Annotated in this window: 49 protein-coding genes (2 of these 49 cut by a window edge); 35 read left to right on the forward strand and 14 right to left on the reverse strand. The window is 72.7% G+C overall.

Translation table 11 applies throughout. The annotated features are described in order from the left end of the window. From ACIHEJ_RS35705 to ACIHEJ_RS35790, 18 genes are all read left to right on the forward strand, one after another. Positions 1 to 464, forward strand: partial view of a polyamine aminopropyltransferase gene (locus ACIHEJ_RS35705; protein WP_400141762.1) — the 3' portion only. The gene continues 1,174 nt to the left of window position 1, outside the view; 464 of the gene's 1,638 nt are visible here — the last part of the coding sequence; the start codon falls outside the window, past its left edge; the stop codon is at positions 462 to 464. A gap of 58 nt (positions 465 to 522) precedes the next feature. Beyond that, a complete protein-coding gene (locus tag ACIHEJ_RS35710) occupies positions 523 to 1,359 on the forward strand; it encodes an SRPBCC domain-containing protein (protein ID WP_400141763.1) in 837 nt (278 codons plus the stop codon). A 60-nt stretch (positions 1,360 to 1,419) separates the two neighbouring features. Beyond that, positions 1,420 to 2,208: an aldose 1-epimerase gene (locus ACIHEJ_RS35715; protein ID WP_400141764.1), complete on the forward strand. Its 789-nt coding sequence runs from the start codon at positions 1,420 to 1,422 to the stop codon at positions 2,206 to 2,208. 10 nt (positions 2,209 to 2,218) lie between these two features. Next, entirely contained in the window at positions 2,219 to 2,767 is a 549-nt protein-coding gene (pyrE, locus tag ACIHEJ_RS35720) for an orotate phosphoribosyltransferase (RefSeq protein WP_067004615.1), read from the forward strand. Positions 2,768 to 2,909: 142 nt separating this feature from the next. Then, positions 2,910 to 3,932 (forward strand): class II fructose-bisphosphate aldolase, encoded by a 1,023-nt coding sequence (fbaA, locus tag ACIHEJ_RS35725; RefSeq protein WP_400141765.1) that lies wholly within the window; start codon positions 2,910 to 2,912, stop codon positions 3,930 to 3,932. Between the two features lie 62 nt (positions 3,933 to 3,994). Further along, a complete protein-coding gene (locus tag ACIHEJ_RS35730; protein ID WP_400141766.1) occupies positions 3,995 to 5,449 on the forward strand; it encodes an MFS transporter in 1,455 nt (484 codons plus the stop codon). Between the two features lie 101 nt (positions 5,450 to 5,550). After that, entirely contained in the window at positions 5,551 to 5,964 is a 414-nt protein-coding gene (locus ACIHEJ_RS35735; RefSeq protein ID WP_400141767.1) for a DUF3151 domain-containing protein, read from the forward strand. A 149-nt stretch (positions 5,965 to 6,113) separates the two neighbouring features. Beyond that, positions 6,114 to 6,983 (forward strand): tryptophan 2,3-dioxygenase family protein, encoded by an 870-nt coding sequence (locus ACIHEJ_RS35740; RefSeq protein ID WP_400141768.1) that lies wholly within the window; start codon positions 6,114 to 6,116, stop codon positions 6,981 to 6,983. Next, positions 6,976 to 8,160: a kynureninase gene (kynU, locus tag ACIHEJ_RS35745; protein ID WP_400141769.1), complete on the forward strand. Its 1,185-nt coding sequence runs from the start codon at positions 6,976 to 6,978 to the stop codon at positions 8,158 to 8,160. Before ACIHEJ_RS35740 ends, kynU begins: the two co-directional genes overlap by 8 nt. Positions 8,161 to 8,425: 265 nt before the next feature. Then, positions 8,426 to 9,343, forward strand: coding sequence for an alpha/beta hydrolase (locus tag ACIHEJ_RS35750; protein ID WP_400141770.1), 918 nt, complete (start codon positions 8,426 to 8,428; stop codon positions 9,341 to 9,343). Between the two features lie 175 nt (positions 9,344 to 9,518). Then, positions 9,519 to 10,634, forward strand: a complete 1,116-nt coding sequence (locus ACIHEJ_RS35755) for an alpha/beta hydrolase (RefSeq protein WP_400141771.1) — start codon at positions 9,519 to 9,521, stop codon at positions 10,632 to 10,634. A gap of 40 nt (positions 10,635 to 10,674) precedes the next feature. Further along, entirely contained in the window at positions 10,675 to 11,850 is a 1,176-nt protein-coding gene (locus tag ACIHEJ_RS35760) for an acyltransferase (RefSeq protein WP_400141837.1), read from the forward strand. Then, positions 11,843 to 13,228: a sensor histidine kinase gene (locus ACIHEJ_RS35765; RefSeq protein WP_400141839.1), complete on the forward strand. Its 1,386-nt coding sequence runs from the start codon at positions 11,843 to 11,845 to the stop codon at positions 13,226 to 13,228. Before ACIHEJ_RS35760 ends, ACIHEJ_RS35765 begins: the two co-directional genes overlap by 8 nt. Next, positions 13,225 to 13,905: a response regulator gene (locus ACIHEJ_RS35770; protein WP_400141772.1), complete on the forward strand. Its 681-nt coding sequence runs from the start codon at positions 13,225 to 13,227 to the stop codon at positions 13,903 to 13,905. Before ACIHEJ_RS35765 ends, ACIHEJ_RS35770 begins: the two co-directional genes overlap by 4 nt. A 111-nt stretch (positions 13,906 to 14,016) precedes the next feature. After that, positions 14,017 to 15,360: a sensor histidine kinase gene (locus ACIHEJ_RS35775; protein WP_400141773.1), complete on the forward strand. Its 1,344-nt coding sequence runs from the start codon at positions 14,017 to 14,019 to the stop codon at positions 15,358 to 15,360. Continuing rightward, positions 15,357 to 16,022 (forward strand): response regulator, encoded by a 666-nt coding sequence (locus ACIHEJ_RS35780; RefSeq protein ID WP_400141774.1) that lies wholly within the window; start codon positions 15,357 to 15,359, stop codon positions 16,020 to 16,022. The genes ACIHEJ_RS35775 and ACIHEJ_RS35780 overlap by 4 nt, the downstream gene beginning before the upstream one ends. A 44-nt stretch (positions 16,023 to 16,066) precedes the next feature. Continuing rightward, complete coding sequence (locus ACIHEJ_RS35785; protein ID WP_400141775.1) at positions 16,067 to 17,287, forward strand: cytochrome P450; 1,221 nt, start codon at positions 16,067 to 16,069, stop codon at positions 17,285 to 17,287. 138 nt (positions 17,288 to 17,425) lie between these two features. Further along, positions 17,426 to 17,818, forward strand: a complete 393-nt coding sequence (locus tag ACIHEJ_RS35790; protein WP_400141841.1) for a GbsR/MarR family transcriptional regulator — start codon at positions 17,426 to 17,428, stop codon at positions 17,816 to 17,818. A 6-nt stretch (positions 17,819 to 17,824) separates the two neighbouring features. Here ACIHEJ_RS35790 and ACIHEJ_RS35795 read toward each other — a convergent pair whose 3' ends face one another. Then, on the reverse strand, positions 17,825 to 19,336 hold the full coding sequence (locus ACIHEJ_RS35795; RefSeq protein ID WP_400141776.1) for an APC family permease: 1,512 nt from the start codon (positions 19,334 to 19,336) through the stop codon (positions 17,825 to 17,827). A 257-nt stretch (positions 19,337 to 19,593) separates the two neighbouring features. Then, positions 19,594 to 20,430: a diacylglycerol kinase gene (locus tag ACIHEJ_RS35800; protein WP_400141777.1), complete on the reverse strand. Its 837-nt coding sequence runs from the start codon at positions 20,428 to 20,430 to the stop codon at positions 19,594 to 19,596. 196 nt (positions 20,431 to 20,626) lie between these two features. Here ACIHEJ_RS35800 and ACIHEJ_RS35805 point away from each other — a divergent pair, with 196 nt between their 5' ends. After that, positions 20,627 to 21,910: an adenylosuccinate synthase gene (locus ACIHEJ_RS35805; RefSeq protein WP_400141778.1), complete on the forward strand. Its 1,284-nt coding sequence runs from the start codon at positions 20,627 to 20,629 to the stop codon at positions 21,908 to 21,910. Between the two features lie 38 nt (positions 21,911 to 21,948). After that, complete coding sequence (locus ACIHEJ_RS35810; protein ID WP_400141779.1) at positions 21,949 to 22,161, forward strand: hypothetical protein; 213 nt, start codon at positions 21,949 to 21,951, stop codon at positions 22,159 to 22,161. Between the two features lie 4 nt (positions 22,162 to 22,165). On the opposite strand, the gene ACIHEJ_RS35815 is transcribed toward ACIHEJ_RS35810, so the two are convergent. Genes ACIHEJ_RS35815 through ACIHEJ_RS35825 form a run of 3 tightly spaced genes read right to left on the reverse strand, consistent with a single transcriptional unit; the run spans position 22,166 to position 24,014 of the window. Beyond that, positions 22,166 to 22,399: a hypothetical protein gene (locus ACIHEJ_RS35815; RefSeq protein WP_400141780.1), complete on the reverse strand. Its 234-nt coding sequence runs from the start codon at positions 22,397 to 22,399 to the stop codon at positions 22,166 to 22,168. Continuing rightward, positions 22,399 to 23,664, reverse strand: coding sequence for a hypothetical protein (locus tag ACIHEJ_RS35820; protein WP_400141781.1), 1,266 nt, complete (start codon positions 23,662 to 23,664; stop codon positions 22,399 to 22,401). The genes ACIHEJ_RS35815 and ACIHEJ_RS35820 overlap by 1 nt, the downstream gene beginning before the upstream one ends. Continuing rightward, positions 23,661 to 24,014 carry a WXG100 family type VII secretion target gene (locus ACIHEJ_RS35825; RefSeq protein ID WP_400141782.1) on the reverse strand — a complete coding sequence of 118 codons (354 nt, stop codon included), beginning with the start codon at positions 24,012 to 24,014 and terminating at the stop codon, positions 23,661 to 23,663. Before ACIHEJ_RS35825 ends, ACIHEJ_RS35820 begins: the two co-directional genes overlap by 4 nt. Before the next feature lie 287 nt (positions 24,015 to 24,301). Between ACIHEJ_RS35825 and ACIHEJ_RS35830 the strand changes: the two genes are divergently transcribed. After that, entirely contained in the window at positions 24,302 to 26,125 is a 1,824-nt protein-coding gene (locus ACIHEJ_RS35830) for a bifunctional metallophosphatase/5'-nucleotidase (protein ID WP_400141783.1), read from the forward strand. A 49-nt stretch (positions 26,126 to 26,174) separates the two neighbouring features. On the opposite strand, the gene ACIHEJ_RS35835 is transcribed toward ACIHEJ_RS35830, so the two are convergent. From ACIHEJ_RS35835 to ACIHEJ_RS35845, 3 genes are all read right to left on the reverse strand, one after another. Next, positions 26,175 to 26,825, reverse strand: a complete 651-nt coding sequence (locus ACIHEJ_RS35835) for a hypothetical protein (RefSeq protein ID WP_400141784.1) — start codon at positions 26,823 to 26,825, stop codon at positions 26,175 to 26,177. An 85-nt stretch (positions 26,826 to 26,910) separates the two neighbouring features. Further along, positions 26,911 to 27,606 carry a GntR family transcriptional regulator gene (locus ACIHEJ_RS35840; RefSeq protein WP_400141785.1) on the reverse strand — a complete coding sequence of 232 codons (696 nt, stop codon included), beginning with the start codon at positions 27,604 to 27,606 and terminating at the stop codon, positions 26,911 to 26,913. Positions 27,607 to 27,733: 127 nt separating this feature from the next. Beyond that, positions 27,734 to 29,089 (reverse strand): aspartate aminotransferase family protein, encoded by a 1,356-nt coding sequence (locus ACIHEJ_RS35845; protein WP_400141786.1) that lies wholly within the window; start codon positions 29,087 to 29,089, stop codon positions 27,734 to 27,736. 201 nt (positions 29,090 to 29,290) lie between these two features. On the opposite strand from ACIHEJ_RS35845, the gene ACIHEJ_RS35850 reads away from it, so the two are divergent. Next, the gene (locus ACIHEJ_RS35850) at positions 29,291 to 31,279 is read left to right on the forward strand and encodes a serine/threonine-protein kinase (protein WP_400141787.1); all 1,989 of its coding nucleotides are present in this window, start codon (positions 29,291 to 29,293) and stop codon (positions 31,277 to 31,279) included. Between the two features lie 24 nt (positions 31,280 to 31,303). Here ACIHEJ_RS35850 and ACIHEJ_RS35855 read toward each other — a convergent pair whose 3' ends face one another. After that, positions 31,304 to 32,053, reverse strand: a complete 750-nt coding sequence (locus ACIHEJ_RS35855; RefSeq protein ID WP_400141788.1) for an SLATT domain-containing protein — start codon at positions 32,051 to 32,053, stop codon at positions 31,304 to 31,306. 277 nt (positions 32,054 to 32,330) lie between these two features. On the opposite strand from ACIHEJ_RS35855, the gene ACIHEJ_RS35860 reads away from it, so the two are divergent. The 7 genes from ACIHEJ_RS35860 to ACIHEJ_RS35890 all read left to right on the forward strand — a co-directional run bounded on the left by ACIHEJ_RS35860 (position 32,331) and on the right by ACIHEJ_RS35890 (position 38,760). Continuing rightward, the gene (locus tag ACIHEJ_RS35860) at positions 32,331 to 32,675 is read left to right on the forward strand and encodes a YbaB/EbfC family nucleoid-associated protein (protein WP_400141789.1); all 345 of its coding nucleotides are present in this window, start codon (positions 32,331 to 32,333) and stop codon (positions 32,673 to 32,675) included. 56 nt (positions 32,676 to 32,731) lie between these two features. Further along, positions 32,732 to 33,331 (forward strand): recombination mediator RecR, encoded by a 600-nt coding sequence (gene recR / locus ACIHEJ_RS35865; RefSeq protein ID WP_073887722.1) that lies wholly within the window; start codon positions 32,732 to 32,734, stop codon positions 33,329 to 33,331. Further along, the gene (locus ACIHEJ_RS35870; protein WP_400141790.1) at positions 33,324 to 33,986 is read left to right on the forward strand and encodes a DUF5063 domain-containing protein; all 663 of its coding nucleotides are present in this window, start codon (positions 33,324 to 33,326) and stop codon (positions 33,984 to 33,986) included. Before recR ends, ACIHEJ_RS35870 begins: the two co-directional genes overlap by 8 nt. Positions 33,987 to 34,187: 201 nt before the next feature. Further along, positions 34,188 to 35,459: an aspartate kinase gene (locus ACIHEJ_RS35875; protein WP_393739591.1), complete on the forward strand. Its 1,272-nt coding sequence runs from the start codon at positions 34,188 to 34,190 to the stop codon at positions 35,457 to 35,459. Beyond that, on the forward strand, positions 35,459 to 36,517 hold the full coding sequence (locus ACIHEJ_RS35880; RefSeq protein WP_400141791.1) for an aspartate-semialdehyde dehydrogenase: 1,059 nt from the start codon (positions 35,459 to 35,461) through the stop codon (positions 36,515 to 36,517). The genes ACIHEJ_RS35875 and ACIHEJ_RS35880 overlap by 1 nt, the downstream gene beginning before the upstream one ends. A gap of 354 nt (positions 36,518 to 36,871) precedes the next feature. Continuing rightward, complete coding sequence (locus tag ACIHEJ_RS35885; RefSeq protein WP_400141792.1) at positions 36,872 to 37,564, forward strand: SigE family RNA polymerase sigma factor; 693 nt, start codon at positions 36,872 to 36,874, stop codon at positions 37,562 to 37,564. Beyond that, positions 37,561 to 38,760: a hypothetical protein gene (locus ACIHEJ_RS35890; RefSeq protein WP_400141793.1), complete on the forward strand. Its 1,200-nt coding sequence runs from the start codon at positions 37,561 to 37,563 to the stop codon at positions 38,758 to 38,760. Before ACIHEJ_RS35885 ends, ACIHEJ_RS35890 begins: the two co-directional genes overlap by 4 nt. Positions 38,761 to 38,779: 19 nt before the next feature. Here the strand turns inward: ACIHEJ_RS35890 and ACIHEJ_RS35895 are convergent, their stop codons facing one another. Both ACIHEJ_RS35895 and ACIHEJ_RS35900 read right to left on the reverse strand, forming a co-directional pair. After that, positions 38,780 to 39,565, reverse strand: coding sequence for an SURF1 family protein (locus ACIHEJ_RS35895; RefSeq protein ID WP_400141794.1), 786 nt, complete (start codon positions 39,563 to 39,565; stop codon positions 38,780 to 38,782). 43 nt (positions 39,566 to 39,608) lie between these two features. After that, positions 39,609 to 40,448, reverse strand: a complete 840-nt coding sequence (locus ACIHEJ_RS35900; protein ID WP_400141795.1) for a class I SAM-dependent methyltransferase — start codon at positions 40,446 to 40,448, stop codon at positions 39,609 to 39,611. 83 nt (positions 40,449 to 40,531) lie between these two features. Between ACIHEJ_RS35900 and ACIHEJ_RS35905 the strand changes: the two genes are divergently transcribed. Continuing rightward, positions 40,532 to 42,337 (forward strand): prolyl oligopeptidase family serine peptidase, encoded by a 1,806-nt coding sequence (locus tag ACIHEJ_RS35905; protein WP_400141796.1) that lies wholly within the window; start codon positions 40,532 to 40,534, stop codon positions 42,335 to 42,337. Between the two features lie 60 nt (positions 42,338 to 42,397). Here ACIHEJ_RS35905 and ACIHEJ_RS35910 read toward each other — a convergent pair whose 3' ends face one another. Next, a complete protein-coding gene (locus ACIHEJ_RS35910) occupies positions 42,398 to 44,215 on the reverse strand; it encodes an NAD-binding protein (RefSeq protein ID WP_400141843.1) in 1,818 nt (605 codons plus the stop codon). Positions 44,216 to 44,368: 153 nt separating this feature from the next. On the opposite strand from ACIHEJ_RS35910, the gene ACIHEJ_RS35915 reads away from it, so the two are divergent. After that, entirely contained in the window at positions 44,369 to 45,400 is a 1,032-nt protein-coding gene (locus ACIHEJ_RS35915; protein ID WP_400141797.1) for a permease, read from the forward strand. Next, positions 45,397 to 46,107, forward strand: coding sequence for a TIGR03943 family putative permease subunit (locus ACIHEJ_RS35920; protein ID WP_400141798.1), 711 nt, complete (start codon positions 45,397 to 45,399; stop codon positions 46,105 to 46,107). The genes ACIHEJ_RS35915 and ACIHEJ_RS35920 overlap by 4 nt, the downstream gene beginning before the upstream one ends. A 20-nt stretch (positions 46,108 to 46,127) precedes the next feature. Here the strand turns inward: ACIHEJ_RS35920 and ACIHEJ_RS35925 are convergent, their stop codons facing one another. Beyond that, on the reverse strand, positions 46,128 to 48,167 hold the full coding sequence (locus ACIHEJ_RS35925; RefSeq protein WP_400141845.1) for an NAD(+) synthase: 2,040 nt from the start codon (positions 48,165 to 48,167) through the stop codon (positions 46,128 to 46,130). A 334-nt stretch (positions 48,168 to 48,501) separates the two neighbouring features. Between ACIHEJ_RS35925 and ACIHEJ_RS35930 the strand changes: the two genes are divergently transcribed. Continuing rightward, complete coding sequence (locus tag ACIHEJ_RS35930; protein ID WP_400141799.1) at positions 48,502 to 49,485, forward strand: ATP-binding cassette domain-containing protein; 984 nt, start codon at positions 48,502 to 48,504, stop codon at positions 49,483 to 49,485. Next, positions 49,482 to 50,276, forward strand: a complete 795-nt coding sequence (locus ACIHEJ_RS35935) for an ABC transporter permease (RefSeq protein ID WP_400141800.1) — start codon at positions 49,482 to 49,484, stop codon at positions 50,274 to 50,276. The genes ACIHEJ_RS35930 and ACIHEJ_RS35935 overlap by 4 nt, the downstream gene beginning before the upstream one ends. Positions 50,277 to 50,300: 24 nt before the next feature. Here the strand turns inward: ACIHEJ_RS35935 and ACIHEJ_RS35940 are convergent, their stop codons facing one another. Continuing rightward, positions 50,301 to 53,453 carry an ATP-binding protein gene (locus ACIHEJ_RS35940; protein ID WP_400141801.1) on the reverse strand — a complete coding sequence of 1,051 codons (3,153 nt, stop codon included), beginning with the start codon at positions 53,451 to 53,453 and terminating at the stop codon, positions 50,301 to 50,303. Positions 53,454 to 53,639: 186 nt separating this feature from the next. Between ACIHEJ_RS35940 and ACIHEJ_RS35945 the strand changes: the two genes are divergently transcribed. Continuing rightward, a protein-coding gene (locus tag ACIHEJ_RS35945) for a molybdopterin-dependent oxidoreductase (protein WP_400141847.1) crosses the window boundary here: on the forward strand, positions 53,640 to 57,671 show its 5' portion. It continues 231 nt past the right edge of the window; only the first 4,032 of its 4,263 coding nucleotides appear in the window; its start codon is at positions 53,640 to 53,642; the stop codon falls past the right edge of the window.

Genomic DNA, 57,671 nt, shown 5'->3' on the forward strand with positions numbered 1-57,671 from the left:
CGCCCGCCTCCGCGTACGACGTCGTGATCGCCGACCTGCCCGACCCCGGCATCACCGCCAGCACCAAGCTGTACTCGCAGGAGTTCTACGGCCTGGCCCGTCGCACCCTCGCCCCCGGCGGCCGGCTGGTGGTGCACGCGGGCCGGCTCGCCACGCGCCGCCGCGTCTTCTGGACGGTGGCCGCGACCCTCCGCGCGGCCGGCTTCTCCGTCTCCCCCTACCGGGTCCTCGGCCAGGACTCCGGCTTCCCGGCAGGCCCCGACCGCTTGGTGGGCGCCTCCGGGGCCCCGCACGACTGGGGGTTCCTGCTGGCGGCTCGCGGCCGCACCCCGCCCCCGCTGCGCCTGGACACCTGGCACCCGCTCACCCTGACGCAGGCGGAGCTGTCGGCGGACGGGAGGGCGGCGCGGCGGACGCGGGTCGGGGGGCTGGCCCCCTCGACGCTGGCGCATCCCCGGTACTGACCACGGACCCGTTCACGCGGGGGTACGTTCCGGCCACTCCTGGGTAGGCTCAGCGGACATGGAGCACCAGGTCTTCGTTCCGGTTCCCGCCGAGCGACTCGGGGCGGCCCTCGCCGACCCCGCGCGCGTCGCCCGCGCGATCCCCGGCCTGCAGCAGGACGCCGGTGCCGAACCCGTCGCCGGGCGGCTGAAGCTGCGTGTCGGCGGACACTCCGTCACCTACCGGGGAGCGCTGCGGGTCACGCCCCGCGACGACGGCACGTACGCGGTCGAGGGCGACGCCACCGAGGCCCGTGGCACCGGCGCCGTGAAGCTCGCCCTCACCCTGCGCCTCACCGAGACCGAGGGCGGTACGAGGGTCACGGCCGAGGGCACGGCGGACGCGGACGGCCGGATCACGGAGCTGCCCGCGGAGGCCGTGACCTCGGCGGCGACGAGGCTGCTGAACCGCTTCCTGGAGGGGCTGGGCGAGGCCCGAGCGGGGGCGGAGCGCGCGGGCACCCATGAGGACGTGGACACGCATGAGGACGCGGACGCGGGCGATGACCACGTCTCCGTCTTCGACACCGACGTCCCCCCGCCGTCCCTGGATCCGGGCGCCGACGAGGACCGCCAGGACGGGCAGGGCAGCGCCGGCGCGTCGGCCGCCGACGGCTCCGCCGAGAGCTTCGCCGACACCGGCGAGCCACCCGCCGAGGCCGCGCACGCCCGCCGGACCATGATCGGCCGCAGCGCGGAGGAGGTCGACCACGCGCCCCCACGGGGCCGCTACGCCCCCGTCCCGGCACCCCAGACGGTGACGGCGACCTCGGCCCTGCGCTGGGCGGCGCCGGCCGCGGCCCTGGTGGTGGCGTCCGCGATCGTCGTCGGCAGGGCCCTGCGCAAACGCCGCTGAGCGCGCCCCGGGCGCCCGCGCCCGAAGTGCCGACCGATCCTGCCCCAGTACTGTCGTCCCGTGAGCAACGAAGACATCACGCTGACCGCAGGCGAAGCGGAAGTACGCCTCACCCCCGCCAACGGCGGCCGCATCGGTGGAGTCCGGGTCGGTTCCCTCGAACTGCTCAGGCAAGGCCCGCGGTTCGGCTGCTTTCCGATGGTCCCCTGGTGCGGCCGGATCCGGGAGGGCCGCTTCCTCGACGGCGGCACCGTCCGCCGGATGCCGCTGAACTCCCCGCCTCACGCCATCCACGGCACCGCCCGTGACGGCGCCTGGCGCGTCGCGCGCTCCTCGGAGAGCGAGGCGGTGATCACGTACGACCTGGTCGACCCCTGGCCGCACCGCGGCCGGGTCACCCACGTCGTCACGCTCACCGAGGACAGCCTGACGCTGACGATGTCCGTCGAGGCGTGGGACGACTCCTTCCCGGCGCAGATCGGCTGGCACCCGTGGTTCAACCGGAACCTCGGCGGCCAGGACGCGACGGTCGACTTCACGCCCGCCTGGCAGGAGGAGCGCGGCGCCGACCACCTGCCCACCGGCAACCGCATCGACCCGAAGCCCGGCCCCTGGGACGACTGCTTCGGCATGCCCGACGGCGTCGACGTCACCCTCACCTGGCCGGAGCAGCTGGAGCTGAAGGTGACCAGCCGCGAGGAGTGGGTGGTCGTCTACGACGAGCAGGCCGAGGCCGTGTGCGTCGAGCCGCAGACGGGTCCCCCGAACGGGCTGAACACCCTCCCGCGCCTGGTCACCCCGCTGGAACCGCTGGAGGCGACGACGACCTGGACATGGCGGCGCCTTTAAGCTGGTCGGCATGACGGACGTTCGCGGCGCGCTGCTGCAGCAGATCAAGGACAAGGCCGTGGTGCACGGCAAGGTGACCCTGTCGTCGGGTCTGGAGGCCGACTACTACGTCGACCTGCGCCGCATCACCCTCGACGGCGAGGCCGCCCCGCTGGTCGGCCAGGTGCTCCTCGACCTGACGGCCGACCTGGAGTTCGACGCGGTGGGCGGGCTCACCATGGGCGCCGACCCGGTCGCCGCGGCCATGCTGCACGCCGCCGCCGCGCGCGGGAGGAAGCTCGACGCGTTCGTCGTCCGCAAGGCCGCCAAGGCGCACGGCCTGCAGCGGCGGGTGGAGGGTCCCGACATCACGGGCCGGCGCGTGCTCGTCGTCGAGGACACCTCCACCACCGGTGGCTCCCCGCTGACCGCCGTGGAAGCCGTGCGCGAGGCCGGCGCGGAGGTCGTCGCCGTCGCGACCATCGTGGACCGGGCGACCGGTGCCGCCGAGAAGATCGAGGCCGGTGCGGGCGTTCCGTACCGGTTCGCCTTCTCGAAGGATGAACTGGGTCTGGACTGACGACGCGGATTGACCTGGACTTGACCGACGCATGGACCAGCGGTCCATGTCTGGAAAGATGGGGGCGACGATGACGTCGCCCCCCAGGTCTAGGTCAGGGCCGTAACGCACCAAGCCAACCCGCAACACAAGGAGCGGACAGATGCCCATCGCAACCCCCGAGGTCTACAACGAGATGCTCGACCGGGCGAAGGCAGGCAAGTTCGCCTACCCGGCCATCAACGTCACCTCGAGCCAGACCCTGAACGCGGCGCTGCGCGGCTTCGCGGAGGCGGAGAGCGACGGCATCGTCCAGATCTCGACCGGTGGTGCCGAGTTCCTCGGCGGCCAGTACAGCAAGGACATGGTCACCGGCGCGGTCGCCCTCGCCGAGTACGCGCACATCCTCGCCGAGAAGTACCCGGTCAACATCGCGCTGCACACGGACCACTGCCCCAAGGACAAGCTCGACGGGTACGTACGTCCGCTGATCGCGATCTCCGAGGAGCGCGTGAAGGCCGGCCGGAACCCGCTGTTCCAGTCCCACATGTGGGACGGCTCCGCGGAGACCCTCGCCGACAACCTGGAGATCGCCCAGGAGCTGCTGGAGCGCACCCGCGCCGCCAAGATCATCCTCGAGGTGGAGATCACCCCCACCGGTGGCGAGGAGGACGGCGTCTCCCACGAGATCAACGACTCCCTCTACACCACGGTCGAGGACGCGATCCGCACCGCCGAGGCCCTCGGCCTGGGCGAGAAGGGCCGCTACCTGCTGGCCGCCTCCTTCGGCAACGTGCACGGCGTGTACAAGCCGGGCAACGTCGTGCTCCGCCCCGACCTGCTGAAGGAGCTGAACGACGGCGTCGCCGCCAAGTTCGGCAAGGCCTCCCCGTTCGACTTCGTCTTCCACGGCGGCTCCGGCTCCACCGAGCAGGAGATCCTCACCGCGCTGGAGAACGGCGTCGTGAAGATGAACCTCGACACGGACACCCAGTACGCCTTCACCCGCCCGGTCGCCGCCCACATGTTCGAGAACTACGACGGCGTCCTGAAGGTCGACGGCGAGGTCGGCAACAAGAAGGCCTACGACCCGCGCACCTGGGGCAAGCTGGCCGAAGCGGGCATGGCCGCGCGTGTCGTCGAGGCCACGCAGAACCTGCGCTCGGCGGGCAACAAGATCAAGTAAGCGGTTTCCACGGCGGGCCCGGCGGCTGTCCATGCCGCCGGGCCCGCTGTATACCTGGGACCATGCCCGACGTCCGGCTGGCCTCGCCCCAGGGCAAGTGGATCCTGCTCACCACCGTCCTCGGCTCCAGCATGGCCCTGCTGGACTCGACCGTCGTCAACGTCGCGCTCCCGCGCATCGGCCAGGACCTGGGCGCGAGCCTCGCCGCCCTGCAGTGGACGGTCAACGCGTACCTGGTCACGCTGGCGGGCCTGATCCTGCTCGGCGGTTCGCTGGGGGACCGCTACGGCCGCCGGAAGATCTTCGTGCTGGGGGTCGTCTGGTTCGCGTCGGCCTCCCTGCTGTGCGGCCTCGCCCCGACCTCCGTCGTCCTGATCGCGGCGCGGGCGCTGCAGGGCATCGGCGGGGCTCTGCTCACCCCCGGCTCCCTGGCCCTCATCCAGGCCTCCTTCCACCCCGACGACCGGAGCCGGGCCGTCGGCTTCTGGTCCGGCTTCGGCGGGATCGGCGCGGCGGTCGGCCCGTTCCTGGGGGGCTGGCTGGTGACCGGGCCCGGCTGGCGCTGGGTGTTCCTGCTGAACGTGCCGCTGGCCCTGCTGTGCGTGCCGGTGGCCCTGCGGCACGTGCCGGAGTCCGCCGACAGGCGCGCCCACGGCCGCTTCGACGTCCTCGGCGCGGCGCTCGGTGCTCTCGCCCTCGCCCTGGTGACGTACGCGCTCATCGAGGCGCGGAGCGGCACCCTGGCGGTCGCCCTGACCGGGGTGGCGGGTCTGGCGGCGGGCGTGGCCTTCGTCCGGGTCGAGCGGCACCGCCCGGACCCGATGCTGCCGCCGGACATCTTCGCCTCGCGCCAGTTCACGGCGGTCAACCTGGTCACCCTGTGCGTGTACGCGGCCTTCGGCGGCTTCTTCTTCCTCACCGCGCTCCAGCTGCAGGTGGTGGCGGGCTACTCGCCGCTGGCCGCGGGTACGGCCCTGCTTCCCACCACGGCCCTGATGCTGCTGTTCTCCTCCCGCTCCGGCGCCCTGGCCGACCGCACGGGCCCGCGCCTGCCGCTCACGGTCGGCCCGCTGCTCTGTGCGGCGGCGATGCTGCTGATGCTGCGGGTGGGGCCCCACGCCGACTACGTCACGGACGTGCTGCCCGCCCTGCTGGTGATGGGCGCCGGCATGGTCACCCTGGTCGCGCCGCTGACGGCCACGGTCCTGGCCTCGGTGGACGCCTCCCGGGCCGGGCTGGCGAGCGGCATCAACAACGCGGCGGCACGGGCGGCGGGCCTGCTCGCGGTCGCCGCGCTGCCCCTGCTGACGGGGATGGGCCCGGAGGCGTACCGGTCCGCCGCGGCCTTCGACAGCTCGTTCGACCGCGCGATGCCGATCTGCGCGGGGGTGCTGGTGCTGGCCTCGGCGCTGGCCTTCACCCTGGTCCGCCGCCCGGCCCCGGGCTGCCGCCACCCCGAGTGCCGGACACACGGCAACGTGACGAGTCCGCCGCTGGAGGGGGAGCGGCGGGGGTGACCGGACTCCGGTCGCCCGGCCGCGGGAGGCCGTACCCGCCGTGACCGCGGCCGGTCCGGCCGACGCACCGCCGGACACGTCCGTGAGCCAGACTGGACCTCATGACGATTCACGAGAACCTCCTCGGCGGCCCGCCCCCCACCCACCTCCCCGACGACCCGGAGCCCCGCGACCTCCTCGCCCAGGGCACCGCGCCGGCGGACGTGGCCGCCAAGTACCCCACCTCCTCCCTCGCCTGGGCCCAGCTGGCCGACGATGCGTTCGAGCGCGGCGCGGTCGTGGAGTCGTACGCCTACGCCCGCACGGGCTACCACCGCGGCCTCGACGCCCTGCGCCGCAACGGCTGGAAGGGCCACGGCCCGGTCCCCTGGGAGCACGAGCCGAACCGCGGCTTCCTGCGTGCCCTGCACGCCCTCGCCCGCGCCGCCCAGACCATCGGCGAGCAGGACGAGTACGAGCGTTGCAGCCAGTTCCTGAAGGACTCCTCGCCCACGGCGGCCCACACCCTCGGCTGACCGCCAGGTGGCTTCGGCAGGCCCGTCCGGCAGCAGACGGGCCTTGCCGTTTCCTCGGCGATTGCGGAGGATTCCGGGTGGGGACCGGGGCCCCCGTGCCGGAATCGGCAGGGGCGGACCGCTACCCGGAGTAACAACAGGAGACAGCGATGTCCCACCAGGCTCACCCCCACCAGGCCGCTGAGCCCGAGACCCCGCATCTCGATTCGACCGTCGACCCGCACCTCGACTTCGCGGGTACGACACCGTACGAGGACTACGTCAAGGCGGACGTGCTCACCCACCTCCAGCAGACCCTCTCCGACGACCCCGGAGAGATGGTCTTCCTGGTGACCACCCAGGTCATGGAGCTGTGGTTCACGGTGATCGTGCACGAGTGGGAGACGGCCGCCACGGCACTCCGCTCGGACGACGTGCCCACGGCGATCGCCGCGCTGAAACGTTCCGTACGGGAACTGGAGGCCCTGAACGCCTCCTGGACGCCGCTCGGCCAGCTCACCCCCGCCCAGTTCAACGCCTACCGCTCCGCCCTCGGCGAAGGCTCCGGCTTCCAGTCGGCGATGTACCGGCGCCTGGAGTTCCTGCTGGGCGAGAAGTCCGCGTCCATGCTCGTGCCGCACCGGGGCGCCCCACGGGTGCACGCGGAACTGGAGAAGGCGCTGCAGGAACCGAGCCTGTACGACGAGGTGCTGCGCCTGCTGGCCCGCCGCGGCCACGCGATCCCCGACTCCGTGCTCCGCCGGGACGTCTCCCGGCGCTACGAGCCCTGCGACGAGGTCGAACAGGCCTGGGCGGCGATCTACGCGGGCGACCAGAACGCCGACCTCACCCGCCTCGGCGAGGCGCTGACCGACGTGGCCGAACTGGTCTGGCGCTGGCGCAACGACCACCTGGTCGCCACCCGCCGTGCGATGGGCGCCAAGGCCGGCACGGGCGGTTCCGCGGGCGTGGCCTGGCTGGAGAAGCGCGCCCGCAAGAACGTGTTCCCGGAGCTGTGGACGGCGAGGTCCCATGTCTGAGTTGGCACTGCAGGCCGAGAAGCGGGACGCGGAGGACGAGCTCGCACCGCTCAGGTCCCGTTTCGTCCTGGACGAGGTGGTCTACCTCGACGGAAACTCGCTGGGCGCGCTCCCCGCGAACGTTCCCGACCGGGTGGCGGACGTCGTCCGCCGCGAGTGGGGCGCGCTGCGCATCCGCTCCTGGGACGAGAGCGGCTGGTGGACGGCGCCCGAGCGGATCGGCGACCGGATCGCCCCGCTGGTCGGCGCGGGCCCCGGCCAGGTCGTCGTGGGCGACTCGACGAGCGTCAACGTCTTCAAGGCACTGGTGGCCGCCGTCCGGATGGCCGGCGAGGACCGGACCGAGATCCTGGTGGACGCCACGACCTTCCCCACGGACGGCTACATCGCCGAGTCGGCGGCCCGCCTGACCGGCCGCACCCTGCGGGCCGTGACCCCGGCGGAGGTGCCGGCCGCCCTGAACGACCGTACGGCGGCGGCGCTGTTGAACCACGTCGACTACCGCACCGGCCGGCTGCACGACCTGCCGTCCTTGACGGCCGCGATCCACGCCTGTGGCGCGCTCGCGGTCTGGGACCTGTGCCACAGCGCGGGCGCGCTGCCCGTCGGCCTGGACGAGCACGGGGTCGACCTGGCGGTCGGCTGCACCTACAAGTACCTGAACGGCGGGCCGGGTTCACCGGCGTACCTCTACGTCCGCCGTGATCTGCAGCCCCGCTTCGACTCCCCCCTCCCCGGCTGGAACTCGCACGCCGAGCCCTTCGGCATGAGCCCGTCGTACGACCCGGCGCCGGGCGCGCTGCGCGGCCGGGTCGGGACGCCGGACATCCTCTCCATGCTGGCCCTGGAGGCGGCGCTGGAGGTCTGGGGCGAGGTCGGCATCGACGCGGTCCGCGCGAAGTCCCTCGCCCTGACGGACTTCTTCCTGCACTGCGTCTCGGCGTACACCGAGCCCGGCCGGGTGGAGTCCGTGACCCCGGAACGGCACGAGGAGCGCGGCAGCCAGGTCGCGCTGCGCTGCCCGGACGCCGGCGAAGTGATGAAGGAGCTGATCGCCCGCGGGGTGGTGGGCGACTTCCGCCACCCCGACGTGCTGCGCTTCGGGTTCACGCCGCTGTACGTGGGCTTCGCGGATGTGGAGCGGGCGGCCCGGGTCCTGGGCGAGGTGCTGGCGTAGGGATACGCCGGGGCGAGGGGCGAGGAGCCGGAACCAACCGGTGCACCTCGCCCCTCCACCTCGCCCGTCCGTCCGTCCGCCCGTCCGCCACGCCCCGGCCTCCCCTCACCTGCGAATCCCCACAGACCCGTTCAACCCTCACCCTGCGTGACAACCCCATGTCCGCGCATGTCATCGGCCTGGTACCGTCCCGCCGACGGCCGACGAAGATTCCCCGCCCGGTCCGCCACACCCCGAACCCGTTCCATCGCCGAGAGGTTGGAGCATGCCGGACGACGCCGCAGCAGCCCGGGCCGCCGCAGAGGAGGAGTCGGCCTTCTCGCACCCGCCGGTCGACCCCGACGTCACCGTGGCCTACGGCAGCCACCCCGATCAGGTGATCGACTTCTACGCGCCCCGTTCCGGCCCGGACTCCGCCCTTCCCGCTCCGCTCTCCCCGCTGGTGGTGGTCCTGCACGGTGGCGCCTGGCGGGCCCGCTACGACCGCCGGCACATCACCCCCTTCGCGGACCACCTGGCCCGCAGGGGCTTCGCGGTGGCCAACGTCGAGTACCGGCGAGGCGGCGACACCCCCCTCGCCCCGGAACAGAGCGGCGAGACCGACCGGGCGCACACCCCGCCGGCCGGCCGCTGGCCCGACACCTTCGACGACATCGCGGCGGCCCTGGACGCCCTTCCGGCCCTGGTCCGCGAGGCGCTTCCGCAGGCCGACCCGCGCCGTACGGTGCTCACCGGCCACTCGGCCGGCGGCACCCTGGCCCTCTGGGCGGCGGCCCGGCACGTCCTCCCCCCGGACTCCCCCTGGCGCACCGACGGCCCCGCCCCGCTCCGGGGCGTCGTCGCGCTCGCCCCGATCGCGGACTTCGAGGTGGCGGAGAAGCTGGGCGTCTGCGAGCACGCGTCCCTGCAACTCCTCGGCGGGCACGACACGTTCGCCGAGCGCCGCCCCTGTGCGGACCCGGCCCTGCTGCTCCCTACGGGCATCGCGACGACGCTGGTGCAGGGCCGTGCGGACCTGGACGTGCCGCAGGCGGTCGCCGAGTCGTACGCGGAGGCGGCGGCGAAGGCGGGCGAGGTGGTGGGCCTGACCCTGCTGGAGGACGTGGGCCACTTCCCGCTGATCGACCCGGCGGCGGACGCGTGCGCGGTGGTGGCGGAGGAGATCGCCCAACTGGCCTGGTGAGAAACGGTCCAGCGGTCCGCGCGGCCCTCCCCGGGGCCGGGACCCGGTGATACCCGTAGTACCTGAGAGCTACCTCGCAGGACAGCTCCCAGGCGTGACGCCGACGACACCTCGCGATCCCTAACTTCCTTGTCGGACACGCCCGATGGCCGGGCCGACCGAAAGGAAGCCGACCATGGGGCACACCACCCGTCCAACGCCACCGCAGTCGTCGCGTCCCGTCCGCCCGCAGCCGCCGGCGGCCGAGCCGCCCCGCACGGGCCACCCGCACCCGGCGGGGAAAGCCGCACGGTGGGTGCGGGCGGGAGCGCGATCCCGGCCGGAGGAGGCCCGCCGCCCCGGAAAGTGGCGCCGGGCCCTCCTCGCCACCCTCCTCACCGCAGCGGTGGCGGCTCCCCTCGCCGGAGCCGCCCGCCCCCGGATCCCGGCCCCCGCCCCGGCCGCCCTCCCCCCGCTCTCCTCCGCCACCCTCCAGCAGACGTACGCCGTCAACCGGGCCGGCGCCGTCGAGGCCGCCCGCATGGCCGCCGCCGACGGCGACGAACACCGCGCGGCAGCCGACCGGGCACTGGCCTCGCCGTCCCGCCACCTCCTCACCTTCGACGGCCGGGGCCCCGGCCGGGCCACCGAGGTCCTCGGCGACCTCCCGCGCGCCGACCGCATCGCGGTCCTGGTGCCCGGCTCGGACACCTCCCTGGACACCTACCCCCGCTTCCACCAGGCGGCAGCGGCGCTGTACACCGACCTCAGCCGCCGGGCCGCCCCCCACGCCCGGGTCGCGGTCGTCGCCTGGCTCGGCTACCGGACCCCGGCGACGGTCAGCACCACGGTGACCACCACCGACCGCGCCGACGAGGCCGCCCCCCGCCTGCGGGCCTTCGTACGCCACCTGCGTGCCACCGCCCCCGCCCGGGCCCACATCTCCCTGCTCTGCCACTCCTACGGCTCGGTCGTCTGCGGCCGAGCCGCCCCCGGCACCGCTGCCGACGACATCGCCCTGGTCGGCAGCCCCGGCACCGGCGCGGACTCGGCCACCGCCCTGCACACCGGCGCCCGGATCTGGGCGGCCCGGGGCAGCGACGACTGGGTGGGGCACGTGCCACACCTCAGCGCCCACCTCTTCGGCACCACCCTCGGCTTCGGCACCGACCCGGTCTCCCACGCCTTCGGCGCCCGGGTCTTCGACGCGGCCGACGCCGACCACAGCGGCTACTTCACCCCGGGCTCGGCCTCCCTCGCCAACCTGGCCCGGATCACCCTCGGCGAGACCTCGGAGGTGACCCGTGCCTGACCCGACTCCGCTCCGCGCCCTGCGCACGTCCGTCCACCGGATGCACTCCGCCACCCCCGACTCCCGGGACCGCGCGGTCGACGCCCTGCGTGCCGTCGCGATCCTCGGTGTCGTCCTGGGCCACTGGCTGGTGACGGCCCTGGTGGCGAAGGACGGCGGTCTGCACACGGCGAGCCCGCTGCAGCACATGCCCTGGCTGGCCCCGGTCTCCTGGCTGCTGCAGACCCTGGCTGTGTTCTTCCTGGTCGGCGGCCAGGTGGCGGCCCGCAGCCACGCCTCGGCCCGGGCCCGCGGGGTGCCGTACGGCGCCTGGCTGCGCAGCCGCCTGGCCCGTCTGCTCCGGCCGGCCGTCGCCCTCCTCGGCCTGTGGACGGTGGCGGCCACGGCCCTGCTGCTGACCGGCACCGCCTTCGACACGCTCCACACGCTCGTCAAACTGGCCCTGTCCCCCCTGTGGTTCCTGCTGGTCTTCGCGGCTCTGACGGCGGCCACCCCACTCGTCGCCCGCCTCAACCCGCTCTGGCCCCTGGCGGTCGTCCTGCATGTGGACCTCCTCCGCTTCGGCCTGCACACCGGCCCGTCCTGGCTCGGCTGGGTCAACGTGGCGGCGGGCTGGCTCGTCCCGTACACCCTGGGCGCGGCCTGGGCGAGGGGCGAGCTGGACAGCCGCCGCTCGGGACGGGTCCTGCTCTGCGGCGGTGCGGCGGCGACGGCGGTTCTCGTCCTGGGCGCGGGCTACCCGGCGTCCATGGTCGGCGTCCCGGGCGCCCGGGTCTCCAACCTCGACCCACCGACCCTGGCGGCCGTCACCTTCGGCCTGGCCCAGTGCGGTCTGGCCCTGCTCCTGCGCGACCGCCTGCGCCGCGCGATGCAGCGCCCGTTCGCATGGGCGGCGACAGCGCTGGTGAACCTGTCGGCGATGACGATCTACCTCTGGCACCAGACGGCCCTGATGGCCGCGACGGCCACCGGCCTCGTGGCGGGCCGCCTCCCCGGTCTGCACACACTGCCCGACGGCCTGGGCTGGGTGGCGGCCCGGATTCTCTGGCTCCCCGCGTTCGGCCTGTTCCTCGCCCTGTACTGGACGGCGTTCCGGTCCTGGGAACACCGGGCGCACCGCCCCGGCGCCGGGGGGACGGGCACGGGGTCACGGGTGGTCCGCGTGCACGGGGCCGCGAACCCGGGGGCGGGGCGAGGGGCGCACCGTGTTGTCTAGGGTGGTCCGTGTGACGGGAACGGGGGGCCGCCGGGTGTCCGCGATGCTCGCGGACCTGCTCCGGCGCCGGCTGCGGCTGCTGCGCGAGGACCTGTGGACCGGGCGTTCGGACCCCCTGCCCCCCTCGATGTGGTTGCGCTGGCTCCCGCACGGTCTGCTGTGCCTGGTCGCGTTCGGGGTGGCCCTGGGTGCGGTGGCACAGCTCGGCTCCGATGGCGGCGTGGGTCCACAGCTCGCCGCGGCGATCGGACTCGCGCAGGGCGGCGCCGTGGTGCTCGCGCTGTGGCGGCCGGTCCCGGCGTGGTGGATGTCCACGGCGGCCATGCTGGTGTGTGCCGTGGAGGTACGGCGTCATCTGCTGGCAGGGGACGCCCACGGCTTCACCTGGCCCTGGTCGTCGGCCGGGATCATCGGGCACATGGCAGTGCTGCTGCTGCTCGCCCTGCGGGTGCGCACGCGGGTGTCCGTCGAGGTCCTGACCGTGACCGTGCTCCTCACCTATCTCGTCCAGGGCCTGTGGGGCGCGTCCGACTACACGCCCACCGGGGTGATCGCGGTCATCTTCTCCTCGGTCGTCGTCGTGCTCGGCACCGCCCTGCGCGGCCGGCGCGAGGCCCGCGCCGAACTCGTCGAGCAGACCACCCTCACCGCCGAGGAGCGGGCCCGCCGCACCCTGCTGGAGGAACGCAGCCGTATCGCAAGGGAGTTGCACGACGTGGTCGCACACCACATGTCGGTCATCTCCATCCAGGCCCAGGTGGCACAGCACCTCGTCGAGCAGCCCTCGGCGGAGCTGATCGAGAACCTGCAGGGCATCCGGCAGAACGCGCTGGAGGCGCTGACCGAGCTGCGCAGGGTGCTCGGCGTGCTCCGGTCGGAGAACCCCGAGGACCCGTACGGTCTGGGCCGTACGGACACCGGAGCGGCGCCGGACGCCCCCCAGCCCACCCTCGACCGGCTCGACGCGCTGATCGAGAACACCCGCGCGGCCGGCCTGGAGGTGACCACCGAGTTCACGGGCGGAGCGCGGCCCTACGCCCCGGGAGTGGAGCTGTCGGCCTACCGGATCGTCCAGGAGGCGCTGAGCAACGCGCTGCGGCACGCGCCGGGCTCCCGGGTGCGCGTCGAGGTCACCCACCTTCCGTCCGGTCTCCGCCTGGCGGTGACCAACTCCCGCCCGCGCCGGCCCGTCCCGCCCTCCCCGGGCGCCGGACACGGACTGCTGGGCATGCGGGAACGCGCGACGATGCTCGGCGGCACCGTCACCGCGGCCGGCACCCCCGCCGGCGGCTTCGCCGTCTCCGCCTTCCTCCCCCGGGACGGCACCCAGCCCGTGCCTTCGCCCACCCCGCCCCTGACAGGAGAACAGAGCCCATGACGAGCGGCGCCGACCCCATCCGCGTACTCATCGCCGACGACCAGCAGATGGTCCGGCAGGGTTTCACCGTGCTGCTCGACACCCAGCCCGACATCGACGTGGTCGGGCAGGCGGTGGACGGCCTGGACGCCATCGCGCGGACCGCCGAACTCGCCCCGGACGTCGTCCTGATGGACATCCGGATGCCCGAACTCGGCGGCATCGGGGCGACCTGCCGCATCACCGCCGAGCACCCCGCCGTCAAGGTGCTGGTGCTGACCACCTTCGACCTGGACGAGTACGTGTACGACGCACTGCGCGCCGGGGCCTCCGGGTTTCTGCTCAAGGACGCCTCCGCGGACCAGCTGGCCGAGGCGGTGCGGGTCGTCGCCGCGGGTGACGCCCTGCTCGCCCCGGGCGTCACGCGCCGTCTCATCGCCCAGTTCTCCCGCATGGACGGCAGCCACCGCGTCCCGCTCAGGCAGCGCGTCGGCGATCTCACGGAGCGGGAGACGGAGGTGCTGGCGCTGATCGCGCAGGGCCTGTCGAACGCGGAGATCGCCGAGCGGCTGGTCGTGGCCGAGCAGACCGTGAAGACGCACGTGGGCCGGATCCTGGTCAAGCTGGGCCTGCGCGACCGCACCCAGGCGGCGGTCTACGCCTTCGAGTCCGGTCTGGTACGCCCCGGCGGCCGGTGAACCGCGGCCCGCCGCGCACCCCTCTCAGGACCCGTAGTACCTGAGAGGGACCCCCGAGAACCCCTCTTCAAGGTGACGACCGCGACCCGGCCCCGGCCTACCGTTCTCCACGTGACCGAGACGACGCACACGCAGACGACACCGCCGGGGGCGGGCGGCAGGCCGCGCAGCCCGGAGCTCCGGCTCGTCGCCGACGCCCTGCGGGACCTGTTCCACGACGCCTTCGCCTACCGCCCGCTGCCCCCCATGGGTGTCGACGGCCCGCTCACGCGCCGCCTGACCGGCCGCGTGCGGGAGTACGCGCGCTGGACCCCGCACGCCCTGGTGGTCGCCGCCGGCGTGGTGGCCGTGCCGGCCAACGCGGCGAGCTTCTCCCAGCGCGGGGTGACGCAGCTGGTGTGCGGGCTGCTCGCGCTGATCCCGGTCCTGCTGACCCTGGCCCGTCCGGTCGGCTCCTTCTGGGTGTCGCTCGGGGCGACCGCGGTGACCGCGGCGGCCGCCGACAGCTGGGACACCTGGCCGTGGCTGCCGGGCAGTTTCCTGTCCCACCTCGTGGTGCTCACGGTGGTGGCGATACGCACCCGCCCGCGCACCGCGGCCTACATGTGGCTGCTGACCGCGCTGTACGGCTTCTGGTCCGTGACCTTCTTCGGCATGGGCCGCTACGAGGTCGACGTCGCCCCGATGCTGATCCTCTCCGCGCTGGTCCTGCTGGCCGTCACCGTCCGGCACACCCGCCGGCAGGCCCAGCAGGAGGTGACCGCCCAGCTGACCGTGACCGAGCACGAGCGGTCCCGCCGCACCCTGCTGGAGGAGCGCACGACGATCGCCCGGGAGCTGCACGACGTGGTCGCCCATCACATGTCGGTGGTCGCCATCCAGGCCGAGGCCGCGCCCTACCGGGTGGAGAACCCGCCGCCGGAGCTGGAGAAGGCGTTCGCCACCATCCGGGAGAACGCGGTGGCGGCCCTGACCGAGCTGCGCCGGGTCCTCGGTGTGGTCCGGGCGGAGGACTACGCGGCCCCGGACGCCCCGCAGCCCACCCTCGCCGACCTGGACGGGCTGCTCGCCAACGTGCGGGAGGCCGGTCTCGAGGCGGAGAAGGCGGTGACCGGCGCGGTGCGTGAGCTGCCGCAGGGAGTGGAGCTGTCGGCGTACCGGATCGTGCAGGAAGCACTGAGCAACACCCTGCGGCACGCGCCGGGGGCGGCGGCGCGGGTGGAGATCGGCTACGTCATCGGCGGCCTGGGCCTGCGTGTGGTCAACGGTCCGCCGCCCGCCCCGCATCTGGTCAAGGCCTCGCCCGGCGCCGGGCACGGCATCACGGGCATGCGGGAGCGCGTCTCGATGCTGAACGGCGAGATGACGGCGGGCCCGACGGGCGAGGGAGGCTACGAGGTGACGGTGTTCCTGCCGGTGCCGGTCGCGGCCCCCGCCGGCGAGGGTGACGCATGACCATCCGCGTAGTGGTCGCGGACGACCAGATGATGGTCCGCGAGGGCTTCTCGGTGCTGCTGAACGCGATGCCGGACATCGAGGTCGTCGGCGAGGCCGTCAACGGCCGGGAGGCGGTCGAGCGGGTGCGGGAACTCGCCCCGGACGTGGTGCTGATGGACATCCGGATGCCGGAGCTGAACGGCATCGATGCGACCCGGGAGATCGTCGCGGCGGACGCGGCGGCGAAGGTGCTGGTGCTGACCACGTTCGACCTGGACGAGTACGTGTACCAGGCGCTGCGGGCGGGCGCCTCCGGCTTCCTGCTGAAGGACGCCTCGGCCCGTCAACTGGCCGACGGAGTGAGGGTGGTGGCATCGGGCGAGGCCCTGCTGGCGCCCTCGGTCACCCGGCGGCTCATCACGGAGTTCTCGCGGCTCTCGGAGCCGCCGCGCCTGATGCCGGCCGCCCACACGGCCTACGGCGAGCTGACGGAACGGGAGACGGAGGTGCTGATCCTGATCGCGCAGGGCCTGTCGAACGCGGAGATGGCCGAGCGGCTGGTGGTGGCGGAGTCGACGATCAAGACCCATGTGAGCCGGATCCTGGTGAAGCTGGGTCTCAGGGACCGCACCCAGGCGGCGGTGTTCGCGTACGAGGCGCGCCTGGTGACACCGGGCTGACGCACCCCTGGTCAGGGGCCCGTCCGGCGCGTTAGCGTCCCCGCATGGCAGGCCACACCGACCTCGCTTTCGACCCCTGGGATCCGGCGTTCGTCGCCGACCCGTACCCGGTCTACGCCGAGCTGCGGGCGCGCGGGCGGGTGATCCGGTACGAGCCGACCGACCAGTGGCTGGTCCCGCACCACGCGGACGTCTCGGCGCTGCTGCGGGAGCGCCGGCTGGGCCGGACGTACCGGCACCGGTACACGCACGAGGAGTTCGGCCGGACCGCGCCCCCGCCGGAGCACGAGCCGTTCCACACGCTGAACGACCACGGGATGCTCGACCTGGAGCCGCCGGACCACACCAGGATCCGGCGTCTGGTGTCGAAGGCGTTCACGCCGCGCACGGTGGAGCGGCTGAGGCCGTATGTGCACCGGCTGGCGCGGGACCTGGTGGCCGGGCTGGTCCGGGAGGGCGGAGGCGATCTGCTGACGGACGTGGCGGAGCCGCTTCCGGTGGCGGTGATCGCCGAGATGCTGGGGATCCCGGAGGCCGACCGGGGGCAGCTGCGGCCCTGGTCGGCGGACATCTGCGGGATGTACGAGCTGAACCCGTCCGGGGAGACGGCGGAGCGGGCGGTGCGGGCGTCGGTGGAGTTCTCGGAGTACCTGCGGGAGCTGATCGCGGACCGCCGCAAGGAGCCGGGGGAGGACCTGATCTCGGGTCTGATCGCGGCCCACGACGCGGGCGACCGGCTCACCGAGCAGGAGATGATCTCCACGGCGGTACTGCTGCTCAACGCCGGGCACGAAGCGACGGTCAACGCCACGGTGAACGGCTGGTGGGCGCTGTTCCGCACGCCGGACCAGCTGGCGGCCCTGCGCGCCGACCACTCCCTGATCCCGTCCGCGGTCGAGGAGCTGCTGCGCTACGACACCCCGCTCCAGCTCTTCGAGCGCTGGGTGCTGGACGACATCGAGATCGACGGCACGACGATCCCGAGGGGCTCGGAGATCGCCCTGCTCTTCGGTTCCGCCAACCACGACCCGGCGGTCTTCGCCGACCCCGGCCGGCTGGACCTCGCCCGCGAGGACAACCCGCACATCTCCTTCAGCGCGGGCATCCACTACTGCATCGGCGCGCCCCTGGCCCGTATGGAGCTGGCGGCCTCCATGACGGCCCTGCTGGAGCAGGCTCCCACCCTGGCGCCCGCGCGGGAGCCGGAGCGGAAGCCGAACTTCGTCATCCGGGGACTGGAGGGACTGAGCGTCGAGGTGAGGTGATCACTCGTCCGGACGGCCGCGGAGGTGATCCGGCCGACTGACGCTCAGGCGGTCAGGTTCCGCCGCCGCAAAGCCGCCAGCCCCACGGCCACCAGCGCCCCGGCCAGTCCCGTCAGGACGAGCACCGGTGTCCACTCCATCGCCCCGCCCGGCAGCTTCGGCAGGTGGGCGAACGGAGAGAGGTCCAGAACGAGCGGGGGCGAGCAGCTCAAGATCAGCCCGGCGGCCGTCTCCGGTGCCGTGCGCTATCTGGCGCAGGTCCACATGGTGTCGAGGGAGCGGGAGCCCGGATCGCGCCGGGAGCGGTACCGGGTGCACAGCGACCAGTGGTACGAGGCGCTGACCAACCGCGAGGCGATCATCAAGCGCTGGGAGGACGCCTTGCGCGAGGGCGTCGCCGGCCTCGGGGCGGACACCCCGGCAGGGCGCCGGCTCGCCGAGACGCTGGACTTCTTCGAGTCCATCGAGCGGGACGTGGCCGAGATGATGGAGCGCTGGCGGGCGTACCGGGAGCAGAGGGACGCCCGCTGACTCCGCTCACCTCTCCTTCGTCTCCTCCAGCACCGTCCGCCCCAGCAGCGCGTACCGCTCGGGGGAGCGGCGTTTGAGGTACTGGGCGCAGCCGACGCCGGCCGCCGCGACCAGGGCCACCAGCCACGGGGTCGCCTTCAGCACCAGCGAGCCGGACTCGGGCCCGGCGGCCGCGCCCATGTTGGACACCAGCAGCACCACGACGGCGAGCATCGCGATGCCGCCGACGAGCGGCGCGGTGAAGGTGCGGAACCAGTGCCGGCTCTCGGGGTGGTGGGAGCGGAAGTACGCCAGCACCGCGAAGGAGCACACGGCCTGGACGACGAGGATCGCCATGGTGCCGAGGATGGCGAGCAGGACGTACGTGCCGGTGTAGGGGTCCTTGCCCGCGATCCAGAAGGCGCCGAGCAGCACCGCGCTCACGGCCGTCTGCACCAGTCCGGCGATGTGCGGGGAGCCGTGCCGGGCGTGGGTCCGCCCGACGGTCCGCTGCAGCGACGGCAGGACGCCCTCCCGTCCCAGGGCGTACAGGTAGCGGGCGGCGCAGTTGTGGAAGGCCATGCCGCAGGCCAGCGAACCGGTGATCATCAGCCACTGCATGACGTCGACCGCCCAGTGGCCGACGTAGCGCTCGGTGGGGTTGAAGAACATGGCCAGCGGGTTCGCGGAGGAGGCCGCCGCGACGGCCTCGGTCTCGCCGTTGCCGAGGATGGCCATCCAGGAGACGAAGACGTAGAAGACGCCCACGCCCAGGACGCTGATCATCGTCGCCTTGGGGATGATCCGCTTGGGGTCGCGGGACTCCTCGCCGTACATCGCGGTCGACTCGAAGCCGACCCAGGACCAGAAGGCGAAGAAGAGGCCGAGGCCGGCCGAGGTGCCCTTGAAGGCGTTGACCGGGTCGACCGGGGCGAAGGTGAAGCCGTGCGGGCCGCCGCCGTGGAAGGCGACGGACACCGCCATCGCGGCGAGGACGGTCACCTCGGTCGCGAGCAGCACGACCAGCAGCTTCTCGGCGACGCTGACCCCGAACCAGGTGCCGAACGCGTTGACCGCGAGCATCAGGACGGCGAAGGACCACCAGGGCAGGTGCAGGCCCGTCTGGTCCTTCAGCGTGGTCGTGGCGAAGGTGGAGAAGATGCCGATCAGCGCGGGCTCGAAGACGACGTACGCGAAGGTCGCGAGCAGGCCGGAGGCGAGTCCGGCGGTGCGGCCGAGGCCGTACGAGATGAATCCGTAGAAGGCGCCGGTGGACGTGATGTGCTTCGCCATCGACGTGAAACCGACGGAAAAGATTGCCAGGACGACCATTGCCACGAGATAGCTGGCGGGTGCCCCGATCCCGTTCCCGGACGACACCATGAAGGGCACGTTGCCGGTCATCGCGGTGATCGGCGCGGCGGTGGCGACGGCCATGAACACCACGCCGAGCAGTCCCACAGCGTTGGGTTTCAGCCGATGAACCGTTCCTTCGCCGTCCGTCTTCGCCGCCGGGGCGACGCCCTCGTCCACTGCCATCGGGTGGCCCCTTCCGTATCCGGTGCGTGGGTCCTGATGGAGCAGCATGGTCGACGAGGGAGGGGCCCGGGAAGGGGTCGGACCGGTTAAATATTTGTCACCAGACCATTGAATGGGCAGTTTCTTGGATCTTTGCGCGCGAGCGTGATCGTCCGACCGCGCTGAGTGGTGACCGGGCGCGTGGGTGGGAGGGAGCATCACACCTCCCCGCGCCCTCCGGCTGCACCCTCGACACCGCGGGCTTCGGGGCCCCCGCCTCAAGCTGAAGGCAGCACCAGCCCCCAGGCCCCCTCCAGGACCCGCCACGTACGCCTGCGGACCGGGCCGGACACCGTCGCGTCCGCCCGGTAGCGGAAGTCCGTGCCGGTGACCGTCACCGCCCGGCCGGAGGCCCGCAGTGGGGTCGCCTCCGCACCCAGGGACAGCGGACGTACCTCCACCTCGGCGTGGCCTCCCGCGCCCGGGGTCACCGTCACCGCCTCCAGGGGGTGGTCCAGGTCCACGAGCGTCCGCCCGTCGATCTCCACCCGGAGCCGGGCGGGGCCGGGGGAGGGCACCGCGGAGAGGCGGGGCGGACGCGGGGCGAGGGTGCGGACCAGGGAGCGGTACCAGGCGCGGCCGGAAGCCACCGGCACCGGCGTGGCGGCAGCCGCCCGCATCGGCGCCGGCGGAATGCCCAGGGTGCCCAGCACGACCCCGTCGCTCTCGTCGACCAGCAGGTCCAGCCGCCGTTCAGCCCCGTCCAGGACCGCCCGCGCCGCCGCCACCGCGCCGCCCGGCACCCCCAGCGACTCCGCGAGGGCCGTCTCACCGACCGGGACGACCGACAGCGCACATCCGGTCAGCTCCCGCTGCCGGTGCAGCAGCGTCACCGCCCGCACCAGCGCCCGGTCGTCGCCGACCACGACCGGGCGCCGGGACCCCCGTCGGCCCAGTGCGCGGGCGAACTCCTCCGGCCCCTCGGGCAGACACACCTTCGCCGCCGCACCCGCGCTGAGCACGTCTTTCGCGATCCGTACGGACTCCCCGTCCGTCTGCCGTGCCGCCGGGTCGATGATCACCAGCAGCTGTTCGGACGTCGCGAAGGTCGCCACCTCGGTCCTGCCTCGCTTCCTCGGGTAGCATCTTTGTGCAAGAGCCCCTTGCGCTATTGCGCCAGGGGCTTCGTCTATTCCGGGGCATCCGGTCCGACGGTTGGCGACCAACGGCGGTCGCTGTGGCACGCGGCGGTGAACCTTACGCCCACGCCCCCGACCTTGGACATGCCCCGCCCGGAAGGGGTGTACGCGCGTGCCCGCACTTGTGCTGCTCGGTGCTCAGTGGGGTGACGAAGGCAAGGGGAAGGCCACCGACCTGCTCGGTGGCTCGGTGGACTATGTAGTGCGCTACCAGGGCGGCAACAACGCCGGCCACACGGTCGTCGTCGGCGACCAGAAGTACGCGCTCCACCTCCTCCCTTCCGGAATCCTCTCGCCTTCATGTGTCCCGGTCATCGGCAACGGCGTCGTCGTCGACCCGTCGGTCCTGCTCTCCGAGCTGAGCGGTCTGAACGAGCGTGGCGTCGACACGTCCAAGCTCGTGATCAGCGGCAACGCGCACATCATCACGCCGTACAACGTGACCGTCGACAAGGTGACGGAACGCTTCCTCGGCAAGCGGAAGATCGGGACCACCGGCCGCGGGATCGGCCCGACCTACGCGGACAAGATCAACCGCGTCGGCATCCGGGTCCAGGACCTCTACGACGAGTCGATCCTCCACCAGAAGGTGGAGGCGGCCCTCGACGTCAAGAACCAGATCCTCACCAAGCTGTACAACCGGCGCGCCATCGCCGCCGACCAGGTGGTCGAGGAGCTGCTGGGCTACGCCGAGCAGATCAAGCCGTACGTCGCCGACACCGTCCTCCTCCTGAACCAGGCGCTGGAGGCCGACAAGGTGGTCCTGTTCGAGGGCGGCCAGGGCACCCTCCTGGACATCGACCACGGCACCTACCCCTTCGTCACCTCCAGCAACCCGACGGCCGGCGGCGCCTGCACCGGCGCGGGCGTGGGCCCGACGAAGATCAGCCGGGTCATCGGCATCCTCAAGGCCTACACGACCCGTGTCGGCGCCGGCCCCTTCCCGACCGAGCTGTTCGACGAGGACGGCGAGGCGCTGCGCCGCATCGGCGGCGAGCGGGGCGTGACCACCGGTCGTGACCGGCGCTGCGGCTGGTTCGACGCCGTCATCGCCCGCTACGCGACCCGCGTGAACGGCCTGACCGACTTCTTCCTCACCAAGCTGGACGTCCTGACCGGCTGGGAGCAGATCCCGGTCTGCGTGGCGTACGAGATCGACGGCAAGCGCGTCGAGGAGCTGCCGTACTCCCAGACGGACTTCCACCACGCGAAGCCGGTCTACGAGACCCTGCCGGGCTGGTCCGAGGACATCACCAAGGCGAAGTCCTTCTCCGACCTGCCGAAGAACGCCCAGAACTACGTCAAGGCGCTGGAGGAGATGTCCGGCGCCCCGATCTCCGCGATCGGCGTGGGCCCGGGCCGGGACGAGACGATCGAGATCAACTCGTTCCTGTAGAGGCACCGAAGCCGCACGTCCCGGTGGACAATCGAGGTATGAGTGTCCACCGGGACCTGCGGTGCCGGGGGCCCTACGGTGGCGAAGGCGCCGATGCCGAGGGCACGGCCTGCTCCGACCCCGCCGTCTTCGAGATCGCCCGCCACCGCCTGCCCCCGCTGCGGGTGTGCCCGGTCCATCTGGGGCCCTCGCTGCTGATGGCGAGCGGGGTGCTGTGGCCGCCGGAGATCAGGCTGGTCGGGCGCCCCTGACGGCTCAACTCACGCTCATCCCGCGTTCCGGCCACTGTGCCCGCTCGTCGTAGACGGCGTTGATCTTCCGGGACGCCTTGAGGAAGGTGTAGTCGAGGTCGCCGTCGTCCGGCTGGGCCGTCCGCGTGTACGTGTTCATCGTCAGCAGCCGGGTCATCGCCGCCGGGTCCTCACCGAAGGAGTAGCGGACGACCACCCCGTCCTCGGACTCCTTCTTGAAGTAGACGAGGGACGCCATCACCACTCACCTTCGAAGTCTTCGCGCTTGTTCAGCGGCACCTTGCTCTGCCAATTGTAGTTTTCGTTCGCCACCCGATGGGCTTCCTGATAGGTGGCTCCCGGGTGCTCGCGCAGGTAGCTGAGCTCGGTCAGCTCGTGCTCCAGCAGCACGTGGTCCTCGGGCAGCGCGTTGCCGGAGCGAAGGCGGATCCAGGCGTCCGCGATCTCGGCGTCCGCGTCGAACTTCCGGACGACGACCTGACCCGTCTCGTAATCCTCGATCGGGTGCTCGGTGTCGAAGACGTGTTTCTTGATCGCGCCGATCTCCTCCTCCGAGAACCCCGTCGAACCGTTCGCGCGCGGCACGCCCTGCGTGTTGCGGCTGATGGCCTGGATGTCACGCGGGTTCTTCAGGAAGTCGTCGTAGGCGGCTTCCGCCCAGCGAGTCTGGGCCGGGTCGTCGAGGATGTCCCTCGGGCGACGGCGGGCCCCGGTGAGCCATTCGTCGTTGAAGCGGGGGGCCGGCACCGTGGACAGACCGTCCAGGTCGGTGCCCACGCCCAGGAAGAGGTTCCGGACTCCGCCGGCGCCGACGACGGCCTCCACCCCGCCGGCCCCGGCGCCCAGGACACCGCCGAAGGCCATGCCGGTGAGCGCGGAGTCGCTCGCCTCGTCCAGGCTGAAGCCGCCCTGCATGCCCGAGGCGATCTTCAACGGCTGTGCGACGGCAAGGTCGACGGTGACCGACTCGATGCCCGCGATGGAGGCCGTGGCGAGCGTGGTGCCCGCGATGGTGGCGATCTCCGTCGACACCGTGACGCCGAGCGTGGCGGCGAGGTCGACGATGCCCGCGGTGGCTGCCGCCGCGGCGGCTTCCGAGATGCCGGCGGTGAAGATGGCCAGCGCGGTACCGGCGACGATGGTCGCTCCGACGATTTCGAGCTCGTGCTCCAGCTGCTTGACGGCGGCATGGACGGCGTCGGCGTACTTGTCGAGCGCCTTCGCCATGTCCCGGGCGCCGTCGGCCATGTCCTTCAGCCAGCCGTGGCCTTCGTGGTAGTAACGCCGCCAGAACGGGTCGTCGAAGGCACTGATCGCCTCACCCTTGTTGTGTTCGATGATGCCGCGCGCCGACTTGTTGGCCGCGACCAGCACGTCCTCGACGTCGTCGGCGAAGTCCCGCCATGCCTTGGCCGCGTCCCTCAGCCCGTCCTCGTCGGCGTCGGGCCACCACATGCCGGTGACGTCCTGGACGATCTCCTTCGCCTTGTCCGCGGCGCTCACTTGGCGGTGTCACCGCCTTCGACGCTGATCCGGGAGAACATCGAGCGGACGAGCTGCTCGTTGTCGATGTGACCGTCGGCCATGTCGTTCATGGCGTCGTGGATGCTCTGCAGGCCCTGGGAGAGGATGCTCGCGGCGTTTTCCATCTTCTTCACCAGCGGGCCGTAGTGCTTGTGGAACTCGGTGCCCTGCTCGTCGTCGCCCCAGGGCGAACCAGCGGCCGCGAGACCGGACTTGAGTGTCGTGAGTGCCTTGGCCAAGTCGGAGCCGTGGGTGTGGAAGTGTGGTGCGGTCGCCTTGAGATCCGCGATCTTGATGTCGAGTATCTCGCCGCTGCTGCCGTCGCTCATGGCCTCGTCCGTGTCCCTCCGTTGGCGCGCCGATCTGGAGACCCTCATTAGATCAAGGTCGTCCGAGTGCGTCACAGGATCAGGGGCGAGCAATGCCCTGACCGAGGAATGGATGCACCGGCCGTTCGGCCGACGTTCCCGCAAGCGGCCCGCTGACCCATCCTTGACCTGGACATGGTCTTTTCCTGGTTTCCGGCAATCGCGGGCGCGAGCAGCATCTACGCGGGTAGCCTCCGCACTGCACCGCCGCTGCTCACCGCCAACTCCAGCCGAACCAGGAGCTCTGCATGCCCCTCAGTCCCATGAACCGCCGGGAGTTCGTGAAGAAGTCGGCCGTCACCGGTGCGGCGGTGGCCGCCGCCGGGGCCGTCTCCGCCGGCACCGCGCAGGCCGCCGAGGCCGGGCACCGCCCCGAAAGGACGCCGCGCACCTGGTCGTTCTCCATCCTGGGCACGACCGACCTGCACAGTCACGTCTTCGACTGGGACTACTACCGGGACAAGGCCTACAGCGACAAGGCGGGCAACTCGGTGGGCGTGGCGCGGGTGGCCACCCTCGTCAAGCAGCAGCGCGAGGCCAAGGGCGAGGACCACGTTCTCCTCGTCGACGCCGGTGACATCATCCAGGGCACCTCGCTCGCCTACTACTTCGCGCGCGTCGACCCGATCACCGGCACCGACGGCAAGAGGGGTCCCAAGCACCCGATGGCCGTCGCCATGAACCACATGCGCTACGACGCCGCTGCCCTCGGCAACCACGAGTTCAACTACGGCATCGAGGTGCTGCGGAAGTTCGAGAGCCAGTGTCACTTCCCGCTGCTCGGCGCGAACGCGCTGGACGCGAAGACGCTGCGGCCGGCCTTCCAGCCGTACACCGTGAAGCGCATCTGCGTTCCCGGCGCGCCCGACATCAAGGTCGGCATCCTCGGCCTGACCAACCCCGGTATCGCGCTGTGGGACAAGGACAACGTCAGCGGGAAGATGGTGTTCCCGGGGCTGGTGGAGCAGGCGAAGAAGTACGTGCCGAGGCTGCGCGCGCTCGGCTGTGACGTCGTCTTCCTCACCGACCACTCCGGCCTCGACGGCTCGTCGTCGTACGGCGACGCACTGCCGTACACCGAGAACGCGTCGAACCTCGTCGCCCAGCAGGTGCCCGGCATCGACGCGATCCTGGTCGGCCACACCCACGTCGAGGTGCCCTCCTACACCGTCAAGAACGAGCAGACCGGCGAGGACGTCCTGCTCTCCGAGCCGTACTGCTGGGGCTACCGGCTGAGCGTCTTCGACTTCGAGCTCGAACTCCACCACGGCCAGTGGAAGGTGACGAGCAAGAAGGCGCAGACCCTCAACCCCCACACGGTGGACGAGGACCCGGAGATCAAGAAGCTCCTGGAGGCCGACCACGAGCTGGTCGTGAAGTACGTCAACACGGCCGTCGGCACGTGCACCGCCGACCTCTCGGCGGCGGACTCCTGCTGGAAGGACGTGCCGATCATGGACTTCATCCACAAGGTCCAGATGGACACGGTGCAGAAGGGCCTGTCCGCGGCCGACGCGGCGCTCCCGCTGATCTCCGTCGCCGCCCCCTTCAGCCGCACGGCCGACATCCCCCAGGGCAACGTCACCATCAAGGACATCGCCGGGCTCTACATCTACGACAACACGCTGTACGGCAAGAAGCTGACGGGCGCCCAGCTCAAGGACTACCTGGAGTACGCGGCCAAGTACTACCACCAGGTCCCGGCGGGCACGAAGGTCGACACCGCGACCCTCACGAACGCCAACAGCTTCTGGGACTACATGTACGACACGGCGGCCGGTGTCTCCTACGACATCGACATCGCCCAGCCGGAGGGCTCCCGGATCAAGAACCTCACCTACAACGGCGCCCCGGTCGCCGACGGCCAGGTCTTCGTCGTGGCGGTGAACAACTACCGCGCGAACGGCGGCTCCGGCTACCCGCACATCGCCGCGGCGGAGAACGCGTACAGCTCGACGAACGAGATCCGTCAGCTGATGATCGACTACGTGACCGCGAAGAAGACCCTCGACCCGGCCGACTTCTCGGTCACCAACTGGAAGCTGACGCAGGCCGGAACGCCGGTCTTCTGAGCCGGCCGTACGCCGTGAGGGGCCGGGGTTCACGTACCCCGGCCTCTGCTCAGCTGAAGACGATCATCGAGCCCTGGGCCAGGGAGCGGGTCGCCGCCGCGTGCAGGCCCAGCCAGACGTGCCGTTCGCGGGCGAAGGGGCTGGGGTCGTACGGGGCCGCGACGGCCGGTTCCTCCAGCTCCGTGGGGCCCGACGGCGGCGCGGGAGCGGCCGGGGGGTTGGCCGGGTCGATACCGATGGTCGGAGCCACGTACTGCAGTTCCCGCAGCAGCGACTGGGAGGAGCCCAAGGGGCCGCCGCCCGCGAGGAGTTCGTCGTTGGACAGCGGGTCGGGGAACTCCACGGGAACGTACGCGCCCGCGTGGTCGTAGTGCCAGACCAGGTGCGACTGCTGAGCCGTGGACTCGAACATCTCCAGCAACTGCTCGTAGTCACCACCCAGTTCGTCCACCGGGGTCACCGGCAGGCCGCAGACCTGGAGCAGATAGGCCCGGCGCAGGAAGTGCAGGGCGTCGTAGTCGAAGCCGGCCACCGGAGCCACCTCGCCCGACAGGCCCGGCATGTACTGGTACACCGGCACCGGTGGAAGCCCGGCCTCGGCCAGCGCCTTGTCGTATTGCGCGAGTTCCTCGGCGAACGGGTTGTCCGGGGTGTGGCACAACACGTCGACGAGCGGTACCAGCCACAGGTCACAGGCCAAAGAAGGCTCCTCACACGGCAAGCGGTCCAAGAAGCGTAGTCGGTGCGGTGCGGGTCCCATACCCTCTCGTCCGCCCCGCTACCGCTCACTCCCGGGACAGGCCCTCCAGCAGGGCCAGCGAGTGGGCGTTGGCGGAGGCGACGATCGCGCGGGCGGCCTCGGCCTCGCGGCGGCTCAGCGCGTCGACCAGCTCGGTGTGGCCGGCCCAGAGCCGGCCGCGCAGATCGGGGAGGCGGAGCAGGTGCTGCACCGCGCAGACCCAGGACTGGACGCGCAGCCGGTGCAGGAAATCCGCGAGGTAGGGGTTGCCGAACAGGGCGCTCAACTCGCGCCAGAAGCGCAGGTCGTAGCCGATGAGGATGGTCAGGTCACCGGCCGCCGCCGCCCGCTGGGCCTCCTCGCCGCGGCGGCGCACCGTGGCCAGGGCCGCGGCCGTGAGGGGGTCCTCCGGCGGGGTGCGGAAGGCGGGGTGGCCCGCGCCGAGGGCCTGGAACATACCGTCGGTGACCAGGCTGCGGGCCTCGATCATGTGGTGGTAGTCGGCGAGGGAGTACTCCGGCACCCGGAAGCCGCGGTGCTGGTCGGCCTCGAGGATGCCCTGCGCGGACAGGTCGACCAGCGCCTCACGGACCGGGGTGGCCGAGACGCCGTACTGGTCGGCGATCTCCTTGACCGTGAACGCCCGGCCCGGCCGCAACCGCCCCGCCAGCACCTCGTCACGGAGCGCGTCCGCGATCTGCTGGCGCAGGGTGCTGCGCGTCACCGCGCCGGTGCCGGGCATGGTCGGGGCCTCTCCTCCGCGTCGGTGACGTACTCGTGCGTCGTGCCCGTGCTCCACGCGGGCACCTCTGTCCTACGAGCACGTCACCTTACGCGTTCGCAGCGCCCCTGCGGCAGCTGCGGTACGGCTACGCGGTGTAGGCGTCGGCCACGGTCAGCGCGGCGTCCAGGGCGGCGAAGCCCTCCTTCAGCTCGGCCTCGGTGACGTTGCACGGCGGCACCACGTGCGTCCGGTTCATGTTCACGAACGGCCACAGCCCGTGCTTCTTGGCCTCGGCCGCGAAGGCGGCCATGGGGGCGTTCGCCTCGCCGGCCGCGTTGTACGGCACCAGCGGCTCGCGGGTCTCCCGGTTCTTCACCAGGTCCAGCGCCCAGAACATGCCGATACCGCGCACCTCGCCGACGCTCGGGTGCCGCCCGGCCAGCTCCGCCAGGGCGGGGCCGACGACCGTCTCACCGAGCCGCTTGGCGTTCTCGACGACGCCCTCCTCCGCCATCACGTCGATCGTGGCGACGGCGGCGGCGCAGGCCAGCGGGTGCCCGGAGTAGGTGAGACCGCCGGGGTACGGCCGCTTGCCGAAGGTCTCCGCGATCGCGCCCGAGATGGCGACACCGCCGAGCGGGACGTAACCGGAGTTCACGCCCTTGGCGAAGGTCATCAGGTCGGGTACGACACCGAACAGGTCGGCCGCGAACCACTCGCCGGTGCGGCCGAAGCCGGCCATGACCTCGTCCAGGACGAAGACGATGCCGTACTTGTCGCACAGCTCCCGGACACCGGCGAGGTAGCCGGGCGGCGGGAGCATGATCCCGGCGGTGCCCGGGACGGTCTCCAGGATGATCGCGGCGATCGTCCCCGGGCCCTCGAAGGCGATCGTCGTCTCGAGGTGCTCCAGGGCCCGTGCGGTCTCCTGCTCCTCGGTCTCGGCGTAGAAGCGGGAGCGGTAGAGGAACGGCGCCCAGAAGCGGACGACGCCACCCGTGCCGCTGTCGTTCGCCCAGCGGCGGGGGTCACCGGTGATGTTGATCGCCTGCTGGGTGCCGCCGTGGTACGAGCGGTACGCCGAGAGGACCTTGGGGCGGCCCGTGTGCAGCCGGGCCATGCGGATGGCGTGCTCGACGGCGTCGGCGCCGCCGTTGGTGAAGAAGATCTTGTCCAGGTCGCCCGGGGTCCGCTCGGCGATCAGCCGGGCAGCCTCCGAGCGCGCCTCGATCGCGAAGGCGGGCGCGAAGGTCGTCATCGTCGCCGCCTGCTTCTGGACGGCCGCGACGACCTTGGGGTGCTGGTAACCGATGTTCGTGTAGACGAGCCCGCTGGTGAAGTCGAGGTACCGCTTGCCGTCGTAGTCCCAGAAGTACGACCCCTCGGCGCCGGCGACGGCGAGCGGGTCGATGAGGTCCTGGGCGGACCAGGAGTGGAAGACGTGCGCACGGTCCGCGGCTTTCACTGCGGCGCCGGCCTCGGGGTTCGGCTGAGGGGTCATGCGGGCGAGGGTAGATGTCCGCGATGCGGACGGCCTATCGGCGTCATGTTCCCTGGACGGGGGCATTCCACGACAGGTTGTCCAGGGAACACCTGTTACGCAACCGTAGACGCCGCTCCACGCGGCACCCCGGGCCGCCGCATTATTCTCGGTCCGTTGGACACGTAGGGGTTGCGTGTCCGGGGGGAAGGCAGGGCGGCCATGGAGAAGCTGGGGCCGGGGGATCCGCAGCAGATCGGGGGCTACCGGCTGCTGGCGCGGCTGGGCGCGGGCGGCATGGGGCACGTGTATCTGGCCCGCTCGGACCGGGGCCGTACCGTCGCCGTGAAACTGGTCCGCGAGGAGCTCGCCGCGCAGGAGGAGTTCCGGGCGCGCTTCCGGCAGGAGGTGCAGGCCGCCCGGCAGGTCGGCGGGTACTGGACCGCGCCCGTGCTGGACGCGGACACCGAGGCGGCGGTGCCCTGGGTGGCCACCGGGTACGTCGCCGGCCCGAGTCTGCAGCAGGTGGTGGGCCGTGAGCACGGCGCGCTGCCGGAGCGGTCGGTACGGATCCTCGCCGCCGGCCTCGCGCACGCGCTGCGGGACATCCACGCGGCCGGGATCGTGCACCGGGACCTCAAGCCGTCGAACGTCCTCGTGACCATCGACGGGCCCCGCGTGATCGACTTCGGGATCGCGCGGGCGCTGGAGACGACCTCGGCGGGGAGCGAGGGGCTGACCCGGACCGGGTCGCTGGTCGGGTCGCCCGGGTTCATGGCGCCCGAGCAGGTGCGGGGGGACCGCATCACGCCGGCGTGCGACGTGTTCTGCCTCGGGTCCGTGCTCGCCTACGCGGCGACCGGGGCGCTGCCCTTCGGGGCCGCGAACAGCGGTGTGCACGCGCTGATGTTCCGGATCGCGCAGGAGGAGCCGGATCTGACCGGGGTCCCGGAGGGGATCGCCGATCTGGTGCGGTGCTGCCTGCGCAAGGAGCCCGGGGCCCGGCCCTCGCTGGAGACGATCCTCGAGTTGACCGGGGCGGGGGACACGGTGGCCGGGGGGCGGTCCCGGGACCCCTGGCTGCCGGGGGCGCTGGTGGCTCAGCTGGGGCGGCATGCCGTGCAGCTGCTGGAGGTGGAGGATCCGGAGGGGGAGACGGCGGCTTCGCCGGGCGAGGGTGCCGGTGCGGTGCCGGGTGCGGGCGCGGTGCCGGGTGCGGGTGCGTCCGGGGGCCCCCGGCCTTCCGCCGGGTCCGGCTCCCCGCCGCCGGCGGCCGCGGGCGCGGCTCCGGCTGCCGGTGCGGCCTCGGGGCAGGGGGCGGTCGAGCATGCCGCCGTCCGTGACGGAGGAGGCGTACCGGCTCCGCCGGTGAGTCCCGCGCCGGGGGGTGCGGTCGACCACCTTCCCACCGTCGTGGCCGGGCAGACGCCGCCGCCCGTGGCGCCTCCGGCGGCTCCCGGATTCAGAGCACCCGGTTCCGGTTCCTACGGCTATCCGCAGCAGGCGTACCCACAGCGGGCGTACCCGCAGCAGCAGTACCCCCAGCAGGCGCACCCGCAGTCGTACCACCCCTACGGCGCAGGCCTCGGCTCCACCCCGCCGTACGGGCCGACGGCCCTCGGGGTGCCGCAGGAGCCGGAGCGGCGCAACGGCCGGTCCACCGCGCTGCTCGTCGCGGTCGCGCTGGTGGTGGCGCTCGGCGCGGGCGGCTCGGTGTACGCGCTGATGAAGAACGGCAGCGGCGGCGACGACAAGGGCGACGGCACGGTCGGTCCCGCACCCACGGCGACCTCCGCACCGCCCGGCACCGCCACGCCGACCTCCCCCGCCCCGGTCTCGTCCACCGCCTCGGACGGTGCGGTCCCGGACGCCTACCTCGGCACCTGGCGGACCACGATCGACAACGCCAACGGCACCAACACCCGTGAGCTGACCATCCGGCAGGGCGAGGTCGGCGACACGGTGCTGACGCTGGTCGCGGACGGCCCCGCGGCGGGCGGCGGGACGTACCACTGCGTCTTCGCGGCCGAGCTCACGGAACAGCCCGGCGGGACCGGCCCGTTGCAGATCGGCCCGTCCACCGTCACCACCGGCGAACCGGCCTCCTCCTGCACCCCGGGCGAGGCCACGGAGGTGACCCTGCTCCCGGACGGCAGCCTGAAGCGGGCGAAGAGCGGCGGCGGCGAGAGCCTGACCTACAGCAAGCAGTGAGCCGGCCGCGGGCCGTCGGCCGGGCTACCGCGGCTCCGGGGGACGTTGGCGGGGCATGTTCGGGCGGGAGCCGTTCGCCGGGGGGAGAGGGAAGCGGCCCGGGGCTCCTGCCTGTTCCTGGCGGGGGACGTACGCCACCGCCGCCTGGATGCCCAGCGGTGCCGAACCGGTGCGGAACGCCACCATCCAGTCGGTGGTCTCCGCGCGCACCAGCTCCGTGATGTCCTCGGAGAAGCGCCGCAGCACCGCCAGGCACCGCTCCGCGGCCTCGCTCGCCGTGCCCTCCGCCGGACCCAGCACCTCACGCACGCTCTCGGAGGCCCAGTCGAACTGCAGTGCCTGCAGCCGCCGCTGCACCGCCTGCGCGGTCGCCACGTCCCGCATCCAGCCGGACGTCACCCCGAAGAACCGGTCGACGCCGGCGCAGGCCGCCGCGAGGAGCAGGGCCAGGCACCCCCAGGGCGCCACTCCGTCGGCCGCCCCGGACAGGTCGAGCAGCGGCAGGCCGAGTCCGGCCACTGCGCCGGCCGCCGTGCCGCACCGCAGCACCTGGGCGCCGCGCCGCTTCCACACCCGGTCCCGCAGATACCAGGAGGTCGTCTCCAGCGCCCCGCGCTCCACCCACCGGTAGAGCTCGTCGAGCCGCTCGGCGGGCTCGCCCCAGTCCCCGAGCGGAAAGGACCGCCCGGTCAGATCGCCCGGCCGCAGCCCGGCCGCACCCTCGCCCCGCCCGTCCTGAGGCGGACCCTCGGGCTGCATCTCCGGCTGACCCACCCGGCACTCCCTACTGATCACGACCGGTCACGTTGCGTGACATTCCATGCCGACGCGCGGCACCCTTCCTACCGCCCAATGGGTGGCGGAGAGGGAGCTTTCTCCACTTTTCCGCTCGGAAGAGGGCCTTGATCAGGTATAGGACTGTCGCGATTCTCACTCGAAAGAGTGGCGCGGCGGTGGCCGCGTGGACCACGTAGGCTCGTTCCGACGGAGAAAACGTCCCCCGTACGACGACGAAGAGCGACGAAGAACGCCGACGAGGCAGGAGCTGATCGTGATCCCCGGTGGTGGCCAGCCCAACATGCAGCAGCTGCTCCAGCAGGCCCAGAAGATGCAGCAGGACCTGCAGCGGGCCCAGGAGGAACTGGCGAACACGGAGGTGGACGGGCAGGCCGGCGGCGGTCTGGTGCGGGCCACCGTGACCGGCGCGGGCGAGCTGCGGGCGCTGAAGATCGACCCGAAGGCGGTGGACCCGGAGGACACCGAGACCCTCGCCGACCTGATCGTGGCGGCCGTCCAGGCGGCCAACGAGAACGCGCAGGCCCTGCAGCAGCAGAAGCTCGGCCCGCTGGCCCAGGGGCTGGGCGGCGGCACCGGCATCCCGGGTCTGCCTTTCTAAGCGGGCCCCGGGCAACTACCGTACGTACCGCAAGGTCTCCAGGAAGGGCAGTACCGGTGTACGAAGGCGTGGTCCAGGACCTCATCGACGAGCTGGGGCGGCTTCCCGGCGTCGGTCCGAAGAGCGCGCAGCGCATCGCCTTCCACATCCTGCAGGCGGAGCCGACGGACGTGAAGCGGCTCGCGCAGGCCCTCCTGGAGGTCAAGGCGAAGGTCCGCTTCTGCGCGACCTGCGGCAACGTGGCACAGGAGGAGCTGTGCAACATCTGCCGTGACGCCCGGCGCGATCCCTCGGTCATCTGCGTGGTCGAGGAGCCGAAGGACGTCGTCGCCATCGAACGCACCCGCGAGTTCCGCGGTCGCTATCACGTCCTCGGCGGCGCCATCAGCCCGATCGAGGGCGTGGGCCCGGACGATCTGCGCATCAGGGAGCTCCTGGCCCGGCTGGCCGACGGCACGGTCACGGAGCTGATCCTGGCCACGGACCCCAATCTCGAAGGCGAGGCGACGGCCACGTACCTCGCCCGCATGATCAAACCCATGGGCCTGAAGGTCACCCGCCTGGCCAGCGGCCTCCCGGTGGGCGGCGACCTGGAATACGCGGACGAGGTCACCCTCGGCCGCGCCTTCGAGGGGAGACGACTCCTAGATGTCTGACGCCACGCTGCACGACTCGACGCAGAACCCGGACGACTTCGTGGTCCAGATCGCGGACCAGGTGGAGAGCTTCCTGGTGGCCGTCACCGAGGTGGCGAAGGGCGACGAGCCCGAGTCGGCGGTGCCCTTCCTGCTGCTGGAGGTCTCCCAGCTCCTGCTGGCGGGCGGCCGGCTGGGCGCCCACGAGGACATCGTCCCCGAGGAGCGCTACGAGCCCGACCCGGGCCCGGAGCCGGACGTGGACCAGCTGCGGGAGAACTTCGCCCGGCTGCTGGACCCCGTCGACGTCTACTCGGAGGTCTTCGACCCGTACGAGCCCCGCACGGCACCGGTGCCTGCCCGGCTCTCCGACGACCTCGCCGACATCATCACCGACCTCCGCCACGGAATGGTGCACTACCGCGCGGGCCGCACCACGGAGGCCCTGTGGTGGTGGCAGTTCTCCTACTTCTCCAACTGGGGCCCGATGGCCTCCGCGGTGCTGCGCGCGCTCCAGTCGGTCCTCATCCACGTCCGCCTCAACCAGCCCCTGGAGGAGCTGGACGGGCTCGACACCGACCAGCCCGGCATGGGCGACGAGACCCTGGAGTTCGAGGCCGGCCGGGTGATGGCGGAGGAGATCGGCGGCCCGCTGGGGATCCGGCCGGGGAAGTAGCGGCACGGTCACGCGGCTCGCCCGGGTGATTCGATCACGCGGATCCGGCACTGTGACCCGGGGCACTTTTCGCGTGGTACGCCGATCCCTGGGCAGGGTTCGAGTCCGAGCGGCCGATGTCTCACCATGCGGGAGCACGATGGTGGAATTCGGACGCTCGATAGACTGAGCCGACATAAACGAACCGAGCGAGGAGCGCACGTGGGCCTTGTCGTGCAGAAGTACGGAGGCTCCTCCGTAGCCGATGCCGAGGGCATCAAGCGCGTCGCCAAGCGGATCGTGGAAGCGAAGAAGAACGGCAACCAGGTTGTCGTCGTCGTTTCCGCGATGGGCGACACGACGGACGAGCTGATCGATCTCGCCGAGCAGGTGTCTCCGATGCCTGCCGGGCGTGAATTCGACATGCTGCTGACCGCCGGAGAGCGTATCTCCATGGCCCTGCTGGCCATGGCGATCAAAAACCTGGGTCACGAGGCCCAGTCGTTCACCGGCAGCCAGGCAGGCGTCATCACCGACTCGGTCCACAACAAAGCGCGGATCATCGACGTCACGCCGGGCCGGATCCGCGAGTCGCTCGACAAGGGCAACATCGCGATCGTCGCCGGCTTCCAGGGCGTCAGCCAGGACAAGAAGGACATCACCACGCTGGGCCGCGGCGGGTCCGACACGACGGCCGTGGCGCTCGCCGCCGCGCTCGACGCCGAGGTCTGCGAGATCTACACCGACGTGGACGGCGTGTTCACCGCCGACCCGCGCGTGGTGAAGAAGGCGAAGAAGATCGACTGGATCTCCTTCGAGGACATGCTGGAGCTCGCCGCCTCCGGCTCCAAGGTGCTGCTCCACCGCTGTGTGGAGTACGCCCGCCGCTACAACATCCCGATCCACGTCCGGTCCAGCTTCAGCGGGCTGCAGGGTACGTGGGTCAGCAGTGAGCCGATTGGGGACCAGAAGGTGGAGCAGGCCATCATCTCCGGTGTCGCGCACGACACCTCCGAGGCCAAGATCACGGTCGTCGGCGTGCCGGACAAGCCGGGTGAGGCTGCCGCGATCTTCCGGACCATCGCCGATGCCGAGATCAACATCGACATGGTCGTGCAGAACGTGTCGGCCGCCTCCACCGGGCTGACCGACATCTCCTTCACGCTGCCGAAGACCGAGGGCCGCAAGGCCATCGACGCGCTGGAGAAGAACCGGCCGGGCATCGGCTTCGACTCGCTGCGCTACGACGACCAGATCGGCAAGATCTCCCTGGTCGGCGCGGGGATGAAGACCAACCCGGGCGTCACCGCCTCCTTCTTCGAGGCGCTGTCCGACGCCGGCGTGAACATCGAGCTGATCTCGACCTCGGAGATCCGCATCTCGGTCGTCACCCGCAAGGACGACGTCCCCGAGGCCGTCCGTGCCGTGCACACCGCCTTCGGGCTCGACTCCGACACCGACGAGGCCGTCGTCTACGGAGGCACGGGCCGCTGATGGCACCGACCGGCAGGCCGACGCTCGCGGTCGTGGGAGCGACCGGAGCCGTCGGCGCGGTCATGCTCCAGATCCTGTCCCAGCGGGCGGACGTCTGGGGCGAGATCCGTCTGATCGCCTCCCCGCGCTCGGCCGGCCGCAAGCTGGCCGTGCGCGGGGAGGAGGTCGAGGTGGTGGCCCTGAGCGAGGACGCGTTCGCCGGGGTCGACATCGCGCTGTTCGACGTGCCGGACCAGGTCGCCGCCGAGTGGGCGCCGGTCGCCGCCGCACGCGGCGCGGTCGTCGTCGACAACTCGGCCGCCTTCCGCCTGGACCCCGACGTGCCGCTCGTGGTGCCCGAGGTCAACGCGCACGCGGTGCGGACCCGCCCGCGCGGGATCGTCGCCAACCCCAACTGCACCACCCTCACGATGATCGTCGCGCTGGGCGCGCTGCACGCCGAGTTCGGGCTGCGCGAGCTGGTGGTGTCGTCGTACCAGGCGGTGAGCGGGGCCGGGAACGCCGGCGTGGAGGCGCTGCGGGCGCAGCTGTCCCTGGTCGCCGGGACCGAGCTGGGGACCAAGCCCGGGGACGTACGGCGCGCCGTCGGGGACAGCACCGGGCCGTTCCCGGAGCCGGTCGTGCTCAACGTCGTGCCGTGGGCCGGCTCGCTCCGTGAGGACGGCTGGTCGTCGGAGGAGATGACGGTCCGCGACGAGTCCCGCAAGATCCTCGGCCTGCCGCAGCTGCCGGTGGCCGTGACCTGTGTACGGGTGCCGGTGATCACCACGCACTCGCTGACCGTGCACGCCCGGTTCCAGGGCGAGGTGACGGTCGACGGAGCCCGGGAGATCATCGCCACCGCGCCCGGGGTGGTGCTGTGCGACGACCCGGCCGCCGGTGAGTTCCCCACCCCCGCCGATGTGGTGGGCACCGATCCGACCTGGGTCGGCCGGGTGCGCCGGGCGCTGGACGACCCGACCGCGCTGGAGCTCTTCGTGTGCGGGGACAATCTCCGCAAGGGCGCCGCCCTGAACTCGGCGCAGATCGCGGAGCTGCTGGCGACGGAGTTCTGCTGATCCGGATCCCGTGCCGTGGAAAAACCGGCTGGGAGCGGATCCATTTGTAGGATCTACGTAAGACTGTGGTCGGAAGCATGGTCCAAACCACTTGATCCGGACCTGATGACGACAGAGGATTTTCCTCCCCGCCCCGCGCAACCGCGTGCAGGGCGGGGAGCGTCTTTGCGGTCACCTTTGCGGGGCCTGGGGACGCATGGCGCGGGGACGCCGTGAGCAGGGCGTGGGGACGCCCGTTCATATGGGACATAAGGGAAGAGCGGGACGCATGACGGCACTTGAGGCACCGTCGGTTGTCGCACATGTGACGCCCGGCACGTACAACCCTTTCGGGGGGAGACGTGTCCAACTGGCGTGGCAGAGGTACTCGAACTCAGTGCGGCCCGCGGCACCGCGGCCTTGCGGCCGCCCCGCGCGGCGCTCCGCCCGCGTACGCCGGGCATGGCCGGCGGCATGCCGGTGATCGCGCCCATGCCCGCAGCGCGGCCCGCCCGCATACCCAGCCAGCGTGACGGCTCGGACGACACCTCGGCGACCGCGGGGACCGAGGCCGCCGGCACCACGGTCGACCACCTCACCGAGACCTATCGGGCGCACTACCGCTCGCTGCTCGGCCTCGCCGCGCTCCTCCTCGACGACACCGCCTCCTGCGAGGACGTCGTCCAGGAGGCCTTCATCCGCGTGCACTCGGCCCGCAAGCGCGTCCGCGACCCCGAGAAGACCCTGGCCTACCTGCGGCAGACCGTCGTCAACCTCTCCCGGTCCACGCTGCGCCGGCGCATCCTCGGCCTGAAGCTGCTGTCCAAGCCGATGCCGGACATGGCCAGCGCGGAGGAGGGCGCCTACGACCAGCTGGAGCGCCGTGACCTCATCAAGGCCATGAAGGGACTGCAGCGCCGCCAGCGCGAGGTCCTGGTGCTGCGCTACTTCGCGGACATGACCGAGGCCCAGGTCGCCGAGACGCTCGGGATATCGCTGGGCTCGGTGAAGGCGTACGGCTCGCGTGGCATCGCCGCACTGCGGGTGGCCATGGAGGCACCGGCATGAGCGAGCGGGCCGACGGGAGCGGCTCCGGTGAACGGCACTCCCACGAACGCCACGAGCCCTTCGCCTGGCACGAACCGACGAAGAGTCACGAGCACGAGCACATGTCATCGCACGCTGGGAACGCAACTGTGAACCACGGCCCCGACGAGCAGGGCCCCGAGGAGCCGGACACCGGGCTCGCCTCGGACGAACTGGCCCTGCGGCGGATGCTGCACTCCGCGGTCGACGACATCGAGCCGCGCACCGGCACCCTGGACCACCTGCGCCGGGCCGTCCCCGCCCGGCGGGCCCGCAAACGGCAGGCAGTCGTCGGCATGGCCGCCGCCGCCCTGTTCGTCGGCACCGCGGTCCCCGCGCTGGTGCACGTCTCCAACGCGGGCGGCTCCGACCCCAACACCGCCATGGCCGGCCAGTCCTCCCAGGCCCAGGGCGGCACCGGCCCGGGCAAGGACAAGGGTGGTGACACGGGCGGCGACAAGGGCTCGAGCAGCGCGAGCGTCAAGCCCGGCAAGGAGCCCGGCAAGAGCGGCGAGAAGGGCAGGAACGACGGCAGCGCCACCGGCTCGACCGGCGGCGCCAACCCGTCCGCGACCTCGGCCACGGGCGTCCCGCTGTGTACGGCGGCCCAGCTCGGCTCCGCCACCGGCAGCGCCGACGCCCCCGACACCGCGGGCATCGTCTACGGCACCTTCCGGGTCGTGAACGTCTCCTCCGCCGCCTGCACCGTCGCCGGTGCGGGCACCGTCACGCCCACCCCCCAGGGTGCCGCCGACCCGGCGAAGATCACGGCCACCCGTCATGTGGCGGGGGACGCGGCGACCAGCCTGCCCGATCCCTCCCTGGAGGTCTCCGGACTGGTCCTGCAGCCCGGCGCGGCCTACGTGGAGCGGTTCGCGTTCGTGCCGTCCGAGACCTGCCCCACCACCGGCGACGGCAGCAGCACCGGCGGCTCCGACACGGGCGGCGGCCCGTCACCGGACCCGAGCACCTCCCAGGACCCGGGCGCCACGGACGGCACGGCGGACGGCAGCACGTCGTCGGGCACGACGACCCAGCTGATGACGGAGGACGGCACGGCCGACGGCAGCATCTCCGTCACCCACACGGCCGCCGACGGCTCCCCGTCGGCCACGGCGGTGGTGCCCAACGCGTGCGCGGGAACCGTTTATTACACCGGCGTGCTGGCGGGGGCGTAGACCCGAGGGACGGCACCGGTCAGGCGCCGGCGACCGGCTCCGGCTCCTTCTGGACCAGGCCCAGCTCGGCGTCCCGCTGGTACTCCACCTCGCGGCGCAGCAGGCGGAACCACATGAAGACCGTGAAGCCCGCGAAGACGAACCACTCGCCGGTGTAGCCGAGGTTCTGGAAGGCCTTCAGGTCCAGCCCGGTGCCCGCGGGCGCGGTCGCCGGAACGGCCTTCATCCCGGCGTCCGCCTCGTCCAGCGTGACCCACGCGTCGTACAGCCGGTACGGCACCAGGTTCACCAGCGAGGCGGAGCTGATCGCCGCGGTCTGCCCGGCGGGCAGACCGCCCTGGGCGCTGACCCCGTTGTCCCCCGGGGTCTCGGACGCCTGCAGGGCACCGGTGACGGTGACCTCACCGGCCGGCGGCGCCGGGGCCTTCGCCGCGTCCGCCGTGCCCGGCAGCCAGCCCCGCACCACGGGCAGGGCCCTGCCGGAGTCGGTGCGCAGCAGGGTGAGGACGTAGAAGCCGGTCCTGCCGTCCAGCTGCCTGCCGGGCACCAGCAGCTGCTTGCCGTACCGGCCGCTCGCGGTGACCCGGCGTCCCGAGGTGCTCTGGTCGACCGGCAGCACCGAGTCCAGCGGCCGGGCGGTCTCGTGCCGGCCGGAGGAGGCCTGCTCGGTCGCGGCCTCACTGGCGTGCACGCGCCCCTCGAACCGGCTCAGCTGCCAGGACCCCATGAAGATGCAGAAGGGGATGGCGAGCAGCACGAAGACGTTGATGCCCCACCAGCGGGGTGTCAGCAGAAACCGGTACACGCCTTCCACGGTACGGCTCCGGTGCCGCTCGCCCGCCCGCGGGTCACCCCTTGGTCGCCTTGAGGGAGTAGATCAAGGGGATGCGCGGATGGTCCGCAGGGAAGCGGTGGTAGCCGTCGCGCACCTCGAAGTTCTCGAAGCGCGGGAAGAGCGACACGTCGTGCTCGTGCAGGAATTCGATGCGCAGCCCGGTCGCGGCGAGCGCGGAGACGACGTCGCCGAGCGTGTGCTGCCACTCCACGCTTCGGTTGTGGACGGTGGCGGCACCCGGGTCGGCGTAGGTGCCGGGCTCGTCCCACACCGCCGCGTCCCGGCGGAAGTAGTCGCGCACGATCCGGGTGCCGGTCGCGTCGTCCAGGGACTCGGTGAGCGGATGGAACTCGGCGAGGTAGAGGAAGCCGCCGGGCGCCACGAGCGAGGCCGCGGTCTCGGCCCAGCGGCGGATGTCCGGCAGCCAGCACAACGCGCCCAGCCCGGTGTAGACGATGTCGTACGACGGCTCGGGCACGGCGCCGGCCGCGTCGTACACGTCGCCGGTGACGAAGGCGGCGCGCTCGGGCCCGTGGCCGAGGTCGGCGGCGAGGGCGCGGGCCGCCTCGACGGCCGGGGCGGAGAAGTCCAGGCCGACGACGCGGGCGGCGCCCCGGCGGAGCCAGGAGAGGGTGTCGGTGCCGATGTGGCACTGCAGGTGCAGGAGCGACTTCCCGGTGACGTCCCCGACCTCGGCCGTCTCGAAGTCCCGCAGCACGTCCGGGCGGGCCCGGAAGCCGTCGAGGTCGTAGTACTCACCGGCGACATGGACGGGCACGCGCTCGTTCCACATGGCCAGGTTGTCCTCGCGCCAGCCCTCCGGGACGGACGGGGACGTGGTCGGTGTGGTCATGATCGGAAAGTTATCCACAGGCTACGCACACGCGCCACCCAATTGTCGGCGCGGCCAGGCAGTATGGGCGCATGACTGGGGCCATGAGTGAGAGCAGGACGCCGGACACACCGGACATGCCGGACTGGGAGAGGCGCTTCCGGGCGCCGCGCGTGTCGCTGCCCGACTGGGCGGAGGACGCACCGGACCGCTCCCTGTTCGTGTCGAACGCGACGGGTACGTACGAGCTGTACGCCTGGGACCGGGCGACGGGCGAGCAGCGTCAGGCGACGTACCGGCCGAACGGCACGACGGACGGCGTGCTCTCCCCGGACGGCGCCTGGATCTGGTGGTTCGACGACAAGGACGGCGACGAGTTCGGCATCTGGCGCCGCCAGCCCTTCGAGGGCGGGGCGGACGAGCCGGCCGTGCCGGGCCTGGACCCGTCCTACCCGGCCGGCCTGGCCCTGTCCCGCGACGGCCGCACCGCGGTCGTCGGCCGCTCCACGGACGACGAGGGCACCACTCTCCATCTGGCCGTCGAGGGCGCCGACCCGGTGGAGATCTACCGGCACCGCGAGTCGGCGGGCGTCGGCGACCTCTCCCACGACGGCTCCCTGATCGCCATCGAGCACACCGAGCACGGCGACGCCATGCACGCGGCGCTGCGCGTCCTGCGCCCGGACGGCTCGGCGGTCGCCGAACTGGACGACACCAGGGGCGGCACCGAGGAACTGGGCCTGGAGGTGCTGGGCTTCGCCCCGGTCGACGGCGACACCCGGCTGCTCATCGGCCACCAGCGCCGGGGGCGCTGGGAGCCGCTGGTGTGGGACGTGGCCACGGGATCGGAGACTGACCTCGCCCTGGACCTGCCGGGCGACGTCGGCGCGGAGTGGTACCCGGACGGCTCGGCGCTGCTCGTCGTCCACGGCTTCGAGGCCCGCAGCGAGCTGTTCCGGTACGACCTGGCGGCCCGGGAGCTGACCCGCATCCCCACCCCGCCGGGCACGGTCTCCGGTGCCACGGCCCGCCCGGACGGCAGCGTGGAGTACCTGTGGTCGTCGGCCGCCGAGCCCCCGGCGGTGCGCTCGACCTCCGGCGGCATCGTCCTGGACCCTCCCGGCATGGCCTGCCCGCCGTCGGTGGTGGTGGAGGACGCCTGGGTGGAGGGGCCGGGCGGCCGTATCCACGCACTGGTCCAGCGGCCGGCCGGCGTCACCGGCCCGCTCCCCACGGTATTCGACCTGCACGGCGGCCCGACCTGGCACGACAGCGACTCCTTCGCGGCGGGCCCGGCGGCCTGGGTGGACCACGGCTACGCGGTGATCCGCATCAACTACCGCGGCTCCACCGGTTACGGCCGCGCCTGGACCGACGCCCTGAAGCACCGGGTCGGCCTCATCGAACTGGAGGACGTGGCCGCGGTGCGCGAGTGGGCGGTCTCCTCCGGCCTCGCCGACCCCGCCCGGCTGGTCCTCACCGGCGCCTCCTGGGGCGGCTACCTCACCCTCCTCGGGCTCGGCACCCAGCCGGAGGCGTGGGCGGTGGGCATCGCGGTCGTGCCGGTCGCGGACTACGTCACCGCGTACCACGACGAGATGGAGGCCCTGAAGGCCATGGACCGCACCCTGCTCGGGGGCACCCCCGAGGAGGTCCCCGACCGCTTCGAGGCGTCCTCCCCGCTGACGTACGTGGACCGGGTCAAGGCCCCGGTCTACATCTCGGCGGGTGTCAACGACCCCCGCTGCCCGATCCGCCAGATCGACAACTACGTCAAGCGCCTGGAGGCGAGAGGCGCGGTGCACGAGGTGTACCGGTACGACGCGGGCCACGGTTCCCTGGTCGTGGACGAGCGGATCAAGCAGGTGGGGCTGGAGCTGGACTTCGCGAGACGACACCTGGCGCGCTAGGACCTCGCCCGCGGACCCTGCCGGGGCCGCGGGGCCGCGGGGGCGGCCGGCGCCGGGCCGTCACCGCAGTTCCGCGAGCCCCCGCCGGGTGGCGGCCACCACCACCCGGTCCCCCTTTTCCAGCACATGGGACGGGGAGGTGTCGGCCCGGCCCTCCACCGCCAGCACCCGCCAGGATCCGGCGCGGAACGCCTCCCGCACGGTCCGCCCCTCCAGTTGCGGGTGCCCGGCCACGTCGACGGCGGCGAACAGCAGCACCCTGCGCTCCACGGGGATCGCCCCGAGCACCTGCCGACCGAGCATCGCCCCGGCGAACGCGGGCGCGGCCAGGTGGGTGACGCTCCGGCTCCGGGTCAGCGCCTGCGGGTACGCGGCCCGCAGGGTCCGGTACACGGCGGTGGCGAAGTCGTCGTCGTACAGCCGGAGCACCACCCGCAGGTCGGGCCGCACGTTCCGCGCGTACAGCACGGCCTCCAGGTTGGTGGTGTCCGCGCTGGTCACCGCGAGCAGGGCGTACGCCCGATGGATCTTGGCGGACTCCAGGACGCCCTCCTGGGTGACGTCGCCGAGCACCACCGGGACCCGCAGCCGCCGTGCGGTCGCGAGTCCGCGCGCCTCCGGGTCGGACTCGACGCACACGACGGGGACGTTCAGCTCCCGCAGCCGCGTCAGCACCCGGGTGCCGATCTTGCCCAGGCCGAGCAGCACCACATGCCCGCCGAGTCCGCGCGGCGGCTTGCGCAGGCCCGAGGCGGTGCGGAAGGTGCCCAGCGCCTCCAGGACGGCCGCCAGCAGCACCGGCAGCAGCAGCAACCCGACGAGCCCGGAAAGGAGTTGCAGGATCTGCCGGCCCAGGGGCGCCCCGATGGCGGGGTCGTCGATCGCGAACAGGTCGAGGAGGGTGAGGTAGAACGCGCTCAGCGGGTGGATCCCGGTCACCACCCACAGGGCGACGGCGAGCGCGACCACGCAGCCCACCATGCCGGCCAGCGACCACCGCAGCCGCCGTGAGAACAGCGAGGCCAGCGAGGGCACGCCGGCCACCCCGCGGCCGGGCGCGGCCGACTCGGGCCCGCCCGTGGACGACACCTGCTCCAGCACGATGGCCCCGCGCCCGGTGGTCTGCCGCACCTCGTCGTCGTCCGGCAGCAGCCGCGGCTCGTGCTCCCCGCCCGCCGAACCGCCCGCTCCCGCCGGGTCGTTGCCCGACAGCAGGGCCAGCGTGCACAAGCCGTGGCCGGTGAGCCGCCCGTCCGCCGACGGCAGCCGCTCCACCGCCCGCAGCAGCAGCCCGCCCTCGGTCTGGACGACCTTGCTGGTACCGGCGACGGCGGTCGCGGCCAGCGCGGGCGCGGCGGTGTCGGCGTCGGACAGCACGGTGGTGGACGCCTCCGCACCCTCCTCGCCGTCGTCGCCGTACGCCAACGCGGCCGCCTGGTCGAGGAGTTCCTCGATGTGCTGGCCCAGCCGCCGGTTGTAGAGCCGCAGCACGAGCCGCAGGCGCGGGTTGAGCCGGCGGGCGGTCAGGGCGGCACGGATGTTGGTCTCGTCGTCGTCGTGGACGAGGGCGAGCGCGGCGGCCCGCTCCACCCCGGCCTCGGCGAGCACGGCCTCGGTCAGCTCGGCGGCCTCCAGCACCCGTTCGCCGGTGCCGCCGCCCCCGCCGGCCGCTGCGGGCGGGGCGGGTGCGCCGCCCCGGCCGACCGTCGCGCTGACCACCCGGTCCAGCAGCGCCGACGCGGCCCGGGCCCGGCCGACCACCGGCGGCCTGGCCGTCCGCTCGTTCGGCGGCACCACGAGGGTGACCTGCTCGCCGTGGACGCCGCGCAACTCGGCGGCCAGCCGGTACGCGAGTCCGTCGTCCCCGCACACCACCATGTGCGGGGCCCTGGGCCCCCCTTGATACGGAACGCTCGCCACGAGGGAAAAGAGTGCCCCAAGGAGAGGAGTGGTTCCAGCAAGGAGATGAACGTATCCGGGGCGGGCGGCGTACTGAGGGGGAGGCAGCTCACCAGCCGGAGGTATCCGCCCGTGGCCATCACCGAAGACGCCCCGCCCGGCGCCGACCCACGGGACCCCGAGCACCCCTCCGACGGACCGCGGGCCAAGGAGAGCCGACGGCTCAGCTCCCCGCTGGTCCTGACGCTGGTGCTGGTCCTCGCCGTGCTCGCCCAGTCCCCGATCCGCGGCGCCCTCGGCAGCCCGCTGATGCAGAGCTGGATGACGGTGTTCGTGGCGGTGACCGTGCAGGCGCTGCCGTTCCTGGTCCTCGGAGTGCTGCTCTCGGCGGCGATCGCGGTGTTCGTCCCCCCGGCCTTCTTCGCGCGCGCCCTGCCGAACCGCCCCGCGCTGGCCGTCCCTGTGGCCGGGATCGCGGGTGCGGTGCTGCCGGGCTGCGAGTGCGCCTCGGTGCCGGTGGCGGGCGCGCTGGTGCGCAGGGGAGTGACCCCGGCCGCCGCGTTCGCCTTCCTGCTCTCCGCGCCCGCGATCAACCCGATCGTGCTCACCGCCACCGCCGTCGCCTTCCCCCGCGATCCGGAGATGGTGCTGGCCCGGTTCCTGGCGAGCCTGCTGGTGGCGTGCGCGATGGGCTGGCTGTGGCAGCGGCTGGGCCGCACGGACTGGCTGCGCCCGCCGGCCCACGGTGCGCACGAGGGCGCGACCAAGGGGGAGACGTTCTGGAACTCGGTCCGCCACGACACCATGCACGCCGGCGGCTTCCTGGTGCTGGGCGCGGCGGCCGCGGCCACGCTGAAGGCAGCGACCCCGGCGACCTGGCTGCGCGCGGCGGCCGGTCAGCCCCTCGTCTCGGTCCTCGCGCTCGCCGTCCTCGCCGTCCTGCTGTCCATCTGCTCGGAGGCGGACGCGTTCGTCGCGGCGTCCCTGACCCAGTTCTCGATGACCGCCAAGCTGGTGTTCCTGGTGGTCGGCCCGATGATCGACCTCAAGCTGTTCGCGATGCAGGCCGGCACCTTCGGCCGTACCTTCGCGCTCCGCTTCGCCCCCGCCACCTTCGCGCTGGCCGTCGCCGGCGCGGTCGTCACCGGGACGGTGCTGCTGTGAACCGTCAGGCCCAGGCCGCCGTCATGTTCCTGCTCGGCGCCGCACTGCTGCACGCGGGCGGCACCGGCCTGTACCTGCGCTACGTCAAGGCCGGCCTGCAGCCGCTGCTGCTGGCCTCGGGCGCGGTCCTCGTCCTGGCCGCGCTGGCGACGGTCTGGTACGAGCGCCGGCGCACCCGGCGCCACGAGGAGCACAGCCACCCCGAACCCCGTATCGCCTGGCTGCTGTTGCTCCCCCTCCTCGCACTCATCCTGGTCGCCCCACCCGCCCTCGGCTCCTACAGCGCCCTGCGCTCCGGCACCGCCCTGCAGCAGCCGTACGCCTACGGCCGGCTGCCCGCCGGCGACCCGGTCCCGCTCTCCGTCGTCGACTACGCCTCCCGCGCGGCCTACGACCACGGCCGCTCCCTGCACGGCCGCCCGGTCCGCGTCACCGGCTTCCTCGCCCTGGACCACGCGGGCGCGCCCTACCTGGTCCGCATGGCCCTCAACTGCTGTGCCGCGGACGCCCAGCCGGTGAAGATCGCCCTGACCGGCACGCTGCCCCCGGTGCTCCGCCCGGACGCCTGGCTCGAGGTGACCGGCACCTACACCCCCCGGCTCACCAGGGACCCGGTGAACGACGGCCCCGTCCCGTACCTGTCGGTCACCTCGGCCAGACCGGTCCCGGTACCGCACGACCCGTACGACGAGACCTGGAACAACTGACCGCCCGGCCCACCGACCGCCTAGGACTCCGTCAGGCCGAAGCGCTCCAGATCCCGCAGCCAGGCCTGGGCGTTGCCGTCGGACGGGGCCCGCCAGTCGCCGCGCGGCGAGAGGGAGCCGCCCGCCGAGACCTTCGGGCCGTTCGGCATGGCCGAGCGCTTGAACTGCGCGAAGGCGAAGAAGCGGCGGCAGAACACCTCGAGCCAGTGCCGGATCTCACCGAGGTCGTACGCCCCCCGCTCGGCCTCCGGGAAGCCGGGCGGCCAGGCGCCGGTGTTCGCGTCGTGCCAGGCGTGCCAGGCCAGGAAGGCGGTCTTCGACGGCCGGAAGCCGTAGCGCAGCACGTGGAAGAGGGTGAAGTCGTGCAGCGCGTACGGGCCGATCTTGGACTCGGTGGACTGCAGCTCCTCGCCCGGGACCAGTTCGGGGCTGATCTCGGTGTCCAGGATCGCGGCGAGGACCGTGCCGGTCTCCTCGTCGAACTGCTCGCTGCTGATGACCCAGCGGATCAGGTGCTGGATCAGCGTCTTGGGCACGCCGGAGTTGACGTTGTAGTGGCTCATCTGGTCGCCGACGCCGTACGTGGACCAGCCGAGCGCCAGCTCGGAGAGGTCACCGGTGCCCAGCACGATGCCGCCGCGCTGGTTGGCCAGCCGGAACAGGTAGTCGGTGCGCAGGCCCGCCTGCACGTTCTCGAAGGTGACGTCGTACACCGGCTCGCCGGACGCGAACGGGTGGCCCATCTCCTTCAGCATCAGCCGCGCCGTCGGCGTGATGTCCAGCTCGGCCGCGGTGACCCCGAGCGCCCGCATCAGCCTGTGCGCGTTGTCCTTGGTGTGGTCGCTGGTCGCGAAGCCGGGCAGGGTGAAGGCCAGGATGTCGCTGCGCGGGCGGCCGGCGCGGTCCATCGCCCGGGCGGCGACGATCAGCGCGTGCGTGGAGTCCAGGCCGCCGGACACCCCGATGACGACCTTCGGGCCGCCGATCGCCGCGAGCCGCTGCTGCAGCCCGGCGACCTGGATGTTGTAGGCCTCGTAGCAGTCCAGGGCGAGCCGGTCGGGGTCGGCGGGCACGAACGGGAAGCGCTCGACGCGGCGCCTCAGACCCAGGTCGGTCAGCGGCGGGTCGAGTTCGAACGCCACCGTGCGGAAGTCGGCGGTGCGCGCGGCGTGCGTGCGCCGGTTGTCGTCGAAGGTGCCCATCCGGTGCCGTTCCTGCCGCAGCAGGTCGAGGTCGACGTCGGCCACCGCGAACTGGTCGCCGAGCGGGAAGCGGTCGGACTCGGCCAGCAGCACCCCGTTCTCGTAGATCATGGTCTGGCCGTCCCAGGACAGGTCCGTCGTCGACTCGCCGAGACCGGCGGCCGAGTAGACGTACGCGGCGAGGCAGCGCGAGGACGCCGAGCGGCACAGCAGCTTGCGGTCCTCGGCGCGGCCGACCGTGATCGGGCTGCCCGAGAGGTTGGCCAGGACGGTGGCGCCGGCCAGGGCCGCCTCCGCGCTGGGCGGCACCGGCACCCACATGTCCTCGCAGATCTCCGCGTGCAGGACCAGACCGGGGACGTCCTGCGCGGCGAAGAGGAGGTCCACGCCGAACGGCACCGTCTCGTCGCCGATCCGGATCGTGCCGCCGCGCTCGTCGTCGCCCGGGGCGATCTGCCGGCGCTCGTAGAACTCCCGGTAGTTCGGGGGGTACGACTTGGGCGCCACGCCGAGGACCCGGCCGCGGTGGACGACCACCGCGCAGTTGTAGATCCGGTTGCGGTGGCGCAGCGGGGCGCCGACGACGAGGACCGGCAGCAGGTCCGCCGACCCGTCGACCACGTCCTTCAGCGCCGTCTCGACGTCGTCGAGGAGCGCGTCCTGCAGCAGCAGGTCCTCGATCGAGTAACCGCACAGGACGAGCTCCGGGAAGACGGCGACGGCGACGCCCTCCTCGGCGCACCGGCGCGCGTGGCGCAGGACCGCTTCGGCGTTGGCGGCCGGGTCGGCGATGACGGTGTGGCCCGTGCACGCGGCGACGCGCGCGAAGCCATGCTGATAGATCGACCAGAAGTTCAACGGGACTTCCCTCACCACGCCACGGACCCCACAGACGAGACGGTTGTTTCTCCAGGGGAAGCGTAGATGTTCGGCCGGAGATGAGTACGTGCGCGCCGGCCGGTGCCGGACGCGGCTGCTGCCGGCCGTGGTGTCGCCCGCCGCCTACGCCGACCGGTCGGACGACGACAGCGGTCTGTTCGTGATCGGCGTCGGTCCGGTCATGCTGGGCAGCTCGTCGCAACCCTTGTCGTCACCTCCTTGACCTGCGCGTTTCATCGGTACAACGGCTCGGCCCAGGGCCTGAAACCGCGGTGAAGCCGTTCTGAACCGCCTCGGCCGCACGCTCTGGGGCATGACGACGACGGATCAGGCACACGCGATCGCGGCCACCGGGCTGCGCAAGGCCTACGGGGACAAGACCGTCCTCGACGGCATCGACATCCAGGTGCCCACGGGCACGATCTTCTCCCTGCTCGGGCCGAACGGTGCCGGCAAGACCACGGTGGTCAACATCCTGTCCACCCTGATCCCCGCCGACGGCGGCGCGGCCCGGATCGCCGGGCACGACCTCACCGCCGAGGCCCAGGCGGTCCGGGCGGCCATCGGGGTCACCGGACAGTTCTCCGCCGTGGACGGGCTGATCACCGGCGAGGAGAACATGCTCCTGATGGCCGACCTGCACCACCTCTCCAAGAGCGAGGGACGGCGGGTCAGCGCCGAGCTGCTGGAGCGCTTCGACCTGGTCGAGGCCGCGAAGAAGCCGGCCTCCACCTACTCCGGCGGCATGAAGCGCCGCCTCGACATCGCCATGACCCTGGTCGGCAGCCCCCGGATCATCTTCCTCGACGAGCCGACCACCGGCCTCGACCCGCGCTCCCGGCACACCATGTGGCAGATCATCCGTGAACTGGTCGCCGGCGGCGTCACCGTCTTCCTCACCACCCAGTACCTCGACGAGGCCGACCAGCTCGCCGACCGCATCGCGGTCCTCAACGGCGGCCGGATCGTCGCCGAGGGCAGCGCCGCCGAACTGAAGCGGCTCGTGCCCGGCGGCCACGTACGGCTGCGGTTCTCCGACCCGGTGGCGTACGAGCGGGCGGCGACCGCCCTGCGCGAGACCACCCGCGACGACGACGCGCTCACCCTGCAGATCCCCAGCGACGGCAGCCAGCGTGAGCTGCGCGCCATCCTCGACTGGCTCGACACCGCCTGCATCGAGGCCGACGAGCTGTCCGTGCACACCCCCGACCTGAACGACGTGTTCTTCGCCCTGACGGCGAGCCCCGTACCGGCGCAGAGCGACGGCACCGACAACGACAAGGAGACCGTCCGATGAGCACCGCCGGCCACGCCTTCCGCGACAACCTGACCATGCTGCGGCGCAACCTGCTGCACGCCCGGCGCTACCCCTCCCTCACCCTGAACCTGCTGCTCACCCCGGTCATGCTGCTGCTGCTCTTCGTCTACGTCTTCGGTGACGTGATGAGCGCCGGCATCAACGGCGGCCACGCGGACCGCTCCGCGTACGTCGCCTACCTGCTCCCCGGCATCCTGCTCATGACCATCGGCGGCACCGCGATCGGCACCGCGGTGACGGTGGCCACCGACATGACCGAGGGCATCATGGCCCGCTTCCGCACCATGGCCATCTCCCGGGCCTCCGTGCTGATCGGCCATGTGGCGGGCAGCGTGATCCAGATCATGGCGTCCCTGCTGCTCGTGCTGGCCATCGGCCTCGCCATCGGCTTCCGCCCGAACGCGACACCGCTGGAGTGGATCCTGGCCGTCGGGCTGCTGGGGCTGGTCAGCATCGCGATGACCTGGATCGCGGTCGGCATGGGGATGGCCAGCCCGAACGCCGAGGGCGCCAGCAACATGGCGATGCCGCTGATGATCCTGCCCCTCGTGGGCAGCGCCTTCGTGCCGGTGCACCTCATGCCGGGCTGGTTCCGCTGGTTCGCCGAGTACCAGCCCTTCTCGCCGGCCATCGAGACCCTGCGCGGCCTGCTCCTGGGCAGCGGCATCGGCACCAAGAACGCGGTGCTGGCGGTCGGGTGGTGCGTGGGGCTCACCGTGCTGGGCTACCTGTGGTCCAAGGCGCAGTTCAACCGGGAGCCCAAGCGGTGAGGTCGGCCTCGAGGCCGACGGGGGTCACCCCGGCGGAGCCGCCAGTTCCCGCAGCGCCTCCGCCCGCAACTCCTCCCGCCCCAGGGCGGCGTACCTCGACCTCGCGTCGGCGTACGCCGCCCCGTCGGCGTTCTCCGCCGCCTCCCGGGAGCGGGCCAGGGACAGCGTGGGGAACTCCCGTACCGCCGGCATCCGTTCCGCCAGCGCCACCAGCCGCACCGCCCCCGGCTCACCCCGGGCCAGCCCGGCGAAGCCGAGGGCCAGCAACAGCGTGCCGGACACCGGCAGTTCCACCGGGGCGCTCCCGCTCCCGGACCCGGACAGCATCCCGAGCAGCCGCTCCCGCAGCTCCTCGGCGAGGTCCGCCACCGGCTCCAGCCGGCCGGCCTGCGCATGCGCCGCCAGTGCCGCCGACCGCACCTCCAGCGACCACGGATCCACGAAAGGGTCACCGGGATACAGCAGGCTGTCCTCCCGTATCCGCGCGTCCGCCCGGCGCCACAGCCCGAGTCCCAGCTCGGTCAGCCCCCGGGCCAGCGCGATCTCCGCCCGGACCGGCAGATCGGCGGTGAAGATCCGGGCCGACTCCGGCGGCTGGTCCAGCTCCGCGAGCCCCAGCCAGTACTCCGCCTCCTCCACGTCCCCGCGCTGCAGACAGGCGAGCACCAGCCCCCAGTGCACCCCCACCGAGTCCGACCAGTCGCCGAACCTGCTGAACTCGCGGAGCGCGTCCAGCGCGGCCCGCAGATGGTCGTACGCCTCCGCGCCCCGCTCGGTCTGCAGGCACAGTTCGCTGATCCGCCCGTAGGCGAGCAGCAGCATGGCCGGACTGCCCAGCGGCCGCAGCGCGCCCAGCATCCGGCGGGCGTACTCCAGCGCGCGTTCCGTCTCGTGCCGGGACTCCCACACATAGCTCGCCACGCAGGCCGCGACGCCCGCGACCAGGGGCTCGGCGGAGTCGCACAGTTCGCCCAGCCGCTCGTAGCGCGGCGGGTGGACGTCCGGTACGGCGCACAGCACGACCGACAGCGCCCGCACCAGGGTGTCCGGCGGCGCGGGCGGCAGCCGGCGCAGGGTGACCAACTGCCGTACGGCGTGCGGCCCGCGGCCCATGAACAGGCTCGTCGTGCACACGGCCGCCGCGGTGCGGGCCGTCTCCACGTCCTCGGGGTGCTCGGGCCCGGGGCGGAACCGGGACAGCGGCCCGCCGGTCTCGGCGGTGAGGGCGGCGAGCCGGAGGTAGTTGGAGTCGGTGGCCCACAGGGAGGCCAGGACGGCGGTGACGGCCGCCGTGCCGGGCCCGTCGGCGCGGGCGAGGGCGTGCCGCAGCGCCAGGACGAGGTTGTCCTGCTCGGCCCGGATGCGCAGCCAGGCCGGTACGGCGTCCCCGGTGAACAGCACGTCGTGGTGGGCGCGGCCGAAGTCCCGCGCCCAGGTCAGGAAGCGGCCGGTGACCGCCTCCTCCTCACCGGCCTCGGCACGCTTGGCCGCGCCGAACTTGCGCAGCGTCTCCAGCATGTGGAAGCGGACCCCGGACGGGCTGTCCCCGGCCTTGATCAGTGACTGGCCGGCCAGCTGCTCCAGCAGCTCCAGCGCGTCCCCGGTGTCCCCGAGGACGTACTCGGCCGCGTCCTCGGTGAAGCCGCCGGGGAACACGGACAGGGCGCGCAGGGCGGCTCGTCCGTCGGCCTCCAGCAGGTTCCAGCTCCAGTCGACCACGGCCCGCAGGGTGCGGTGCCGCTCGGGCGCGTCCCGGGCGCCCCCGCGCAGCAGCGCGAACCGGTCCCTGAGCCGGCGGGAGATGTCGGCCACGGACAGCACCCGCACCCGGGCCGCGGCCAGCTCCACGGCGAGCGGCAGCCCGTCCAGGTGGCGGCAGATCTCGGCGACCTCCTCCGCGGGCAGCTCGACCCCGGGCCGGGCGGCCCGCGCCCGCTGCAGGAAGAGCTCCACCGAGGTCGTCTGGGACAGCTCCGGCAAGGCGTACACGGCCTCCGAGGTCAGGCCCAGCGGGGCCCGGCTGGTGGCCAGGATCCGCAGCTTGGCGGACCGTGACACCAGGGCCCGGACGAGCGCGGCCGCACCGGCGACGACGTGCTCGCAGTTGTCCAGCACCAGCAGCGCCGGCCCGGCACCCAGCGCGCCGACGACACCGCTCACGGCGTCCCCGCCGCCGGCGAGCTGCCGGCCGTCCCCGGCGCCGACCGCCGAGGCGACCTCACCGGCCACGTCGTCGTCGGCGGTGACACCGGCCAGGGTGACGAAGTGCACGACGGGCTGTTCGGCGGCCCGGCTCACCGCGTGGGAGAGCCGGGTCTTGCCCAGGCCACCGGGCCCGACGACGGTGACCACCCGGGACCCGCGCAGCAGCCCGGTCACGGCGGCGACGTCGGCGTCCCGCCCCAGCAGCGGGTTCGGCTCGTGCGGCACGCCCTGCCGCACCGGCGCCGCGTCGGCGGTGAGCAGCTCCTGGTACACGGCCCGCAGCCCCGGCCCGGGATCGGTCCCCAGCTGCTCCCGCAGTCCGCGGCGGTAGGCGTCGTACCGGGTCAGCGCCGCGGCCCGGCCCGAGGTCCCCGCCTCGCAGCGCAGCAGCTCCGCCAGCACCTCCTCGTCCCGCGGCAGCTCCCGGGCCAGTTCGGCCAGCGGCCCCGCGGCCTCCTCGCGCCGCCCGAGCCGGGCGAGCGCCAGCGCCCGGGACCGGGCCAGCGAGCGCAGGGCCGGTACCCGGCCGAGGCGCAGCGCGACCACCGGGTCGTGCAGCTCCTCCCCGGCCCCGCCGCCGCCGCTGCCGTCCCACAGCGCCAGCCCCGCCTCGGCCCGCTCCAGGGCGCCCGCGTGATCCCCGGCCCGCGCGCGCTCGGTGCTCGCCGCCTCGTGCAGCAGCAGCGCGGAGCTGTCGACCTGCGCCTCGTCCAGGGCCAGCCGGTAGCCCGTCGGCGTGCTCACGACCAGCTCGGCACCCACCTGAGCCCGCAGCCGCGACACCAGCACCTGCACCGCCTTGCCCGGCCGCTCCGGCAATTCGTCCGGCCACAGCCCCTCCACCAGCCGACCCGTGCTGCACCCGCCCCGCAGATCCCCGGCGAGCAGCGCCAGCAGCCCGCGCAGCCGGGGCGCGGTGATCTCCCGCCCACGGCAGGCGACTCGGGGCAGCAGGGTCAACTCGGTCGTCACGCCTGCACATTAGCCAGTCGCGGCAGGTCCCACAGGCCCTGGGCGGGCCTGTGCTCACATCCGCCGGCCAGACCCTGTGCGGTGCGCTTAACCCCCGGTGATCGAGAGCGGAGACACCGGCGTAATGAGCGGTTCGTACGGTCACGAAGGGTGAGATCGGACCGAGCACTGGGGAAGGGGGCGCCCGTGGCCGCGGCGGGCTCGCGGAGCGAGGGCACGACGAAGGTGCGGACGGTCTGCTCGTACTGCGGGGTGGGCTGCGGCCTGGTCCTCGACATCGGCAGGGGACCGGACGGACGGCGTACGGTCCTGAAGGCGGCCGGGGACAAGCAGCACCCGGCGAACGCCGGCCGGCTGTGCACCAAGGGCGCGACCACCGCCGACATGCTCGCTGCGCCGGGCCGGCTGACCACCGCCCTCGTCCGCCCGGACCGCGGCGAGGAGGCGCGGCCCGTTCCCGTGGCGGACGCCGTCACCGAGACCGCCCGCCGCCTGCGCGCCATCGTCGACGAGCACGGCCCCGACGCGGTCGCCCTCTATGTCTCCGGCCAGATGACCCTGGAGGCCCAGTACCTGGCGAACAAGCTGGCCAAGGGCTTCATCCGGACCAACCAGATCGAGTCCAACTCCCGGCTGTGCATGGCGAGCGCCGGTACCGGTTACAAGCTGTCGCTGGGCGCGGACGGGCCGCCCGGCTCCTACCAGGATCTCGACAGGGCCGACGTCTTCCTCGTCATCGGCTCCAACATGGCCGACTGCCACCCGATCCTCTTCCTGCGGATGATGGACCGGGTGAAGTCGGCGGGCGCCCGGCTGATCGTCGTGGACCCGCGCCGTACCGCCACCGCCGCCAAGGCCGACCTGTTCCTCCAGCTCAGGCCGGGCACGGACCTCGCCCTGCTCAACGGGCTGCTGCACCTGCTGCACGCCGACGGCCACACCGACCCCGACTTCATCGCCGCCCACACCGAGGGCTGGGAGGCGATGCCCGCATTCCTCGCCGACTACCCGCCCGCCACCGTCGCCGGGATCACCGGCGTGCCGGAGGCGGACCTCCGCGCGGCCGCCCGGCTGATCGGCGAGGCGGGGGAGTGGACGAGCTGCTGGACGATGGGCCTGAACCAGTCCACGCACGGCACCTGGAACACCAACGCCCTGATCAACCTGCACCTCGCCACCGGCGCGATCTGCCGCCCCGGCAGCGGCCCCTTCTCCCTCACGGGTCAGCCCAACGCGATGGGCGGCCGGGAGATGGGCTACATGGGCCCCGGCCTGCCCGGGCAGCGCTCCGTCCTCGTCGACGCCGACCGGGCCTTCGTGGAGGAGCTGTGGGAACGGGAGCCGGGCACCCTGCGCGCCGACGGTGCCGGCCGGGGCACGATCGAGATGTTCCGGAGGATGGCCGTCGGTGACATCAAGGCGTGCTGGATCATCTGCACCAACCCGGTCGCCTCCGTCGCGAACCGCAGGACGGTCATCGAGGGCCTGGAGACGGCCGAGTTCGTCGTCACGCAGGACGTCTTCGCCGACACGGAGACGAACGCGTACGCCGACGTCGTGCTGCCGGGCGCGCTGTGGACCGAGGCCGAGGGCGTGCTGATCAACAGCGAGCGCAACCTCACCCTCGCCCGGCAGGCCGCCGACCCGCCCGGCGAGGCGACGGCGGACTGGCGGCTCATCGCCGCCGTGGCCCGCGCGATGGGCTACGAGACGGGGTTCTCGTACGACAGCGCGGAGGAGATCTTCGAGGAGATCAAACGCGCCTGGAACCCGGTGACCGGCTGGGACCTGCGCGGGGTGACCTATGAGCGGCTGCGTTCGACGCCCGTGCAGTGGCCGGCGGCGCGGGCCGACGGCCCCGACCGCAACCCGGTCCGCTACGTCGGCGAGGACGGCGCACCGACGTTCCCGACCGGTACCGGCCGTGCGGTCTTCCACGCCCGCCCGCACATCCCGGCCGCGGAGATGCCCGACGACGACTACCCGTATCTGCTCAACACCGGGCGCCTGCAGCACCAGTGGCACACCCTGACCAAGACGGGCAGGGTGGCCAAGCTGAACAAGCTCGACCCCGGCCCCTTCGTGGAGGTGCACCCGCGGGACGCGGCCGCACTGGGCATCGCCGAGGGCGACTCGGTGGAGGTCGCCTCGCGGCGCGGGCGGGCGGTGCTGCCGGCGGTCGTCACCGACCGGGTCCGGCCGGGCTGCTGCTTCGCGCCGTTCCACTGGAACGACCTGTTCGGGGAGTACCTGAGCGTCAACGCGGTGACCAACGACGCCGTCGACCCGCTCTCCTTCCAGCCCGAGTTCAAGGTGTGCGCGGTGTCGCTGACCAGGGTGGCCACACCGGTGAGGGTGCAGACGCCGGAGCCGGTGGGGGCACAGGCCACGCCACCGCCGCCGGTGCGGGAGGCGGTCACCGCGGCCGCCCTCGCGGCGGCGCCCGCCCCCACCCCCTTCGGCCTGGAACCCGCGTCCCCACCGGAACTGGCCGAACCCGAACGCCGGTACCTGAGGGGTTTCCTGGCCGGCATCCCGTCCGGCTTCCCCGGCGTACCGGTACTGCCGTCGGACGCGCCGTTCAGCCCTGAGCACGCGCTGTGGGTGAACGGCGTACTGGCCGGCATGTACTCCAGGACCGAGCCGGCACCTGCCGCCGCCTCCCCCGCGCACGCCACCCCCGGCGTCCCGCGGCCGACGGCCGGCGCCGCCCGCCGCCAGGTCCTGATCCTCTGGGCCTCGCAGACCGGCAACGCCGAGGAGTTCGCCGCCACCACGGTCGAGCGGCTCACCGCGGACGGTCATCCCGCCGCCCTCCTGCCCATGGAGGAGGCGGACCTCGCGGCGCTGCCGTCCGAGGCCGACCTGCTGCTGATCACGAGCACCTTCGGCGACGGCGACGCCCCGGACAACGGCGCCGGCTTCTGGGACGCCCTCGCCGCGCCCGACGCCCCGCGCCTGCAGGGCAGGCGCTACTCGGTCCTGGCCCTCGGTGACTCCTCCTACGACGACTTCTGCGGCCACGGCCGCCGCCTGGACCGGCGCCTGGAGGAACTGGACGCGACACGGCTGGCCCCGCGCACCGACTGCGAACCGGACTACGAGACCGAGGCCGAGGGGTGGCTCGACCGGATACGCACGGCGTTGCAGGCCCCCGGACACCCGGACCCCGGACAACCGGACCTCGAGCACCCGGCCCCCGGACACCCGGCCCCCGGACACCCGGCCCCCGGACACCCGGACCTCGAGCACCCGGACCTCGAGCACCCGGCCCCGGCCACTGCGGTGGCCGGCCTCCCGGCTCGCCCGGCCCCGGCCCCGGCCCGCGCGGCTGCCCCCGTGCCCGCTCGTCTCACCGGCAACCGCCTGCTGAGCCTGCCCGGCGCGGGGAAGGAGGTCCGCCGCTTCACCTTCGACACCCGGGACAGCGACACCCCGCTGGTCTACGAGGCCGGCGACGCCCTGGCGGTACGCCCGCTCAACCGGCCGGAGCTGGTGACGGAATGGCTGGCCGTCACCGGCCTGGACGCGGGCGCGGCCGTACGGGTCCAGGGCGTCGGGGACGTACCGTTCGCCGAAGCCCTGCGGCGTCACCTGGACATCACCCGCATCACCCCCGGCCTGCTGCGCTTCGCCGCCGACCGCGCCCGCGACCCGCGCGAGCTGCGCAAGCTCCTGCGCCCGGACAACAAGGGCGGGCTGGCGCAGTGGTCCTGGGGACGCCAGGCCGTGGACCTGGTCGCCGAGTTCGGCATCCGGGCCGGTGCCGAGGAGTGGGCGGACGTCCTGGGCCGTCTGCAGCCCCGCCTGTACTCGATATCGTCCAGCCCCCTGACCGACCCCCACCAGGTGTCGCTGACGGTCTCCGTCGTCCGCTACGAGAACCTGGCCGGCCGCCCCCGCCAGGGCGTGTGCTCCCCCTTCCTCGCCGACGCCGAGCCCGGCACCCCGGTCCCGGTCCGCGTCCGGCGGGCACCGCACTTCCGCCCGCCCGCCGACCCCGCCACACCGGCGGTGATGGTGGGCCCCGGCACCGGCATCGCCCCCTTCATCGGCTTCCTGGAGGAGCGCCGCGCCCGCGGCCACCACGCGCCGAACTGGCTGTTCTTCGGCGAACAGCACCGGGCGACCGACTTCTACTACGAGGAGGAGCTGACCGCCTTCCTCGCCGAGGGCACGCTCACCCGCCTGGACACCGCCTTCTCCCGCGACCAGCGC

This window comes from Streptomyces sp. NPDC052301, from assembly GCF_044593395.1.
Taxonomy (GTDB): Bacteria; Actinomycetota; Actinomycetes; order Streptomycetales; family Streptomycetaceae; genus Streptomyces.

Excerpts from the sequence above, each read along its gene's own strand:
- ACIHEJ_RS35825 (WP_400141782.1), bottom strand. The coding sequence starts at position 24,014 with ATGAGCGACGGCAGCAGCGGCGAGATACTCGACATCAAGATCGCGGAT.
- ACIHEJ_RS35935 (WP_400141800.1), top strand. The coding sequence starts at position 49,482 with ATGAGCACCGCCGGCCACGCCTTCCGCGACAACCTGACCATGCTGCGG.
- ACIHEJ_RS35910 (WP_400141843.1), bottom strand. The coding sequence starts at position 44,215 with ATGGTGGTGTGCGGGGACGACGGACTCGCGTACCGGCTGGCCGCCGAG.
- ACIHEJ_RS35930 (WP_400141799.1), top strand. The coding sequence starts at position 48,502 with ATGACGACGACGGATCAGGCACACGCGATCGCGGCCACCGGGCTGCGC.
- ACIHEJ_RS35900 (WP_400141795.1), bottom strand. The coding sequence starts at position 40,448 with ATGACCACACCGACCACGTCCCCGTCCGTCCCGGAGGGCTGGCGCGAG.
- ACIHEJ_RS35830 (WP_400141783.1), top strand. The coding sequence starts at position 24,302 with ATGCCCCTCAGTCCCATGAACCGCCGGGAGTTCGTGAAGAAGTCGGCC.
- pyrE (WP_067004615.1), top strand. The coding sequence starts at position 2,219 with ATGACGGACGTTCGCGGCGCGCTGCTGCAGCAGATCAAGGACAAGGCC.
- ACIHEJ_RS35730 (WP_400141766.1), top strand. The coding sequence starts at position 3,995 with ATGCCCGACGTCCGGCTGGCCTCGCCCCAGGGCAAGTGGATCCTGCTC.
- ACIHEJ_RS35785 (WP_400141775.1), top strand. The coding sequence starts at position 16,067 with ATGGCAGGCCACACCGACCTCGCTTTCGACCCCTGGGATCCGGCGTTC.
- ACIHEJ_RS35845 (WP_400141786.1), bottom strand. The coding sequence starts at position 29,089 with ATGACCCCTCAGCCGAACCCCGAGGCCGGCGCCGCAGTGAAAGCCGCG.
- ACIHEJ_RS35815 (WP_400141780.1), bottom strand. The coding sequence starts at position 22,399 with ATGGCGTCCCTCGTCTACTTCAAGAAGGAGTCCGAGGACGGGGTGGTC.
- ACIHEJ_RS35905 (WP_400141796.1), top strand. The coding sequence starts at position 40,532 with ATGAGTGAGAGCAGGACGCCGGACACACCGGACATGCCGGACTGGGAG.
- ACIHEJ_RS35750 (WP_400141770.1), top strand. The coding sequence starts at position 8,426 with ATGCCGGACGACGCCGCAGCAGCCCGGGCCGCCGCAGAGGAGGAGTCG.
- ACIHEJ_RS35760 (WP_400141837.1), top strand. The coding sequence starts at position 10,675 with ATGCACTCCGCCACCCCCGACTCCCGGGACCGCGCGGTCGACGCCCTG.
- fbaA (WP_400141765.1), top strand. The coding sequence starts at position 2,910 with ATGCCCATCGCAACCCCCGAGGTCTACAACGAGATGCTCGACCGGGCG.
- ACIHEJ_RS35880 (WP_400141791.1), top strand. The coding sequence starts at position 35,459 with ATGGCACCGACCGGCAGGCCGACGCTCGCGGTCGTGGGAGCGACCGGA.
- ACIHEJ_RS35890 (WP_400141793.1), top strand. The coding sequence starts at position 37,561 with ATGAGCGAGCGGGCCGACGGGAGCGGCTCCGGTGAACGGCACTCCCAC.
- ACIHEJ_RS35840 (WP_400141785.1), bottom strand. The coding sequence starts at position 27,606 with ATGCCCGGCACCGGCGCGGTGACGCGCAGCACCCTGCGCCAGCAGATC.
- kynU (WP_400141769.1), top strand. The coding sequence starts at position 6,976 with ATGTCTGAGTTGGCACTGCAGGCCGAGAAGCGGGACGCGGAGGACGAG.
- ACIHEJ_RS35755 (WP_400141771.1), top strand. The coding sequence starts at position 9,519 with ATGGGGCACACCACCCGTCCAACGCCACCGCAGTCGTCGCGTCCCGTC.
- ACIHEJ_RS35735 (WP_400141767.1), top strand. The coding sequence starts at position 5,551 with ATGACGATTCACGAGAACCTCCTCGGCGGCCCGCCCCCCACCCACCTC.
- ACIHEJ_RS35770 (WP_400141772.1), top strand. The coding sequence starts at position 13,225 with ATGACGAGCGGCGCCGACCCCATCCGCGTACTCATCGCCGACGACCAG.
- ACIHEJ_RS35810 (WP_400141779.1), top strand. The coding sequence starts at position 21,949 with ATGAGTGTCCACCGGGACCTGCGGTGCCGGGGGCCCTACGGTGGCGAA.
- ACIHEJ_RS35780 (WP_400141774.1), top strand. The coding sequence starts at position 15,357 with ATGACCATCCGCGTAGTGGTCGCGGACGACCAGATGATGGTCCGCGAG.
- ACIHEJ_RS35740 (WP_400141768.1), top strand. The coding sequence starts at position 6,114 with ATGTCCCACCAGGCTCACCCCCACCAGGCCGCTGAGCCCGAGACCCCG.
- ACIHEJ_RS35870 (WP_400141790.1), top strand. The coding sequence starts at position 33,324 with ATGTCTGACGCCACGCTGCACGACTCGACGCAGAACCCGGACGACTTC.
- ACIHEJ_RS35850 (WP_400141787.1), top strand. The coding sequence starts at position 29,291 with ATGGAGAAGCTGGGGCCGGGGGATCCGCAGCAGATCGGGGGCTACCGG.
- ACIHEJ_RS35795 (WP_400141776.1), bottom strand. The coding sequence starts at position 19,336 with ATGGCAGTGGACGAGGGCGTCGCCCCGGCGGCGAAGACGGACGGCGAA.
- ACIHEJ_RS35710 (WP_400141763.1), top strand. The coding sequence starts at position 523 with ATGGAGCACCAGGTCTTCGTTCCGGTTCCCGCCGAGCGACTCGGGGCG.